50 protein-coding genes (1 of these 50 running past the window's edge) are annotated in these 57,671 nt (G+C 65.5%); 9 read left to right on the top strand and 41 right to left on the bottom strand.

Features of this window, described 5'->3' with window-relative positions; all coding sequences use genetic code 11:
- Positions 1-858, top strand: partial view of a histidine ammonia-lyase gene (gene hutH / locus PMI42_RS35430; RefSeq protein ID WP_008144323.1) — the 3' portion only. 702 nt of this gene lie to the left of the window's left edge; only the last 858 of its 1,560 coding nucleotides appear in the window; its start codon lies beyond the left edge, outside the window; the stop codon is at positions 856-858.
- Between the two features lie 11 nt (positions 859-869).
- Positions 870-2,537, top strand: a complete 1,668-nt coding sequence (gene hutU / locus PMI42_RS35425; protein WP_008144321.1) for a urocanate hydratase — start codon at positions 870-872, stop codon at positions 2,535-2,537.
- Positions 2,538-2,547: 10 nt separating this feature from the next.
- Here the strand turns inward: hutU and PMI42_RS37645 are convergent, their stop codons facing one another.
- The 23 genes from PMI42_RS37645 to blaBJP form a co-directional block, all read right to left on the bottom strand.
- A complete protein-coding gene (locus tag PMI42_RS37645) occupies positions 2,548-3,069 on the bottom strand; it encodes a hypothetical protein (protein ID WP_008144319.1) in 522 nt (173 codons plus the stop codon).
- A gap of 17 nt (positions 3,070-3,086) precedes the next feature.
- Positions 3,087-6,269: a DUF6519 domain-containing protein gene (locus PMI42_RS35415; RefSeq protein WP_008144316.1), complete on the bottom strand. Its 3,183-nt coding sequence runs from the start codon at positions 6,267-6,269 to the stop codon at positions 3,087-3,089.
- A gap of 21 nt (positions 6,270-6,290) precedes the next feature.
- The gene (locus tag PMI42_RS35410) at positions 6,291-8,420 is read right to left on the bottom strand and encodes a hypothetical protein (protein ID WP_008144314.1); all 2,130 of its coding nucleotides are present in this window, start codon (positions 8,418-8,420) and stop codon (positions 6,291-6,293) included.
- Entirely contained in the window at positions 8,417-11,065 is a 2,649-nt protein-coding gene (locus PMI42_RS35405; RefSeq protein ID WP_008144312.1) for a putative baseplate assembly protein, read from the bottom strand. Before PMI42_RS35405 ends, PMI42_RS35410 begins: the two co-directional genes overlap by 4 nt.
- Positions 11,062-13,608 (bottom strand): putative baseplate assembly protein, encoded by a 2,547-nt coding sequence (locus PMI42_RS35400; RefSeq protein ID WP_008144309.1) that lies wholly within the window; start codon positions 13,606-13,608, stop codon positions 11,062-11,064. The genes PMI42_RS35405 and PMI42_RS35400 overlap by 4 nt, the downstream gene beginning before the upstream one ends.
- Entirely contained in the window at positions 13,605-13,976 is a 372-nt protein-coding gene (locus PMI42_RS35395; protein ID WP_008144307.1) for a GPW/gp25 family protein, read from the bottom strand. Before PMI42_RS35395 ends, PMI42_RS35400 begins: the two co-directional genes overlap by 4 nt.
- A gap of 13 nt (positions 13,977-13,989) precedes the next feature.
- Positions 13,990-14,304 (bottom strand): hypothetical protein, encoded by a 315-nt coding sequence (locus PMI42_RS35390; RefSeq protein ID WP_008144306.1) that lies wholly within the window; start codon positions 14,302-14,304, stop codon positions 13,990-13,992.
- A 9-nt stretch (positions 14,305-14,313) separates the two neighbouring features.
- Positions 14,314-14,826 (bottom strand): phage baseplate assembly protein V, encoded by a 513-nt coding sequence (locus PMI42_RS35385; RefSeq protein ID WP_008144304.1) that lies wholly within the window; start codon positions 14,824-14,826, stop codon positions 14,314-14,316.
- Positions 14,823-15,953, bottom strand: a complete 1,131-nt coding sequence (locus PMI42_RS35380; RefSeq protein WP_008144302.1) for a hypothetical protein — start codon at positions 15,951-15,953, stop codon at positions 14,823-14,825. Before PMI42_RS35380 ends, PMI42_RS35385 begins: the two co-directional genes overlap by 4 nt.
- A 14-nt stretch (positions 15,954-15,967) precedes the next feature.
- On the bottom strand, positions 15,968-16,318 hold the full coding sequence (locus tag PMI42_RS35375) for a hypothetical protein (protein ID WP_008144300.1): 351 nt from the start codon (positions 16,316-16,318) through the stop codon (positions 15,968-15,970).
- A gap of 11 nt (positions 16,319-16,329) precedes the next feature.
- Complete coding sequence (locus tag PMI42_RS35370; RefSeq protein ID WP_008144297.1) at positions 16,330-16,995, bottom strand: hypothetical protein; 666 nt, start codon at positions 16,993-16,995, stop codon at positions 16,330-16,332.
- A gap of 1 nt (position 16,996) precedes the next feature.
- Positions 16,997-19,348, bottom strand: coding sequence for an eCIS core domain-containing protein (locus PMI42_RS37640; RefSeq protein WP_008144295.1), 2,352 nt, complete (start codon positions 19,346-19,348; stop codon positions 16,997-16,999).
- Positions 19,345-19,578 (bottom strand): hypothetical protein, encoded by a 234-nt coding sequence (locus PMI42_RS35360; RefSeq protein WP_008144293.1) that lies wholly within the window; start codon positions 19,576-19,578, stop codon positions 19,345-19,347. The genes PMI42_RS37640 and PMI42_RS35360 overlap by 4 nt, the downstream gene beginning before the upstream one ends.
- Complete coding sequence (locus tag PMI42_RS35355; protein ID WP_008144291.1) at positions 19,575-21,548, bottom strand: ATP-binding protein; 1,974 nt, start codon at positions 21,546-21,548, stop codon at positions 19,575-19,577. The genes PMI42_RS35360 and PMI42_RS35355 overlap by 4 nt, the downstream gene beginning before the upstream one ends.
- On the bottom strand, positions 21,545-22,894 hold the full coding sequence (locus tag PMI42_RS35350; protein ID WP_008144289.1) for a Pvc16 family protein: 1,350 nt from the start codon (positions 22,892-22,894) through the stop codon (positions 21,545-21,547). The genes PMI42_RS35355 and PMI42_RS35350 overlap by 4 nt, the downstream gene beginning before the upstream one ends.
- On the bottom strand, positions 22,891-23,535 hold the full coding sequence (locus PMI42_RS35345; protein WP_008144287.1) for a hypothetical protein: 645 nt from the start codon (positions 23,533-23,535) through the stop codon (positions 22,891-22,893). The genes PMI42_RS35350 and PMI42_RS35345 overlap by 4 nt, the downstream gene beginning before the upstream one ends.
- On the bottom strand, positions 23,532-24,242 hold the full coding sequence (locus PMI42_RS35340) for a hypothetical protein (protein ID WP_008144284.1): 711 nt from the start codon (positions 24,240-24,242) through the stop codon (positions 23,532-23,534). The genes PMI42_RS35345 and PMI42_RS35340 overlap by 4 nt, the downstream gene beginning before the upstream one ends.
- Before the next feature lie 8 nt (positions 24,243-24,250).
- On the bottom strand, positions 24,251-24,775 hold the full coding sequence (locus tag PMI42_RS35335) for a phage tail protein (RefSeq protein WP_008144283.1): 525 nt from the start codon (positions 24,773-24,775) through the stop codon (positions 24,251-24,253).
- 25 nt (positions 24,776-24,800) lie between these two features.
- Positions 24,801-26,318, bottom strand: a complete 1,518-nt coding sequence (locus PMI42_RS35330; protein ID WP_008144280.1) for a phage tail sheath family protein — start codon at positions 26,316-26,318, stop codon at positions 24,801-24,803.
- Between the two features lie 60 nt (positions 26,319-26,378).
- A complete protein-coding gene (locus tag PMI42_RS35325; RefSeq protein WP_008144279.1) occupies positions 26,379-26,723 on the bottom strand; it encodes a hypothetical protein in 345 nt (114 codons plus the stop codon).
- A 246-nt stretch (positions 26,724-26,969) separates the two neighbouring features.
- Positions 26,970-27,749: a LuxR C-terminal-related transcriptional regulator gene (locus PMI42_RS35320; RefSeq protein ID WP_008144278.1), complete on the bottom strand. Its 780-nt coding sequence runs from the start codon at positions 27,747-27,749 to the stop codon at positions 26,970-26,972.
- 247 nt (positions 27,750-27,996) lie between these two features.
- On the bottom strand, positions 27,997-30,012 hold the full coding sequence (locus PMI42_RS35315; protein WP_035967573.1) for a putative bifunctional diguanylate cyclase/phosphodiesterase: 2,016 nt from the start codon (positions 30,010-30,012) through the stop codon (positions 27,997-27,999).
- 322 nt (positions 30,013-30,334) lie between these two features.
- Positions 30,335-31,222, bottom strand: a complete 888-nt coding sequence (gene blaBJP / locus PMI42_RS35310) for a BJP family subclass B3 metallo-beta-lactamase (RefSeq protein ID WP_008144274.1) — start codon at positions 31,220-31,222, stop codon at positions 30,335-30,337.
- A 283-nt stretch (positions 31,223-31,505) separates the two neighbouring features.
- On the opposite strand from blaBJP, the gene PMI42_RS35305 reads away from it, so the two are divergent.
- The gene (locus PMI42_RS35305; RefSeq protein ID WP_008144271.1) at positions 31,506-32,822 is read left to right on the top strand and encodes an alpha/beta hydrolase; all 1,317 of its coding nucleotides are present in this window, start codon (positions 31,506-31,508) and stop codon (positions 32,820-32,822) included.
- Positions 32,823-32,832: 10 nt separating this feature from the next.
- On the opposite strand, the gene PMI42_RS35300 is transcribed toward PMI42_RS35305, so the two are convergent.
- The gene (locus PMI42_RS35300) at positions 32,833-33,117 is read right to left on the bottom strand and encodes a TonB-dependent receptor plug domain-containing protein (protein ID WP_008144268.1); all 285 of its coding nucleotides are present in this window, start codon (positions 33,115-33,117) and stop codon (positions 32,833-32,835) included.
- Between the two features lie 76 nt (positions 33,118-33,193).
- A complete protein-coding gene (locus PMI42_RS35295; RefSeq protein ID WP_008144266.1) occupies positions 33,194-34,408 on the bottom strand; it encodes a hypothetical protein in 1,215 nt (404 codons plus the stop codon).
- Between the two features lie 284 nt (positions 34,409-34,692).
- Between PMI42_RS35295 and PMI42_RS35290 the strand changes: the two genes are divergently transcribed.
- Positions 34,693-35,502: an ABC transporter substrate-binding protein gene (locus tag PMI42_RS35290; protein ID WP_008144264.1), complete on the top strand. Its 810-nt coding sequence runs from the start codon at positions 34,693-34,695 to the stop codon at positions 35,500-35,502.
- Here PMI42_RS35290 and PMI42_RS35285 read toward each other — a convergent pair.
- The 6 genes from PMI42_RS35285 to PMI42_RS35260 form a co-directional block, all read right to left on the bottom strand.
- Positions 35,476-36,174 (bottom strand): ABC transporter permease, encoded by a 699-nt coding sequence (locus PMI42_RS35285; RefSeq protein WP_008144262.1) that lies wholly within the window; start codon positions 36,172-36,174, stop codon positions 35,476-35,478. The two genes, PMI42_RS35290 and PMI42_RS35285, sit on opposite strands and share 27 nt — an antisense overlap.
- A 166-nt stretch (positions 36,175-36,340) precedes the next feature.
- Positions 36,341-37,045: an aquaporin gene (locus PMI42_RS35280; RefSeq protein ID WP_008144259.1), complete on the bottom strand. Its 705-nt coding sequence runs from the start codon at positions 37,043-37,045 to the stop codon at positions 36,341-36,343.
- Entirely contained in the window at positions 37,045-37,455 is a 411-nt protein-coding gene (arsC, locus tag PMI42_RS35275) for an arsenate reductase (glutaredoxin) (RefSeq protein ID WP_008144257.1), read from the bottom strand. The genes PMI42_RS35280 and arsC overlap by 1 nt, the downstream gene beginning before the upstream one ends.
- Positions 37,456-37,465: 10 nt before the next feature.
- Positions 37,466-37,948, bottom strand: coding sequence for an ArsI/CadI family heavy metal resistance metalloenzyme (locus PMI42_RS35270; RefSeq protein WP_008144255.1), 483 nt, complete (start codon positions 37,946-37,948; stop codon positions 37,466-37,468).
- 27 nt (positions 37,949-37,975) lie between these two features.
- Positions 37,976-38,320 (bottom strand): ArsR/SmtB family transcription factor, encoded by a 345-nt coding sequence (locus PMI42_RS35265; RefSeq protein ID WP_008144252.1) that lies wholly within the window; start codon positions 38,318-38,320, stop codon positions 37,976-37,978.
- Positions 38,321-38,426: 106 nt separating this feature from the next.
- Positions 38,427-39,506 carry an NAD(P)/FAD-dependent oxidoreductase gene (locus tag PMI42_RS35260; protein ID WP_008144250.1) on the bottom strand — a complete coding sequence of 360 codons (1,080 nt, stop codon included), beginning with the start codon at positions 39,504-39,506 and terminating at the stop codon, positions 38,427-38,429.
- A gap of 961 nt (positions 39,507-40,467) precedes the next feature.
- Here PMI42_RS35260 and PMI42_RS35255 point away from each other — a divergent pair.
- The 4 genes from PMI42_RS35255 (at position 40,468) to PMI42_RS35240 (ending at position 44,855) form a co-directional block, all read left to right on the top strand.
- Positions 40,468-41,370, top strand: coding sequence for a 3-hydroxybutyryl-CoA dehydrogenase (locus tag PMI42_RS35255; protein ID WP_157195877.1), 903 nt, complete (start codon positions 40,468-40,470; stop codon positions 41,368-41,370).
- A 250-nt stretch (positions 41,371-41,620) separates the two neighbouring features.
- Positions 41,621-42,085 (top strand): group III truncated hemoglobin, encoded by a 465-nt coding sequence (locus PMI42_RS35250; protein WP_008144247.1) that lies wholly within the window; start codon positions 41,621-41,623, stop codon positions 42,083-42,085.
- A gap of 246 nt (positions 42,086-42,331) precedes the next feature.
- Positions 42,332-42,985, top strand: a complete 654-nt coding sequence (locus tag PMI42_RS35245; protein ID WP_035967619.1) for a QcrA and Rieske domain-containing protein — start codon at positions 42,332-42,334, stop codon at positions 42,983-42,985.
- A gap of 130 nt (positions 42,986-43,115) precedes the next feature.
- Positions 43,116-44,855: a methanol/ethanol family PQQ-dependent dehydrogenase gene (locus tag PMI42_RS35240; protein ID WP_008144242.1), complete on the top strand. Its 1,740-nt coding sequence runs from the start codon at positions 43,116-43,118 to the stop codon at positions 44,853-44,855.
- 263 nt (positions 44,856-45,118) lie between these two features.
- Here the strand turns inward: PMI42_RS35240 and PMI42_RS35235 are convergent, their stop codons facing one another.
- From PMI42_RS35235 to xoxF5, 7 genes are all read right to left on the bottom strand, one after another.
- Complete coding sequence (locus PMI42_RS35235; RefSeq protein ID WP_008144239.1) at positions 45,119-45,379, bottom strand: hypothetical protein; 261 nt, start codon at positions 45,377-45,379, stop codon at positions 45,119-45,121.
- Between the two features lie 54 nt (positions 45,380-45,433).
- Positions 45,434-47,746: a xanthine dehydrogenase family protein molybdopterin-binding subunit gene (locus PMI42_RS35230; RefSeq protein ID WP_008144237.1), complete on the bottom strand. Its 2,313-nt coding sequence runs from the start codon at positions 47,744-47,746 to the stop codon at positions 45,434-45,436.
- 1 nt (position 47,747) lies between these two features.
- Positions 47,748-48,200 carry a (2Fe-2S)-binding protein gene (locus PMI42_RS35225; RefSeq protein WP_008144235.1) on the bottom strand — a complete coding sequence of 151 codons (453 nt, stop codon included), beginning with the start codon at positions 48,198-48,200 and terminating at the stop codon, positions 47,748-47,750.
- A 602-nt stretch (positions 48,201-48,802) separates the two neighbouring features.
- A complete protein-coding gene (gfa, locus tag PMI42_RS35220; RefSeq protein WP_008144233.1) occupies positions 48,803-49,366 on the bottom strand; it encodes an S-(hydroxymethyl)glutathione synthase in 564 nt (187 codons plus the stop codon).
- A 33-nt stretch (positions 49,367-49,399) separates the two neighbouring features.
- A complete protein-coding gene (locus PMI42_RS35215; protein WP_008144231.1) occupies positions 49,400-50,509 on the bottom strand; it encodes an S-(hydroxymethyl)glutathione dehydrogenase/class III alcohol dehydrogenase in 1,110 nt (369 codons plus the stop codon).
- Positions 50,510-50,570: 61 nt separating this feature from the next.
- Entirely contained in the window at positions 50,571-51,062 is a 492-nt protein-coding gene (locus PMI42_RS35210; protein ID WP_008144229.1) for a c-type cytochrome, methanol metabolism-related, read from the bottom strand.
- 112 nt (positions 51,063-51,174) lie between these two features.
- Positions 51,175-52,983 (bottom strand): lanthanide-dependent methanol dehydrogenase XoxF5, encoded by a 1,809-nt coding sequence (gene xoxF5 / locus PMI42_RS35205; RefSeq protein WP_008144226.1) that lies wholly within the window; start codon positions 52,981-52,983, stop codon positions 51,175-51,177.
- A 514-nt stretch (positions 52,984-53,497) separates the two neighbouring features.
- On the opposite strand from xoxF5, the gene PMI42_RS35200 reads away from it, so the two are divergent.
- A complete protein-coding gene (locus PMI42_RS35200) occupies positions 53,498-54,466 on the top strand; it encodes a helix-turn-helix domain-containing protein (protein WP_008144224.1) in 969 nt (322 codons plus the stop codon).
- Positions 54,467-54,486: 20 nt separating this feature from the next.
- Here the strand turns inward: PMI42_RS35200 and PMI42_RS35195 are convergent, their stop codons facing one another.
- From PMI42_RS35195 to PMI42_RS35185, 3 genes are all read right to left on the bottom strand, one after another.
- Entirely contained in the window at positions 54,487-55,476 is a 990-nt protein-coding gene (locus PMI42_RS35195) for a Bug family tripartite tricarboxylate transporter substrate binding protein (protein WP_008144222.1), read from the bottom strand.
- A 110-nt stretch (positions 55,477-55,586) separates the two neighbouring features.
- A complete protein-coding gene (locus PMI42_RS35190) occupies positions 55,587-56,609 on the bottom strand; it encodes an FUSC family protein (protein WP_008144220.1) in 1,023 nt (340 codons plus the stop codon).
- A gap of 236 nt (positions 56,610-56,845) precedes the next feature.
- Positions 56,846-57,671 (bottom strand): substrate-binding periplasmic protein (locus tag PMI42_RS35185; RefSeq protein WP_008144218.1); only part of this gene is annotated, 826 nt, incomplete at its 5' end.

Raw genomic sequence — 57,671 nt, 5'->3', positions numbered from 1 at the left:
GCGTCGACGGCACCATTCCGCCCCGAAATCCAGGCGCTGCGCGGCCATGCCGGGCAGATCGCCGCGGCCGCGACGTTGACCGCGCTGCTCGACGGCAGCGACATCCGCCTGTCGCATCTCGAAGGTGACGAACGCGTGCAGGATCCCTATTGCCTGCGTTGCCAGCCGCAGGTCGCGGGCGCCGCCCTCGACCTGATCACGCAGGCCGCGCGCACGCTGATCGTCGAGGCCAATGCGGTCACCGACAATCCGCTTGTCCTGGTCGAGACCGGCGAGATCGTCTCCGGCGGAAATTTCCACGCCGAGCCGGTGGCCTTTGCGGCCGACGCCATCGCGCTCGCGCTGTCGGAGATCGGCGCGATCAGCGAACGTCGCATCGCGACGCTTGTCGATCCCGCGCTGAACTTTGGCCTGCCGCCGTTCCTGACGCCCGATCCCGGCGTCAATTCCGGCTTCATGATCGCCGAGGTGACGGCGGCTGCCCTCTATGCGGAGAACAAGCAGCGCGCGGCGGCTTGCTCGATCGACTCGACGCCGACCAGCGCCAACCAGGAGGATCATGTCTCGATGGCGGCGCACGCCGCGCGGCGCTTGTCTGACATGGCCGACAATCTCGCCGCCATTCTCGGCATCGAGCTGCTGGTTGCCGCGCAGGGCATCACGCTGCGCGCGCCGCATGCGACGAGTGCACCGCTCGTTGCCGTCGTCGCGGCGCTTCGCGAACAGGTGCCCGCACTCGGCGCCGACCGCTACATGGCTGGTGATCTCGCCAGGGCCGCCGCGCTGATCGAAACCGGCGCGCTGCCGGCTGCGACGATCTCCGTGCTTCCATCCGATCCGTTTCCGAGACTCGACTAAGGGTGTTCCGCATGAACCGCCGACTGGACAACGACCGCACCATCCGCGCCCCCCGCGGCAGCGAAATCAGCGCCAAGAGCTGGCTGACGGAAGCCCCCTTGCGCATGCTGATGAACAACCTCGATCCCGATGTTGCCGAGCGCCCGAGCGAGCTCGTGGTCTATGGCGGCATCGGCCGTGCCGCGCGCGACTGGGAGAGTTTTGACCGGATCACGGCCGCGTTGCGCAAGCTCGAAGGCGATGAGACGCTGCTGATCCAGTCCGGCAAGCCGGTCGGCGTCTTCCGGACCCATGCGGAGGCTCCGCGCGTCTTGATCGCGAACTCCAACATCGTGCCGCACTGGGCGACGCTCGACCATTTCAACGAGCTCGATCGGAAGGGCCTGATGATGTACGGCCAGATGACGGCCGGCTCCTGGATCTATATCGGCAGCCAGGGCATCGTGCAGGGCACGTACGAAACTTTCGTCGAGGTCGGCCGTCGCCATTATGGCGGTAGCCTCGCGAGCAAATGGATCCTCACCGCCGGTCTCGGCGGCATGGGCGGCGCGCAGCCGCTGGCCGCGACCATGGCAGGGGCCTCGATGCTCGCAGTCGAATGCCAGCCGAGCCGCATCGAGATGCGGTTGCGCACCGGCTATCTCGATCGCCAGGCCGCGACGCTCGACGAAGCGCTGGCGATCATGGCGGAGGCGGCCAAGACCAGGAAGGCGGTCTCGGTCGGCCTGCTCGGGAATGCCGCCGAGATTTTCCCGGAACTGGTACGCCGCGGGGTCAAGCCCGACATCGTCACCGACCAGACCAGCGCGCATGATCCGATCAACGGCTATTTGCCGAAGGGCTGGACGCTCGCCGATTGGGAAGCCAAGCGCACATCCGATCCGAAGGCGGTCGAGCGTGCTTCAAAAACCTCGATGGTCGAGCACGTCCAGGCCATGCTGGATTTCCACGCGCAGGGCATCCCGACCCTCGACTACGGCAACAACATCCGCCAGATGGCGCAGGACATGGGCCTGAAGAACGCCTTCGATTTCCCGGGCTTCGTGCCAGCCTATATCCGCCCCCTGTTCTGCCGCGGCGTCGGACCGTTCCGCTGGGCCGCTCTCTCGGGCGATCCCGACGACATCTTCAAGACCGACGCCAAGGTCAAGGAACTGATGCCCGACGACAAGCATCTGCACAACTGGCTCGACATGGCCAGGGAGCGTATCAAGTTCCAAGGCCTGCCGGCGCGAATTTGCTGGGTCGGCCTCGGCGATCGCCATCGCCTCGGCCTAGCCTTCAACGAGATGGTGGCGAGCGGCGAGTTGAAGGCGCCGATCGTGATCGGGCGCGATCATCTCGACAGCGGCTCGGTGGCAAGCCCCAACCGCGAGACCGAGGCGATGAAGGACGGATCGGATGCGGTGTCCGACTGGCCCCTGCTCAACGCGCTGCTCAATTGCGCCAGCGGCGCGACCTGGGTCTCGCTGCACCATGGCGGCGGTGTCGGCATCGGCTATTCCCAGCACGCCGGCATGGTGATCGTCGCCGACGGTACGCCCGAGGCCGCAAAGCGGATCGAGCGTGTCCTGTGGAATGATCCCGCCAGCGGTGTCATGCGCCACGCGGACGCGGGCTACGAGACCGCAATCGACTGCGCCCGCGACAAGGGGCTCGATCTACCCAGCCTCGCCTAGTCGCGGTGCGTCATCCAAGGCTCTTGCCGAGCTCGTTGAGTTTTGCGATCGCGGCCTTGCCGACATCGGTGATATTCTTCTCCGCGCGTGCGGCAAGCTCGCGATCGGCCTCAAACCCCTTCCTGACGGCGTTGACGCTCTCGCGGATCTGGCCGCCGATCGTGGGATCGCTGATCGCCTTCTTCACAGCGCCGTCGTCGAAGGCCTTCACCGTCTGGTCCTGATCGGCAAGGCGCGCGCTGTTGCCGGCCGAGGTCTCCTTGAGCGCGGCGTTCAGCGCCTCGTCGAGGAGGTCGTGCAGCGCTGCGAGCGGGCCTTCGGTGGCGGAACTCGTCGTGCTGACCTTGAAGCCCGGCGTGTCCGGTACGAACAGAACGGTGCCGCGCGTGAGCTTGTTGAGGTCGGCATGCGGATTGGCCTCCTGCAACGCCTTCAGCGCGGCTTCGCTGCGAACCTGACTGAGATTGGCGTGCAGCAGCTTCTCGCTGACGGCCTTGAATTTGGTCTCGTCCCCGACAATGAACGTGCGCATCAAGATATCTCCCGAAATTAGCCGATCACGTTGAGCGGCGCCCACGGCGTGTTGGCGATGCCGCCGGGGATGAGGATGTTGCCGGTGGTGATGTTGCCGAGCACGGTCATCGCCCGCGCATTGGTGAGGCGGATCGAGCTTTCGCCGCCGCGCACGCGGTTGGTGCTGATGATGGCGATCGCGCTTTCCAGCGACACCGCGATGCTCTTGGTGCTGGCCTCGACCCGGTTGTCGTTGAACAGGCATTCCTGGCCGGCGGTCACCAGCACGGCGGGGGCGGGGCCGCGTGCGGAGAGCATGTTGCCGATAATGCCGGCGCGCGCGCCCTCGGTGTCGTTGGCGGCGAGACTGGCCCTGACGAAGGCATAGTCGGTGCCGAGTGCGAGGATGCGCCCGTCGCCGAGCCGGATTGCGACCTTTTCGCCGGCCTGCGCGAACGGCACCCTTGGATTGACCTCGGCCGTCGTCAACGCGAACCAGTTGCCGGTCGAATCGTCCGGGACTGGCGTGAGGTCGCGCAGGACGCTGTTGTGGTTCACCTCGATCTGGGTTTGCGGCGCGCGCAGCATGATGCCGGCACTGGTGCCGACAAAGCCCTTGGGCGGCGCGACCTCGACGATCTCGTTGCCGCTCACGCGCGGGCGGCTGACACCGAAGGTGAGGATTCCGGCGCGCAGCGCCGACTTGACCGCCGTAAGGCCGATGGCCCGTACCAGATTGCCGGCGATCGTGGCGCTGTCGGCGCGAATGACCTCGATGCCGACCACGGTGCCGCTGTCGCTTTCGGTGGCAGGCCCGATATCGCGGATATGGTTGTTCTCGATCGAGACGGCGGCCGCGTCCGTGGCGCCGCCGAGCATGATGCCTGCGCCGCATGTGTCGATTGCGTTGAGCTTGATGATCAGGTCCAGCGCCCCGGCAATCACCTTGATTCCGGCGATGCCGAAGCCGTGGATCTGGTTGGCGAGGATCTGCGCGGTGGCGGTGCTGCGACGGTCGAGCCCGGGGATCAGCCTGATCCCGACGTGATCGCCGGGCGACCAGTTGCGCAACTGATTGCGCTCGATCCACAATCCGGCAGCGGCACAGGCGATGCCGTTGGCGGTGATGTTGCAACTGTTGCCGTCGATTGCCACCGAGGCACCGGGGAGGGCAAGGCCTTGCGCGGCGATGGCGGTGTCGCTGCAGCCGATGATCTCGTTGTGCGCGATCCGTGTCGCGAGCAGATGCAGCACCTCGTCGGCGAAGGTGATCGCACCGCGCTGGCACAGCAGGACATTGTCCTCGATCGTCACTGCTGCCGTGAGCAGGAAGCCGGCGCCGGTCTCCACGCCCTTGAGCGCGCCGCCGGCAATCGCAACCGGCGCGAAGATCGCATTCTCGGCCAGCTTGGCTCCGCCAACAACACCACGCAGCGTCACCGCCGGGAGCTGCGCATTTGCGGTGCCGAGTGCCGCGATGGCGAGCCGGGTCAGGCCGAGGCCGATGCAGGTCGAGACGTCGATGGTGGGATCGCGCGCCAGCGAGATGATCGCGAGGTCCTCGATCGCGATCGCAAAGCTATCCTGGATCGCGAAGGCGCCGGTCGGCGCCACCAGCAGCGTTGTCGGACCCTTGCCGACGATGCGGACCGATTTCGCCTGGTTGATCGTCACGGCGGCCTTCAGCACGTAGTGGCCGGGGCCGAGGCAGATGGTGCCGCCGGTCTCGCGTACCTTGTTGACGGCGTCCTGGATGGTGAAGCTGCCGCTTTCGTGCTGCTCGACCGTGACGCAGGCCGTGCAGGCGCAATCATGGCCTTCGCCTTCCGGCGGCCATGGATGGCGGCAGTCGCTGACGCTCTTGGCATCGACATCCCAGATGCCGAGCCGCGCGTAATGGTGGTGGATGCCGCGCGGCGGAGCGCGGTCGAGTAACTCGACGCTGGCATCCGCGGTGCGCGCGGCAAAGGTCCACCAGTCGCCGGCGCGAAGACCCTCAGCCCCGGTCGAATCGAAGCTGACGGTGACGCCGTCCTCGAGCAGGATGGTGGTGGTTGCGGCCGGCACCTTGATCACGCCGGTCGACCCGGCAGCGTCGAGATCGCCGATCTGTACCGGCGTGCCGGAGGAATCGGTCCGGAATACCTTTCCTTTTTGATCCCAGCGGCGCACCCGCAGATTGGTCTGCTTCGGCCAGTCAATGTTGGGGAAGCCCGGCGGCAGCATCAAGGCCGGCAGTGCAGGCGTGAAGCTGATGCGGCGGGTCGCTTCGGTGACGGTGATCCGGCGCATCTCGCCGGCTTTCTGGGAAAACTCCCTGGCGTCGTCGATGATTTCGACCCAGTCGCCGGTGTTGAAGCGGAGCACGTCGTCGCGTCCGAGGCTGTCGAGCTCGAGCTCGGTCGCCGAGATCATGCTGGCGACGCGCGAGCCGATGCTGGCATTCTCGCGTGACCATTTGAAGGTTGCGGTGCCGCCGGGTTGGCCGGGGTCGTGGATTTCGACCCGGTAGAGCTGGTTCTCCAGGCCGCGGAAGCCGCCGGTTGGCGGTAGCTCGCAAGGATCGTCCGTCGGCGTCGCGTCGAACGTGCCCGTCGTGAGCACGCCGGTCGACGCCGCGATCACCGCCTCCCAGCCGGGCATGTCCTCGTCGGGCGTCGCGCAGTCGGTGTTGTCGCCGGCATCGGTGTCGAGCACGCGAACCTGCCACACCGTCTGGAGCCGCGAGCTGGTCTCGACGCCGACGGCGATCTCGACCAGCTCCGGGCGTTCCAAATAGGTCAGCTCGCGATTCCAGACGTCGAGATAGACGAGATGACGGCCGGCGGTCGGCAGCGGCGGCCGCACCGCGGCCGGATGATAGGGCTGCGTCTCATAGGTGAGCTTGTCGGTGAAAACGGTCTCGGCCATGAGATCGTCGAACAGGCGCTTGTCGGGATCGGGGAAGCCGTGGTTCTCCGCGAGAAGGCCATCGACATAGAGGCGCCCCTTGCCGATCTCGAGCGAGTTGCCGGCAACGCCGAGCTTGAACGCATCGGGCGTGGTCGAGGAAACCGTGGCGCGGCCGAGAATGTCGCTGGCAAGTGCCCGCAAGCGGCGATCGAGGATCGCCATCAGCTCGTTGGCGTCGCCATCCAGCAGCACCGCACCCTGTTTCAGCTCCAGGCCGGCGAAGTCGAGCAGCGGGTCGAGACGAACGCGTGAGAAGTCGGCACCCATGATAGCCTCCGATGCGTCAGGTCAACTCGCGAAGAACAGGCCCGCGTGCAGTCCGAAACGTAGATATTCGTCGAGCCGCAGCCTGAGATTGGCCTCGCGCTGCGGCTGGAATAATGCGTTGAGAACACCGATCTCGCTGTCGTTGTCTCCGCCAGTGCGGATCGCGGGACTTGTGGTGCGGCGCAGCTGCGCATAGCCGGGATCGCCGTAGCGGAGCGAGGTGAACAGCGGCAGCGCCGTCGGCGCAGCGTCATTCGGCACGCAGTGGAAGCGGCGCGGCGTGATGGAGCCCGGCGGCACATAGCAGAAGCGGACGCAGCCTTCCTGGCGGCGCTGGGCCAGTAGCGGCGCGATCCACTTTTCCGCGGGCTTTGCACCGAGCTTTGCGAAGAAGATGGTGTTGGAGGCGAGCTTCAGCAGCTTGGTGTGAACCTTGCCGACCATTGTGCATTGGGCGACGGTCAATTCCGCGCCGGTGCCGCCTGTGTCGTCGGCGGCAAAGGCGACGTTCTCCGGCGCGCCGGCATCGATGATGCAGTCGGTCAGCGTCACCTCGGCATCGGTTGCGGCATGGATCGGGCCGAGGATGCAGCGCTCCAGCGTCACCCTGGCGAAGGGATGCTCGATGATCAGGCTCGGCTTGCCGGGCGAGACCGGACTTCCGTCGCCGTTGAGCGTCAGGCCGGGCACCAGCGTGCAGTCGCGCAGCACCAGCTCCCGCGGTTCGACATCGGCAAAAGCCGCCAGCCGAAGCGCGCCGCCCGATATCACGAGGCCGTCAAGCGTGAGCCTGCCGCGCGCCCCGATATCGAGCGTGATCTCGCCGCTGGTCGCCAGCAGCGGACGGGTCTGGTCGTGCGCGGCGACCACGACATGGTGGGGCGTTGCATTGCCGAGGACGTCGTCGACCTTGAAGGTCGGCGTCTCCGTATAGGTCAGGCTGTCGCCGACGGTGAGACGGCCACCGGTCCTGATAAGGTCGAGCTTCGGCTGCCAGGCGCCGCTGGCGTCGACAGTCTGCTCATTGCCGATATCGCCTTCGGCCGGAACGCGCGGATATTCGCCGCCGCCGATCTGGCGCGCGGTGCCGTAGTGGAAGGTCGCCAGCAGCGGGCCGTCGGCGGCGGCGCCGAGCAGCACGCGGCCGCGTTGGGGATCGAATCCGATCGTGCCCGCCGTCACCTGCGCCTCATGCGCCCAGCCGATCACATTGCCGCCGCTGTCGAGGATGTCACGGAGGTCGCAGACGCGCACCTTCGCCGTAGGCACCGGCACGGGCGGGGTGCCCGGCGTGAAGAACACCAGGCTTTCGCCGTCGCCGTAATCGTCCTCGCGCTGCGTGTCCGGCTGTGCGGTGGCCTGCGCCGCGCGCACGGCCATGGCCATCAACCGCACCGACAGCGGCTCTGGCACGTTGATGGGCTCGGCGAGATGGGAGATGTCGGTTTCTGCCTGTGCGAAGCGGAACAGCTGCAGGTCCGCGCCGAGCGGATTGAGCCGGAATTTCCGGCCGCTTGCGTCACCGGCAACCGGCGTCAGCGGCAGCGCCGTGAGCGACAGCGACAGCAGCCGCCACAGGAAGATGCCGACATTGGGGATGTTGTAGCGTCCGGCACCCGTCTCCGGCCGCCGCATTTCGGCGGTATGCGCGATGCTGTTGAAGGCGCCGTCACGCCGGAACCGCGCGGCCGTGTTGCGCAGATTGCAGGTCGCGGGCGCATGCAGCCGGATATGCTTCATGTATTGTGTGGTGGCGAGCTGCTCGAAATATTCGACCGCATGGGCCGGCCAGCCGGTGACGTCCTGCGCGAGCTCCTCAAGCATCAGCGCGGTGCCTTTGCGGCGGCGGAAGGCGATGGTGTCGGCGACTTCCGCGCGCGGCGAGGTCAGCTCGCTGCCGAGCCCGCGCAGCGGCCGGTAGCCGATGAGATCGCCGATGTAAGGCGTGACCCATTCGGCGCAGGTCTCGATGAACTGGTCGTCATAGAGTTGGTCGACGGATTCTTCCAGCGTCGCGAATTCGCGGGCAAAGGCCGCCAGCAGGGCCTGGAGCGGACCGGCCTTGGTTGGATCGTCCGCCAGCGCGGCATCGCGCAGGCGGTGGAGCGCCGGCATCAGGCCATAGAGCCGTTCGGGGGTGAGGCTGGTCATGCCATCTCCTCCAGCAAGGCAAACGGTGCCGGGTTCAAGGTCAGAAGCTCGCTCGGCCTGGCGATGCCTTGCTCGACATGCATTCGCGACGCCAGCAGCCGCACCTGTCGCGAGGGAATGGTCTGCGCATAGGGCGTGATGCCGCCATAGAGCTTGACGAGGTCGATGGCGACGACGCCGGGCACGGATTGCGCCGCCGCGATGACGTCGGACTGCTGCACCGGCTGGCCGAGCTCGCGCGCGTCGAAGGCGAAGTGTGCGCGCAACGCTGCCTCGACCGCGGCCAGCACGGCCTTGGCGTCGAAGTCCGGGTCGCGCTTGACCCTCAATCCGATCCGGAAGGTGCCCGGCTGATAGGGGAGCAGCGTCACCGCGACATGCGGATCGCCGCTGGCCTTGAGTGCAGCAAGCAAATTGGTCCAGACCGGGCTTGCGGAGTTGACGGGGGAACCGGGCGGCCCTGCGATCGTGATGGCGACCGTCTTTCCTCGCGGCAGTTGCAGCACCTGCGCCTGTGCCTTGGCGATACCGGTGAAGGCACGGGCAAAATCCTCGTAGTCGAGAACGGACACCACGCGGCCGAGCGTGCGCGCGCCGAGCGGAATGCTGCGCCGTGCGGCGTCGGCCGGCTCCGGGTCGTTGCCGCCCTCGGCGGCAAGCGGGTTGCTCACGCCCTTGAGGCCGAGCGGACGCGACAGCAGCTGGCTCAGCGTCTCGGCACGGACATTGCCGGCGAGCCCGATGCCCTTGCGATAGGTGGCGCGGACATTGTTGAGCCCGCTCGGCAGGCGGGCGCCGCTGGCGCCGTCGCCGAATTTCACGAGATTGCGGCCCTGCTCGTCGACATCGAGTACAAAGGCGTGATCCGTCGCGGCCGCGCCATACATCATCGCCCGCTCGTGCCACGCGATCTCGCCGATCCGCAGCGTCAACTCGCTCGCGGCGCCGCTCTCATTGGCGGCGGCGCGATAGGTCAGCGGCACCTGCTTCAGCTCGAATTGCTGGAACGGCTGGGCTGCATCGCCCGAGCCGAGGATCTGCGTCACGGTCTCGCCATGCGAGGCCGGCACTACGTTGGCGTGAACGACCACGCTGCCGCGGCCGAGATTGCCGGCGAGCGGCGGGTCGATCTGAAGTGTGCAGCGATTGGCATCGACGGCCTGCGCGGATACCAGAGCTGCCTGTACGACTACGGCCTGGCCGTCGGAGGTGCGATTGCCGCGCACGATCAGCCGTCGCCCGGCGATGAGGCCGTCGGCGCTGACGGCGGCTGGAATGCCGTTGCCGGAGACGGCGTCGTCGACGGCGTAGGGCGCGAGCGTGAGCTGCTCGGACTGCACAAAGGCGGTGACGCGGCGGACGGAATCGATTGCCGTCAGGTAAGTGTTGTAGTTGGAGCCGCGCAATTGCAGTCGGGAGACCTTGCCGGCCAGCGCAAACTGCGCGCGCGATGTGTCGGAGGCATCGGCGACCCGGTAGACGTCCTGTTTGGCGCTGAGATCGACAGCCTTGTCAGAGAAACCGGGCGGTTCTGGCTCTTGCTCGCCCGGGAAGTCCGCAGCCAGCGTGAGCACGGCATAGTCGCCGGCGCGGATTTCGGAATAGACCGTATCGAGATCGATGAAGCCGCCGTCCTGCGTCGCGCCTCCCGGCGATATCGTGTAGCCGGGCCAATCCGTCGCGCCGGAACTTCCGGGATAGTTGCTCCTGAAATCGCTCGACATCGAAGCCCACATCGGCGCGTTGTGACCGAAGGGCGCGGCCCGCTTGCGCAGTACATAGACCTTAGAGCTCTGAGCGGATGAAACTCCGGAAAGACCGAGCTGCCAGGTGATCCTGGTGCGATCGAAATCCGATTGCAGCTCGACGCTGTCGATAAAGCGGAAATCGCAGTTGCCGTCGTTTGAGCCGGGATTGAAGGCGTCGCCGACGATCAGCAGCGCGTCGCCCGGCTTCAGATTGTTGCGTTGGCCGGCGAGGTACATCACTGTGTCGCCCTTGCCCGGCCGCCGGGTTTCCGCCATCCACGGCCGGATCGCATTCCAGGCCGGCCGTGCGACGTCCAGCCGCTCGACCGTTTCGAAGGTCTGAGGCTTCTCGTCCGGCCCCGGCACGCTCTGCACCTTGGTGCCGATCTCGATCGACACTTGCGCGGGCACTCCGGTGACGAAGCTGCCGGGCTCGGGCGATAGTTTTGGCGGCGGGACAGGCGGCGTTTCCAGCGTGAAGGCGAGCCAGGTCTCGGCGGCAACGCCGGGCCGCAGGCGGTAGCCGATCAGCCGGCCCATCTCCTGGAGTGAGACGCGCTCCAGCGCGGTGCGAAGATAGGATTCGTTGGCGATGCGCTCCTGGTAGAAGGTGAGCACGTCGGCGGCGCAGGCAAAGGCATCGATCATGCCGATGGTGAAATCATCGTCGTTACGGTTTTGCAGCTTGCCGAGCGGGGCGAATGCGGCGGAGGAAAGAGCGGCATGCAGGCTGTCGCGAAATTGGGCGTAGTCGCCGATCTGGTAAGCGATGGCGGAGAGGCCGTAGCGGTTCGAGATTCCTTGCGGCGTCTCGGACTCTACGCCGGTGCAGCAGCCGCAGCTTTCGCTGCCGGCGGGCAAAGCGGGCGGCCTGATGACCGGGACCGGTAGCGTCATTTACCCCCTCCCGCTTCGATGATGAGCCGGCCGCGCTCGCGGAAACTCGGATTGTTGGCGAGCTGCGCGATCTCGAGGCTGCCGATCGGGATCACCTCGCCGTCCAGCGAGGTCGCGATCGGCGAAATGAACCGCTGGAATTTCTCCGCCTGGACCGCTTCGACGCCCTCGACCGCTTGGGCGGCTGCGATGATGCGGCTGAGATAGACGGGATCGCCGAAAGAGAAATTGTCGGGATGGAACAGGCCGAGCGTCCCGTCGGGCAGCATTGTGCTCGACAGGACCCCGCGCACCGCCTGCGCGACCTCGGCACGGAAATAGTCCGGCTTGACACAGACGTGCAGCGTGACGTCGAGCGGCACGTAGCGCGGCGGTCGCACGTCGAGATCGTAGCCGGCCATCCTGAAGCGCTCGAGATGGTTGCGCAGCTGGGTGGCGAAGGGGGCGTCCACCGCGCCGCCGCCGAAGCGGTCGGGCGTGACGAACACGGTGTACCAGCTTCCGGTCCAGCGGAACGTCGCGGCCGCGCGCTGCACGTCGGCGCGTCGCTCAGTGGCTGCGGCGTAATCGGCCGCCGTCACCGCGCGCTCCTGGGTGCGGAATGCCTGCGGCGCATCGCGGCGCGCCGCCTCGGTGTCCTCGGGCTCGACGCCACCGAATGCCGGGAGCGGATTGCGGACGGCGGTGAACACGCCATTCGCCGTGCTGACGATGTGCGCGATGGCGTCGGCGCCGACATTGCCTGCCGTGCCGTTGCCGATCCGGTAAGTCGCCGTGAACGCGGTATCCTCCGCAGGCCGCTTGCCGAGCCGGCCGTCGCCGAACCGCAGCAAAGCGCGGCGGTGATTGTCGATCTCGACGACGACGTGGGGCGCATTGCCGGCGCTGCCGATCAGGTCGCGCTGCGGCAGCCAGTGCTCGGTGGTGCCGGCGACCTGCCCGGTGAGATCGGCGATCGCAGGCGTGGCGTCACGCGGCGACAAAAGACGGAATGCGCTCGCCGCCCACCACGGCTTGTCCTTGTCGACGGCCACGGCAAGCAGGGCGCCGAGATCGAAGGCCTGCGTCAATGGACTGTTCGCCAGCACCGGGCGGAAGCGGGCGGGCAGCATCACGTCCGGCACGGAGGTGCAGCAATTCCCAGGCGCAAACGATGCCTGCTTCAATGTCGCGCGTGGCATCGTGCCGACCTGCTCGGGTGCCAGGGTGCGGCCGTGATCCACGAGCACGATGTTCCCGCGGGCGACGCTGATCGCGAGCTCGGGGCGACCTTCCACTGTCAGGCAGAGGGGGAAGGGCAGCGCGTCGGCCTCGCTCCAGGCGATCTCGGTGACGTCGACGGGCCCGTCGACCGGCGGTTCGTCGAACAATCCGCCGGACGGATCGTTCGTCAGCGCAACCTCGGTCAACCGCACCGCCCAGCGATGACCGGGATCGGCATCATCGGGGGACAATGTCGTCGGGCTGATGACTTCCTCGAAGATCAGGATGTCGCCGACAGCGAGCGTGTCGATGTGACCGCGCAGAGTCGCTCGCGTGGTGCCGCGCGGCAGGCAGCAGCCATTGTTGCCCCAGGCATAGAAGGTGAGGATGTTCTGCTGCTGGTCCAGCTTGGCGGGCGCGACCGCTTCGAAAATCTCGGCGCCGCCGTCGATCGCGTCATTCAATTCATGCGAGCCCGGCGTCAGCACGACGTCGAGCCCCGGCACGCGGGTCAGCAGCTGCGCGCCCTTGTCCAGCGTAATGTTCTGCCCGTCCACGTCGAAATGCACGAAGGCGCGCGCGTTGCAGCCTTCGTGCAGGTGGTAGTCGACCAGCCGGGCATGACGCCGCACCGAGATGCGCTGCCGTGCCGTGGCAAGATAGGCTTCGTTGGCGATAGCATCCTGGCGGTAGGCGAGATTGTCGGCAGCATAGGCAAGCAGCTCGACCAGGGTCACGCCGAGATCGGCCGCCGAGCGCTCCTGCCAGCCGGGGACGAGCAGGCTCAGCCGGTCCAGCATCAGCCTGCGAAAACCTTGATAGTCGCGCGCGAGATAGTCGATCTCAGGCGTCGGGCGCGGGACGGGCGGGCACGGCGGAGTTGCGCCGCAATCATAGTCCGAAGGGCATTCGATCTTGAAGGTGAAGCCGATCGCCGACAGTTTTGGATCGAAGCCGGCCGGGGGCTGCGCCGAGCCGGAATTGGCAAAGATGCCAAAGCTGTAGATTGAATAGTCGCCGCTGCTGTCGGTGCGGACCACCAGCGTGCGGGGGAGATCGTCGACCGTATCGATAAGGCCAGGTTCGGCCTCGGCCGGCAGTGCATCGGCCGCCGCGCACCAGACCACGCCGACGGTGGCGATCCGTTCGCCGCCGGTGATGCGCAGATTGTCCGGCGACAGCGCAAAGCCGGAATGCAGCAGCCGAACCAGCAGGGTCTGTTGCCGCGGTGCGCCGGGCGGAGAGGCGAGGTCGAGCACCTCGATGAATTCGATGGCGTTGGCGCTGCCCTTGGCCTTGAGCACCTCGAGCCGGCGTGGATCGCAGCAATGTTGTTTCATGCCGCACCTCCCGGAATGGGGATGCTGGCAACGTGGCTGGTGCGGTCGGCCAGCACCACGTAACGAATCTCGGCCCGCAACACCGCGTCGTCATTGATCACCTCGACCGAGGTGACGGCGATCAGATGCGACAGATGCTGATGCAGCGCGGCCTGCGCCAGCATCTGGGTGGTCGCGGCAAGCGTTACCGAATTGGGCTCGAACACCAGCGCGAGCAGCCCCGCGCCGAAATCCGGCCGCATCACCCGCTCGCCCTGCGCCGTGAACAGCACCTGCTCGATCAGGTCGCGGATATGGTTGGGGCGATCGGTCGTGGCCGTGCGGCCGCGGTCGTCGAAATGATAGGGGAAATCGAGCTCGTTGCTCACTTCGTCCTCCCCGTCAGGTTGCCAGCACGCGCATTTGCGCGACCACAGGCAGCATCGGCGCCCCCGTCGGCGTGCAGACCGATTGCCCCATCATGGTTGCGGCCGGCGCGCCGCCGATCATCACCCGTGCCGCACCCGCCACCATCTGCGCGGTGACGCAGGGTGGCGCCGAGCCGGTCAGCGAGCAGCCTGCAATCGCATAGGGGCTGGTGAGATTGACCGCGGGCTGGCCCGACAGCATCACGCGCGGGAATGGCGACATCGGCATGGCCTGTCCGGCGTGGCTGCACAGGACGGTGGCGCCGAGATGCAGGATGGGGGCGGGCATATGTATCTCCTAGATCACGGTGAGCGCGCCGAGATTTACGTCGACGCTCGGCCCGGTCATCGTGATGACCGCGCCCTTGCCATTGGAAATGGTGATGCCGACGTCGCTGACCGAGATCATCGCGCCGGTGGTTGTCTGCATCAGGATGCCACCGGTTGGGCCCGGCACGTCGCTGATGGTGAGGCCGTTCTTCAAAGGGGTTTGCAGCGTGATGCCGGCTACGCCGGGCGGCACGGCATGCGCCAGCACCGGCACTTCGGCCGCGCTGCCCCAGTAGCACCCCACCCAGACCGGATAATCGGGATCACCGCGCTCGAACTCGATCCAGACGCCGGCGCCGATGATCGGCACCGCGAAGAATCCGGCATTGATGCCCGCGGTCGGCACGCACGGCATCGCCCAGCTTGTCGGGATGACGGCGCCGACGTCGGGCACCATCACCTGGATCCGGCCGATCTGCAGCGGATCGATGTTGTTGATCACCACTGCGCGATATTTTCCGAAAAGGGGGGCATCGCTCATGTCGGCACCCGCGGGACGGTCGAGATCAGCGCATTGCGCGCGAGCGAGAACGACTGCTTGTAGGAGCCGCGCTCGATCTCGTGAGTGACGTTCTTGACGTAATAGAGCCCGTCATAGGGCAGGCCGGCACCGCGTACCCCGACCAGCTGCCGTGATTTCAGCAAGCGGCCATATCTGGCAACGTCGAGCTTGCCGCTGCCGAACACACTGTCGCTGTGCTGGCTGGCATAGGCAAGCCCCGCCATCAGCGCCTGCGGCGCGGACAGATGCGCCGTGTTGGCGAGCTTCTCGATCTTCGGCGGCAGCGGCGGCACCGCGCCGAGCGGCGGGCTCATCGGCGTGATGTCAGGGATCGGCACCGGGATCGGTGCCTTGCTGTTGGCCTCCTGGAAGAACACGATCGGCATGATCTTGCGTTCCTTGTCGAAGTTGAACGACATCTCCTCGACATTGGTGAGCGCATCCATGTTGGTGGTGAGCGCCGGCTGCGGCGCGCCGAAGCGGATCTCAGGCCCCCAATAGGCTTTCGAGGCGCCGGGGGCGGGGCCGGCCTCGAGATAGAAGACGTAGCCGGCTTCGCCCGCGAGCTTCTTGACGTAGGCGTAGTCGCTGCCCTTCTGCTGCGGAATCTGCTGCACCGGGATCGGCGGGATGTCGAGCACGCTCGGGATCACCATCGGGATCACGCCGAGGGCGGCGTATTTGGCGAGGATCGCGAGCACCCGCACTGAGGGCGGCATCGCCGGAAAGGGCAGGCCGGGAATCTCGATGATGTCCATCAGGGCCGACAGGTCCTTGCCCTTGATCACGAGCTTGCCGACCCCGCCGCTGCCGGGCTGAGTCTCGACATTGGTGACCATGCCGTCGATGATGGATTCGGCCGTGCCGTTGATCGTGACGACCAGCACCACGCGGAGCAGCGGCGGCAGCGCACCGCCGCCGGCGAGCAGGAAGATGGTGCGCAGGGGCGAGCGCGCCGGCAGGTCGAAGGTCAGCTCGAAGCCGCTCTGCGCATCGCCCGATCCGATCTCGATCTTGGCGTGGGTCAGCGTTTCCAGCACCTCGCGCGGCGCCGGCACAGGTGCCGGGCCGATCTGAAGCGAGAGCTGGACGCCGCCTTGCATCATTGGGGATCGTCTCCTTACAGTCCGTTCGGTCGCGGGATCTGGACCCGCCCGCCGGGCGTGTCGGTGAGCTCGAACGGATCGGTCACGACATTGGCGTCGGCGAGCCGCCAATACAGTTCGGGATCGCCGAGAGTGGCGGACGCGAGCGTGTCGGGCCGCTCGCCGGCATTGACGATGTGCTCGCCGGCGATGCCGACGTCGCGCGCTTGCGGAATGAAGCGGCGGAGCACATAGGCAACACCGGGATCGTCCGCACTGCGCTTCAGTCGTCCGATCGCCGTGCCGTGGTAGCGGCTGTTCGGCGCGAAAGTGTTGTCCGGAAACGCGCCGGCATCGATCAGCATCTGGACGGGATCCGAGGACATCTTGAGCTCCGTCAGGGCAGGCTGGTAAGGCCGAGTGAGGCGAGCGAAGCGCCGCCGGTCAGGCCGGCAAGCGTTTCGCGGTTGCGCAGATAATTGAGGAAGATGGTGCCGCCGCGATGGGAGAAGCCGAGATCGTCGGTGCTCATCACGTGCAGGCCGAGCGAGACTTTTGCGCGGATCGGGTTGAGCGATGGATCGAAGGCTTCCTCGACGATGGAGAATTCGGCGACGCGCACCGGTGCCACGCGGTTCTTGCTCCAGACGAACAAAGTGAGCGGCGCCTCCGGCGGCAGAATCTCCAGCGTGCCGCCATCGGCCTGGCTTGCGACGCCGAGCAGATCGTCGACGCTCGGGTTGACGAGAGCCTCGAGCACGGCGAGCTGCGGCGCGATCCCGAAGGCCATCGCATTGGCATGCGCGTCGGGATCGGCGAGCTGGTCGGTCGCATCGATTTCGGCGTCGAGCTTGATGGTCTCGATCGCGGGTCCCTTCAGTCGGAACGGCTGTGCCCGTCCGCCGGCCGCGCCGTCGCCGCCGGTACCCTGTACCTGGTAGCTGCGGGTGAGAGTGTCCGGATTGTACTGGAGCGCGATCTGCCTGCGCACCGTGCCGCCGCCCGGCGCCAGCACCACGAGGCCGCCCTTGATCAGCTTGGGAGAGGAGGTGAGGCCGGTCATCTCAACCTCCGATCTTCGCGACGTCGCCCTTGAAGTAGGCGGCGTAGAGATTGCGGATGCCGACGACGTTGACGAATTTCATCGCCTCGGTATAGGAGGCGTAGCGTCGTTGCGAAGCCGGCTGCACCACGATGGGTTCGAGCTTGGCGATCTCCGGCCCCTCGACGGCCTCGCGCAATTCGCGCTCCTTGACCCGTGGCGCGACATGTTCCCACACGATCTCGTCGAGCATCGAATCGACACCCTCGATCAACGTATTGTACTCATTGGACTGGCGGCCGAAATCCCTGGCGAACTTGCTGTATTTTTCGGCGCGCAGCGTGTGAATGTATTCGTGGATCAGCGTCTGGAACATGTCCCAGAGGAACTCGCGATCCTCCTTCGGTGTGTCCTTCTTGAAGAGCTGGAGTTTGACCTCGCCGTCGTTGGCCGATGCGACCCAACCGCGCTGGATATGGTTCAGCGTTTCGACATTGTTTCCGGCGAATTCGTCGGCGAGCTTGTTGGTGATCTTGGCTTCGTCGTTGAGAGGCTTGTCGTCCTTGTCGAACTCCGGCGAGGCATTGAGATCGCGGTTGATGCCGCGGATCTGGCGGTTGGCCTGGAAGAAGTAGCGCATCATGCCTCGCGCCATGTTGAGCCTGTTTTCTTTCTTCTCCTTTTCATCCTTTCCCTGGGCGAGCTCGGCCTCGGTATCTGCGAATTGGTCGTGGATCTGGCCGCGCGCCTTGGCGGTGTCGGGCGTCAGCTCCGGATGCGCCTTGTCGTAATAGTTCTCGAAAACCTTGTCGGTTTCCTTCTTGCTCGCCTTGCCGATCCGCCCGAATTCGCTAAGCTTGTGCGTCTTGTTCGGGTCATCGTGCACGGCAGGGCCGTGGTCCTTGACCGTGAGGTCCCAATAGCGCTGGATCATCGTCGGGAGCCAGCTGCGCAGCGCATCCTCGTACTTCTTCTTGCCGGCCTCGGACTTGTCGAACGGCACCGCGACACCACCGGCATCGAGTTTGACGTCGGGCTTCAGTGCCTTCTTGATCTCGGCTTTCTGCGCGGCGTCCGGCGCCACCGTCTTGGAGAGGTCCTTGCTGCTGGTCGTGAGCGCCAGATCGCGGGAAACCAGATGGAGCACGCGGTCATAGTTTTCCAGCGTCTTCGTGGCGCCATCGACCTGAAGCGTCAGATCGATCTTGGTGTCCTGGTCGGTCGCAGCGCCAAGCTGCTCCTTCAGTTCGACGAGCTTGCGTCCGAGCTCGGTGCGATGCTGGCCGAACTCCTGCATCGCCTTGTCCCGCAGCGTCGGCTCGAGCGCGAATATCTCGGCGCCAATGCTGTCGACCTGGTCGGCTTCCGATGCCGTATCGAGCCGCAATTTGAGGTCGGCTGCGTCGTAGGCGAAGAGCGGCGCGGCCCTGCCGGGCTCTCCCTGCGGCTCGACGTCGCCTCTGGCGACGGCGTCGCGGCCGCCACGGAAGCGGGCGGCGAAAAAGCGCTTCAATCTCTTGTACTCGGCACCGTCGAGATCGGACTCGAGGTCGGTGACGCTGAGCTTGCCCGAGCCGAACATGATCTGGAGCGCGGCGATGTCGCTCAGCTCGAGCAGATCGAGGATGGCTTCCTCGTCGTCGTCGAGCGTCGCACCGTCCTGCATGTCCTGGATCAGCAACGCCTTCTGAATTGGATCGAGCTTGAATTCGGCCTGGCCGGCTTTCCAACGGCGCACGACGGCACGCGCCTTGTTGTCGCTGTCGAAGCTGCCCTCGTGTTCCTTGGCCGTGGTGATCTTTTCGAGATAGGCAAGCAGCTCCTTATCGCCGAAATTGCCTTCTGCGCCGAAGAACACGGCGATCGACTCGTACCAGGCTAGCCGTTGTACTGCCGCCGGCGGCGTGGTCGCACCGCGCTGTTGCACGACATGGGCGAGCTCGTGTGCGAGAATGTGCCGGCCGCGCGGGGTTTCCGGAGTGTGAGCGCCGTGGCCGAACACGATATGGGAGCCGGTCGTGTAGGCGGTCGCCTGGATCGCCCGGGCCGAGGCCGCCGCCTGCGCATCGGCATGGATTCGGACATGGCTGAAGTCGGAGCGAAACTGCCGCTCCATCGCCCGCCGGGTCGCGCCGCCAAGCGGCAGGCCGGGCGACCCGACGACCTCCGAGACCTCGGCCGGCGCAGCCCGGCCCTCCGGGTGGGAGGTGCGTGACAATGGCGATAGCGTAGGGGCCCGATCGCCGGATCGCAACACCGCCGCGTGCTCGGCCTCGGTCTCGAAGCGGTCGTGGCTCGGACGAAGCTCGAGTGAAGGTGCACGCTGGGGCGCGAACTGTTTCGGAAGCGCCTTTGGTGCGGCATGAACGCTCATGACCGACCTCGCGAATGACCTGCGCGAGGCGTTGCGGACAGCTCCGTCGCGATCCGGTCGGCGACCATGCGCGGCGCAGCGGCGCGTGCGGGCGACGCCGCGTTGGCAGACCCGGAGAGCCGGTGTTGCAGGGCCTCGCCGATTGCGTCGGCGAGCCCCGCAGCTTCAGTGCGTTGCGACGCATCCACGACGAGCCGCTCGATCCGAACCTCGATGCCGGCATGTCTCATGGCGCGGCTCCGGGTAATGGCCGTTCGAGTTTGGAGAACTCGGCGCGCACCGCGGCGTTGATCGCGTCCTGCTCGATCCGCTCGCCATCGGCGGCAGCCAGGAATGCAGCGTTGAGCGCGATGGCGCGAATGTTGCCGCCGGTCAGCTGCAGCCGCGCGAGGCTCGCGAAATCGATCGCGCCAAGCGGCGCATCGGCCGGGAACTGCATCCGCCACAGTTGTTCGCGTGCTGCGACGTCCGGATAGGGGAACTGGACCACATGGCGGATACGGCGCAGGAAGGCGCGGTCGAGCGCGCTCCTCATGTTGGTAGTGAGAATGACGAGCCCGCGATAGGTCTCGATCCGCTGCAACAGATAGGCGATCTCGATATTGGCAAAGCGGTCGTGGCTGTCGCGCACCTCGCTACGCTTGCCGAACAGGGCGTCGGCCTCGTCGAACAACAGGATGGCGCCGCTGGTCTCGGCGGCCTCGAATAGCCGGCTCAGATTCTTCTCGGTCTCGCCGATATATTTGCTGACGACGCTGGCGAGATCGACGCGATAGAGATCGAGCCCCGCGGCGTTCGCGATCGCCTCGGCGGCGTAGGTCTTGCCGGTGCCGGATTCGCCGGCGAACAGCGCGGCGGCGCCCAGCCCGCGGCAATTATGCGCGGCAAAGCCCCAGTCGCCATGGACGCGCGGCCGGTGCTGCAATTCGCTGGCGATGGCGCGCAGCTGCGCAATCACGACCGGCGGCGCGACCAGATCGTCGAAGGCGACGCGACTGTCGATCCGCTGCGCCAGCGCGTCGAGCCCGCCGCGCGCGGCGGTGCGGCAGAGCCGCCACATCGCGGTGCCGAGCAGGGCCGGCTCACCGCGCGTCTCTGCCAGTGCTTCGGTGGCCACGCGGCGCAGTTCGGTGGTCGAGACGTCGAACTGTTGCAGCGCCGGACGCAGTGCCGTCGTGAGCGCCGCGGTCTGCTCATGCGGGAGTCCACGCAGGGCCGCGGCCTGTCGCGCCGCCATGGACGGATCCGGCGCCATGATCCGCAGCATGCGCCGCTGCCGCAGCCGCGACAGACGCGCCGGATCCGGCGCGTTGAGAATGATCGCAGGTCCCATCAGATGGGCGAGCACGGTCACCGCGCGCGCCTCGGCGTCGGCGGTGTCACCCGTGCAGTCGAGCTCGATCACGATGATGGCGTCCGAGAGTGCGCCCTCGCGGTCGAGCAGGCAGGCGATCTCGGCGAGCTCGCGCGGATCGTGCGGCAGGTCGCGGGCATGCAGCCACAGGCCGATCGCGCCGAGCCCGGCGAGCGCCCCACGTGCGAGATCGCGCTGCGGTTCGATCTCGCCGCGGGCGTGACCGAGGGCGACCAGCGCCGCCGTGGCTGAGCCGATTGCGTGTGCGATGCTGCCGGCGAGCGGCGTGTCGGGCTCGGTCGGCCCGGCCGGTTCGCAGCGGGCGATCCCGATCAGCCGGACATCCATCGCGGCGACGCCGGTCAGATAATGCAGCACGCGCTCGTCGATCTGGACCGTCCGGCGCGGCGGCCCCTCGCGGCCTTCGCAGACGATCAGGCGCCAGCGCCGCAGCGGCCGTAGCGGCGACAGCGCATCCCAATGCGGTTCAGTCAGCATCTGCAGCGCGAAATTGAATGTCGGCTGCGCGCTTGCGCCAGATTCGGGTGCCTGCATCAACGCCTCGCTGACGAGGCGACGCAGGGCACTGTCGAGCTCGATTCCGGCGGCGAGCAGCACGATGTCGCGCTCGAATGGCGACAGGTCGAACAGTTTTGTCAGCGCATCGAGCGCGGGTTCAAAGTCGTCGTCGTAGTCCGCCGGATCCGGTTCGGCACCCGGCGATGCATCGTCCAATTGCCGCGCGAGGCGCTGCCGCAGCGCCGCGACCTGCGTCGTCAGCCATTGCTGGTTGCGGACGGCCCAATCGAACGCGGGCTGAGCTTGCGGTCTGTCGTGAATGTTCATGTCGGCACGCTCAGGCTTTGCGAGGCGTCGAAAGCGGGCGCGTCACCACTGAGATCGAGCAGCAGGCTGTCGACGCCATCGACCCGCAGCCGCACCGGATAGGCCCCCGCGGGCAATGTCGAGGGGAGGTCGAACACCAGCGGATCGGTGGCCGCTGCGCGCGGATTGGCGGCGGCCTCGGTCGTGCCGAGGACGAGGCTCGCGCGCTGGCGCGGCTGCACCTGCGGGCGCGAGAACAGCGTTGCGGTGACACGCAGCGGCGCGGTCTTGCGGAGCACGGTCGCGGCCGGCAGCGAAAGCGAGGCATCGGCCGTGATCACCGGGGCCGGGGCGATGATCAATGCGATCGCGTTGGTCTCGCGTTCGTTGACTTCGCCGGCCGGCAGGAAGCGCAGCGTCAGGCTCCACTGCCCCGGCGCCAGTGAGGCCTGGGCGGCGGCGTCGTTCGGCAGCGTCAATGTGAGCTCGGTGCCGTCGGTATTAGGTGCGTCCGGCACCAGCTCGAGCGCGACCGGAAACAGCGGATGCGCCAGGCGGACGCGGTGGTTGCTGCCGCTCAGGCGGATGCCGGTGAGAACCACGGGCTCGCCCAGCCGCACACCGGCCTGCTTCAACTGCGGTGTCGCGGCGAACAGCGTCGGCAACGGCGGCAGCATGTCCGGATTGACGACGACGCCGCGGTCGCGCTTGGTCACGGGATCGACGATCCCGCGCGACAGCACCGGCAGCGGCGAAACGGCTGGCTTGATGGCTTCGATCAGCACCACCGACACGACATAGGCGGCCGAGGGACGGTAATGCGACTGGATCGCCGCCCACAATCGCGACATCTCTTCCGGCCCCATCACCGATGGTGTGATCTTGATCAGCTCGGCCTGGTCGGCGAGGTCGGCGGCGGCGAGCGCCTGGAACGCCGGTGGCAGCATCGCGATATCGAGCGGATTGGGATTGAGCGCGCGCTGCACGGCGGCGCGGTCGAGCACCGGGCGTTCGTGCAACAGATGCATGCCATAGCCAAGCAGGATCTCGGCCTGGCAATCGACCCGCGCGTAGGCCGTGAGCAGATAATGCAGGTCGAGCGCGAGCGGCGCATTGGTCAGGCGCTCGCCGCTGCTTGCCGAACGTGACGGCAGGGCCCGGTTGCGCCAGACCGGATTCGGTGTCACCTGGTACAGGAACAGGTTGAGCCGGGGCAGCTCCTCGGCACCCGTGAGGTCGATCGTATCAGGGGCGACCGCACTGACATTGACGGTGCCGCCCACTGCGGGCCCGGCTTCGATCATCCCGTTGTCGAGCAGGTTGCGCAGCACCGCGCTGACCGCGCCGATGGCGAGTGGAGAGCTCATGCGCGGCCTCCGGGTCCCGGGCGGCGCAGATAGTCGGTCAGCGAGACCGATGGCTGCGGCGCAGGCCTGACGGAACGCGTGGGCCGCGGCGGCTCCGGCGAGCGGATGTCGATGCGGTCGATCGTCACCTTGATGACCGGCGGCGTCTCGCGCCGGCGCTGCGCCTGGCCGGCGAGCACGGCCTGGCCGAGCGGCGGCGCCGGCGGTGTCGTGGCCTCGTGCGGGGGCCGAAGCGTATCGGGCACGGCCACCTCGCGCGGCTGCGCGACGCGCGGCGGATGGTGTGGAGCGACGGGCAGGGCGGTATCCGCAGGCGGCCCTGACGGTGCCTCGTTCGAATGAACGGGCCGGACCGCCGCTTCGGTCTTGGTCGTCGGGCGCAGCAGTGATTCCGTGCTGTCGGACTCCACCTTGATGTGCTGCGGCGGGTGCGCCTCCGTGCGAGGACCATCTGCGGCGACGTCGTGCATCGCGGTTTGCGGCGGCACTGGCCGCTGCCCTTCGCCCGACCATGTTTCGAGCTGCGGACGATCGTCGTTCCGGACCGGAGCGGCAAAGCGTGGCGGCAGCGCGACGCGTGCCGCGCCCGGGATCGGCTCGCCGCGTCCGAGGTGCGCAAGGTTTTGCAAAAGGCCCCTCATGACGCGCCCACCAGTTGCAGATAGGCTGCGCGGCGGGCGCGTGGCAGTGCCAGTACTTCAGCTTCGCTCCAGCCATATTCGCGGGCGAGGGCGTCGACTTCGAGCAGGCTGCGCTCGGCGGCTGCCTGTACTTCGACCCAGAGCGCCGGAGCGATGTCGATCACGGCCTGCCAAGTGTGGTTGCAATCCGGGCAGTCGAGCGCAAAGGCGACGATGGCGCCGGGATCGCAACGTTCGAGCTCTGCCTCGATCCTGTCCAGCGCGTCCTGATCGAGCGCAGCCGGCGTCGCATCGCCGAGGCAGCGCGTCAGCAATGACTGGGCCGCAGCTACGCGGTCGGGGGCCGCTGCAAGACCGGCGAGATCGGAAAGCGCGGGCACACGCAACGTCAGTTCATTGTCGCCGAGCGCGATACGTGGCGGTGCGGCATCGGCCGGTGGTGCAAGTCCGTCCGCGAGCACAGCGCTGTCGGCCACGAATTCACAGTCGGTGTGGCAGGCGGGGCAGGCGGCGCGCAGCTGCCAGGGTGCGCCGAACAGTTTCGTCCGCAGTATCAGGAGCGCCGCGTTGCCGGCACCGATCGAGTCCGTCGGCGCCGCGCCGGCCGCAGTGAACAGGGCATCGTCGCGCTGGCGCCGGGCGCGACCGGCGGCCCGGTCCCACAGCGCCAGAATGTCCTGTTCGCGTCGCGCGGCGGCGGAGTGCATGCGCTGCCTCAGGCCGGATCAGAGAAAGTCGGCTCCGACGGCTCGGCGACCGCCTGATCGCGCTCCCAGCCCTCGTTCTCCAGCTTGATGTGCTGGATCGCCACCGCATTGGCGTTGGCATCGAGATCCGGAAGCGACTGGTATTCCGAGACCCAGCAGCGGAAGATCTTGTAGGCGAGCGCCAGCTGCCCGGCCTCGTTGTAGACTTCCAGGATGATGTCCTTGCGGAAATCCTTCAGCGAGACTTCGGCGCCGAGGCCTGCGCCGAAATGCCAGACCTTGTTGGCCCATTTCTCGAACTCGGTGTCGTGGGTGACGCCGCGATCGAGTGTGATCGCCTCGAACTTGCTGCGGCCGGGTGACTTGCGCCCCGTCGAGGGATCGCCGCCCTCGCGGTGCTCGACCACTTCGGTTGTGCGCTTCAGCGCCGAGACCTTGCTGACGCCGGCGACGTAGCGGCCGTCCCATTTCACCCGGAACTTGAAGTTCTTGTAGGGATCGAAGCGCTGCGGATTGACCGAGAACTGTGCCATATCTGTGCCTCAGCTTGTCATTGCCTCAGGTTGGGATGTCGCCGGCGATCTGCTGGATCTTGATGATGACGAACTCGGCGGGTTTCAGCGGCGCGAAGCCGACGATGATGTTGACGATGCCGAGATTGATGTCGGCCTGCGTCGTGCTCTCGCGGTCGCATTTGACGAAATAGGCTTCGCGCGGCGTACGGCCCTGGAACGCGCCCTGCCGGAACAGCCCTTGCAGGAAGGCGCCGATGTTGAGCCTGATCTGCGCCCAGAGCGGTTCGTCATTGGGCTCGAACACGACCCATTGCGTGCCGCGGTAGAGGCTCTCTTCGAGGAACAGCGCCATGCGCCTGACCGGCACGTATTTCCATTCCGAGCCGCGGTCGTTCTGGCCGTGCAGCGTGCGGGCGCCCCAGACCACGTTGCCGTAGACCGGCAGCGTGCGCAGGCAATTGACGCCGATCGGATTGAGCTGGCCGTTCTCGGCATCGCTCAAGCTCAGCGCGAAGCCGACGCCGCCATTGACGCTGGCGTCGGTGCCGGCTGGCGCCTTCCAGACCCCGCGCGTCGCGTCGGTCCGGGCGTAGACGCCGGCGACGAAGCCGCAGGGCGGAAAGTCGCGCACGACACCGGATTGCAGCGGATCGGCCTGCATCACCCAGGGGTAGTACAGCGCGGAGAAATTGCCGTCGACGCCGGTCAGGCCCGCCTCGCCCGTGCTGCCGCCCATGTTGGCGACCGTCTCACCCTGCAGACTGTCGACGATCAGGAAGGCGCGCCGGGCGTGGCAACGCTTTTGCAGATTGGCCAACGCGGCTTGGTTTGCGGCGATATTGGTGAGACCGGGGACGCAGACCAGATTGAACAGATCGATGCGATCGACGATCCCTCCGGTCGCGAACAACGGATCGATCGCATTCACGAACGAGGCGTCGTTGGTGAGGAGGACCGTGCCGTCGAGGCCGCCCGTAAATGGCTTCGTGGCCGGGGTCGGCACGGTTGCCGATGCCGTGGTCAGCTTGTCCATGAAGGCGGAGCGGCCGTTGACGACGCTCGGCGCATAACGTGGATCGGCCTTGTTCATCGACAGATCCTGGAACGTCTCCACGATGTTGGTGCTGGGCGACGGGCCGATCACATCGAGCCGGAAGCGCGTGTTGTCGTCGCCACGCAGCGTCAGCTTGACGCTGTAGGAATTGGCCCACAGGCCCGGCGAGCTCGCCTGGATACCGAGATCGTTGATCGCGCAGGCCGCGGTCTTCGCGTCATTGGCGGGCGTTCCCGAATTGAACAGCGCGATCCGCACGATATAGGCGTCGCTGCCGCCATTGTCGAAAAACTGGCGCACGGCGTAGCCGAGATAGGCGCGGCGATCGAGCCCGCCAAAGGTCCGCTCGTAATCGGCGAAGCTCGAGATGCGCACGGCACGGTCGACGGGCCCGCGCGGAGCCCAGCCGATGAACAGGGCGATCGACGTCGCCACGCCCGAGATCGAGCGCACGCCGCTGGGAATTTCCTCGATATAGACGCCGGGTTGCAGAAGTGCTGAAGGCATGTCGGCTCCTTTGATTTGTCGGCCTGGCTCGCTCTGCCAGACCGGAACGATGGCATTGCCTCACCTGCGTGCGCGCCCGTGGCGCGGCTTGCGCCTGGCTCCGGGCGGACCGCGGATCGCCTCCGACAGCGTTTCCGCCGTGATCTCGGTGATGACGGTGCGGTGCGGGCGTAGTTCGTAGAGCGCGCCGCTCTCGCCGCTTGCGACGATGGTCACGACCCTCATGCGCGGCCGGCTGCGCAAGAGGCTCGCCAGGCTGTCGCGCTCGTCCGGGGCCTTCTGCACCAGTACGACGACGTCGGCGCGGGTGCGGCGGGCTTCCGTCGCGAGGTTGGCGTCGTCGCTGATGTCGATCACGGACAATGCCGGATCCCTTGCGACAACATGCTCCAGAATATCGGTCATCAGCCTCGGAAATCCTGCAATAAGGATGCGTCTCTGTCGCAATGGCCACCTTTGTGGCGAGCCTTGCACGAGGCGCAGCGGCGCGATTGAGCCAAAGGGTTCAGAGAAGGATGCAGGCGGCGATCCGGACCATGCTGGCGGCGAGACCATGAGAATGCCGCGAACGGACGCTGCGCGTCGCCACGACGTGCCCGTTTCTTGCTGGATACCGGCCCATGCCGGATCGGAGGATCTAGGCCGAAAGGTCTAGCGGGACTGGACCCGTGACGGTGCGGACGAGGCCGGACCAGCCGGATGCAGGTGCTTGCTGATCTCGCCGCGCCGGCGGATCTGCAGCTTGCTGAGCACGTTGTGCATGTGGTTCTTTACGGTCGAATTGCGGATCCGCAAGACGCGTGCGATCTCCTTGTTCGACAGGCCCTCGCCGACGAAGCGGATGATCTCGTGCTCGCGCGGTGTCAGCGTGTCGACGCCGGCGGCAGGTTCGCGCGCGACGGTTCGGGCGGAGAGCGTCGCGAGCCGGCCGAACAGGGCGGCGGCAACCCTGGGCGAGCACACGAGCTCGTCGCGCATCGCATTGTGGATGGCGGCAATCACGTCGCTGATCGAGCCGTCGCGCAGCACGAAGCCGGATACGCCGGCCTCCGCGCAGGCCAGGATGTCCTGCTCGACCTCGGCGACCGCGATAGCGACGATCTTCAGCGCCGGCGACAGGGCGCGGCAGGTCGCCGATTGCTGCAAGCCTCGCGACGTCGCGATGTCGACCAGCAGAACCTCGGGGCCGCTATCGACGATCTGCTCCGGCAAGGTCGCGAGATCGCCGTGCCCGGCGATGTGTAAGCATTCCTGCCGTGCTAGGCACGAGACGAGGCCTTCGCGGAGCAGATGCACGTCGCTGAGGATGAAAAGGCGGATCGGCGCACCGCTACGATCCGGCTCCGCGGGCGATCGTGTCGCGTGCGAAATGACGCGGTGGGGATACGGCGGGGCGAGGTGCCCTGCCGGGTCAGACGCATTGGACGACATGCCTGCCTCCCGATTGCCAACTCACAACCGTGTTTGCCGCCGCGCCCAGTTGAAAGTCACCAAGAACAATAAGTTGTATCTTTAGTATCTTTCCCCTTGAAATTGAGTATCGCGCTTTTTGACGGCCATGACAAGCATCCACATCACAGGCGGTGATGTCGGGGCATTTCGACGCATGTGAAGCGGTCGAGTTGACAGGCGTGGAGGCAACCTGTCGCCAATGCAACCGAGGGCGCTCGAAGGCGCCTCAGGCGACGATCTTGGCGGCAGGCGTCGCGGCGCAGTCGAGGCGCTGCCGTTCCTTGGCGAGATAATCGCCGATCGCCCCGCCCGGCATCGGCTTTGCGAAATAATAGCCCTGGATGTAATCGCAGCCGAGGCGGCGCAGGGTGTCGAGCTGGGCGCGGGTCTCGACGCCCTCGGCGACGCAGGCGATCTCCATGTCGTCGCACAGGCCCGTGAGCGACTTGATGATCTTGTGGCTCACCGGATTGTCGTTGATGTCGGCGACGAAGCTGCGGTCAACCTTGATCTTGTTGAGCGGCAGCCGGTGCACGTGGCTCAGCGACGAATAGCCGGTGCCGAAATCGTCGAGCGAAATGCCGCAGCCCATCGCCTTCAACGCCGCGATCGATTGCTGCGCGCGCACGAAGTCGAAGGTAACGGCGGTCTCGGTGATCTCGAAATCGATCCGGTGCGGGGGCAGCCCGCTCTTCTCGACGATGGTGATCAGCGGCAGGATGCCCTCGGGCGAGCAGACGTCGTGGGCGGAGAGGTTGAACGACAGGCGGATGTGGTCCGGCCAGGTTCTCGCCGTCGCGAGCGCGCGCGCCAGCAGCGCCTGGGTCAGCGGCCGGATCAGGCCGATGCGCTCGGCGGCCGGGATGAAGTCGGCCGGCGATACCATGCCGAGGCGGGAATTGTGCCAGCGCGCCAGGACCTCGAAGCCGGCAGTGTGCTCGCTCATCGCGTCCACGATCGGCTGGAACACCAGGTCCATCTCGGTGCTGAAATCGGCGGTGCGCAGCAGATTCTCGATAACGCCGCGGCTGCGAATCTCGGCCTCGAGCTCGCTCGAGAAGATCACGGTGCGGCCGCGCAAATGGCGCTTGGCGTGGTAGAGCGAATAGTCGGCGCATTCATAGAGCGCTTCCGCCGTCGTTGCCGATTGCGGGAATAACGCGAAGCCGATCGAGCAGGATAGCCCGGTGTGAGCCGTGTCGAGCTGGTAGGGGAGCTTGACCTGGTCGCCGATCCGCTCGCCGAGCCGGGTCAGATCCGCATCATCGGGGTCGCCACACACGACCAGGCCGAACTCGTCGCCACCGAGCCGGGCGAATTCCACCCGCTGCGGACCAAAGCCCTCGCAGACCTCGCGGATGCGGCGGCCCGCCTCGATCAGGACCCGGTCGCCGACCGAGTGGCCGTAATTGTCGTTGATCGGCTTGAATCCGTCGAGGTCGATGATCCCGACCGCGACGCGAACGCTCCTGCGCTCGGCGTCAGTGAAGGCGCTGGACAGTTCGGCGAAGAAGCGGCGGCGGTTCGGCAGCTCGGTGAGGGAATCCAGGTTGGCGAGACGGAAGTTCTCGTCCGAAAGCGCCTGCGTCGCCGCCTGCTGCGCCAGCAGCGATTTGCGGCTGGCGACGAGATCGGCGAAGTCGCGATAGTAGATGAACAGCACCGTCACCATCGCGCCGGAGACCAGCAGATTGTTGACCGCGATCGCCTTCAGCGTCGGCTCGCCGGTCGCCCAGAAGAACAGCACGTAGGGCACATCGACGACCAGTGTCACGATCAGCGCCGCCGAACGCAGATGCATCAGCGAGAAGATGCAGCCGATCACGGTGACGGCCATGTAGAAGGCGACCTGGCTCTTGGCGAAGGCATCGCCGTAAGGGTAGAGCGCAAAGGACCAGGCGGTGAAGCCGGCGCCGATCGGCAGTGTCATCCAGTTGGTGGCGCGCAGGTTGCGCAGGATGTCGGCATCGCTGCGCACGAGATGACGCTGGCGCAGCCACCAGAAGGTGCGCAGGGCCGCGAGCACGGTGAGCACGCTCGGCACGATCATCGTCAGCCAGTCCGGGGCCACGTTCACATAGGTGTAGGCGACGGCGATCGTGTTGCTCATCAGGATGAAGTAGAGCAGCGGGATCTGCTTGGAGAAAGCGTCGAACTGCGCGCGCGTCAGGTCCGGGTCGTCGGGGACACGAAACAGCTGCATCGCGGCGGCGAAGTGAGACTTCAAATTGATGACAGGCATTGCAATACGCGCCCCGGATCCCTTCAAAACGAAGGTGATCTTGCACAGCGGGGGTAAAGGGCGCGTTAGATGCGTTCCGTACGGAAAGGCCAGTGCAGGTTGCACGCTACCGCGGAATTTTCCGGTCGCGTGCATTGGTGAGGTCCCGTTAAGGATACGGACCGCCGGAGGCGGGCGCTTGGGCCCCTGTCAGCGGTTCGCAGTCACGCCCCGCTAACCATGTGCATCGACGCGTCGTCGCCCGCCGGCAGCGAGCGCGAGACGGCGTGCGGGCTTCACCTCTCCCCGCCGGGAAGAGGTGAAGGGCAGGGCCTGATCGCCGCTATTTCTTCTCCAGCGCCGCGGTCTGCTTGGCGAGCTGCTTGTCGAAATCGTCCGACAGGGTCGTGATGTAGGTTGCGAGCTCGTCCGGCTTGACGAACGGGTTCGGTGCGCCGTCCTTCATCTGCGCGCGCTTGGCCTGCATGCCATAGACCTCCGGGTGCGGCCCGAGCAGCACGTCGATCTTCATCGGCTTCACCTTGGCGTAGGTCGCGCGATAGTCGTCGACGATGCCGGGATGGGTCGGCTGGCCGACCAGACGGTTCAACGCCACCGTGCCGCTACAGAAGAACAACACCTGCCGGTCCTGGCTGCCGTCTTTGGCGGTCATCTCCCAGCTGGTGCAGCCAGGCGAATGACCGGGCGTCGCATGCGCGGTCAGGGTGGTGTCGCCAAGCGTGACCTTGTCGCCTTCCTTGACGGTGCGGTCGACCTTGACCGCGGGGAAGGTGAGGTCCTCGTTCTTCTCGTCGCCCGGATAGTAGCCGCCTTCGAGCAGCGGCTTGTCGCGCTCGCCGGCGACCAGCTGCGCGCCGGTCTCCTTCTTGATCTCGGCAAAGCCGCCGGTGTGGTCGAGATGCGCGTGGCTGTTGAGGATGATCTTGATGTCGGCGACCTTGAGGCCGAGTTTTGCGATGTTGTCCTTGATCATGCCGGTCGACTGGGGCATCGCCGTGTCCATCAGGATCAGGCCCTGCGATGTCTTGATGACGTAGACGGCGATACCGTCGGTCCCGACATAATAGATGTTGCCGATGAGGTGGAACGGCTCGAACGGCGCGGTCCATTTCTGCATGACCGCAGCCAGGAAATCCTTGATCGTCTGCGCCTGCGCGGCTGTCGTGGTGAACAGCGCCAGCGCACACAGCGCGGTGGTGAGTTTTCTCATGAGCTTCCTCCCGAAGTGTTCTTGTCGTTGTGATCGCACGTGACGCTTGCGCGCGTCGACCGGCCGCAAACTACGTCTTGTGCTGGAAGTCAGCAACGGCTTCATGTCCGGAAAAATTGACTGACATGCACGGAATAAAGGTGGCCTGTCCGGTTTGAGCATGGCGACCATTACTGCAACGCGGCCGCGGGCTGTTTGACCGCGCGCCGGCCGGCCGGCATACTTGGTTGCAAGACGAGCCAGCAAGACGAGCCAGCAAGACTCGTCGGCACCGGGAGCTGAAATGACCAATTCATTGTCCGTCCTTGGGGGGACGCTGATTTCCGTCGTCTCCTTTGCTTCGATTGCGCTGTCGCAGCCGGCCTGCGTGACCCAGAACATGGCCGTGCCGCCCGGCGCCAATACCACCGACAAGGCCGCGCCGTTCTTCATCGACACGACTGGCCTCGACTTCAAGACGGCGCCGCCGACGCGCGATCCTTCGAGCGCCAATTATCCGCGTGCGACCGAGTTACCCGACGGAACGCTGCCGCCGCCCGGCGCCGAGGGCAATTTCATCATCGGGCCCACCCATAATCCCGCGCCGGAGACCGTCGCAAAGGACGGCGTGCCGCGCGGCGCGACGAAATCCTTCACGCTGTCGTCGAAGGAGAGCGCGATCTACAATCCCGGCCTGATCCGCGACGACGTTCCCGGCTGCAACAACTCCTCGATCATGACGACTGTGACGGCGCCGGACGACAAGTCGCACATGATCGTCACGACCAGCCATCCCGGCATCTGGTCACGCACGATCGACGTCTACGTTCCCGCGCAATATGTCCCCGGCACCGAGGCGCCGTTCATCGTGGTCGGCGACGGCGGCTCCAATGCCTACAAGGACCTTGCCACCACGCTCGACAATCTGATCGCGCAACGCCGCGTGCCGCCGATGATCGCGATCCAGATCGGCAATGGCGGGCAGGACGCGCAGGGCAGCCAGCGCGGCCGCGAATATGACGCGGTGTCGGGTGCGTACGCGCAGTTTGTCGAGCGCGAGGTGCTGCCGCTGGTGGAAAAGAACGCCGACGTCAGGCTCACCAGAAATCCCGACGGGCGCGCAACCATGGGGCTGAGCTCGAGCGGGGCTGCGGCCTTCACCATGGCCTGGTTCTATCCCGATCTCTATCATCGTGTGCTCGCGTTCTCGCCGACCATGGTCAACCAGCAATGGCCGCACGATCCGTCGTTGCGCGGTGGCGCGTGGGAGTATCACAGCGCATGGGCGGGGCCGGCCGGGCCCAACCTCATCTCCAAGGCCGGCGTGCTGACGCCGGCGGAGCCGCCCGGCGTGCCGCTGATCGTTGCCGCGCCGACGAAGCCGATCCGTTTCTGGTTCTTTGGCGGCGACCAGGACCTGTTCTATCCGAACCCCACCATTCCCGACGGCATGCACGACTGGACCCTGTCCAACGCACTGATGGCCAAGGTGCTGGCCGAGAAGGGCTATCACTACCAGTTCCTGTTCGTGCGCAATGCCAAACACGTCGACCGGCCGACGATCGCGCAAACGCTGCCATCGGCACTGGAGTGGGTCTGGCAGGGCTATCCGATACAATGAGCGCGAAGGTCTAGCGCCCGATCGTCACGCCGGCTGTCGAACGCATGGCGTCCCGCAGGCTGGTTGCGTTCTTGTCGTCGAGGACCTGCCGCGTCAGCACGGTGGTCTGGCCGGGCGTGTCGAGGATGGTCTCGCCGCGCGAGGACGAGAGCCGGTCGGCCTTGTAGGGGGCGGCAGCATCGGTGGCGGACGCCGTTGCCGGCACATGGCGCGACCGCTTGCGGGATGCCGCAAAGGCACCTTGCGAGACGCAGAGGGCTGCGATCACGATCCATGACAATGATTTCGCGGGCATGCGAGCTCCCACATCCAAGACATCAGCTCGAAGGCGTCAGCCTGGAATATAGGAAGCAACGCCGCTGAAGGAAAGGTCAAGCGAGCGCGGCCTGGCGTTCCCGCATCGGCTCGCGGGCCCGCTCCGGCTTCCCGGGCTCGGCAAGCCGCGTGAAGCTGCGCTGGTTCGCTTGCGCGGGCGCCTCGACGATGACGCCCTCGCAGACGATCTGTCCGCCGAGCATCTTGAATTCAAGCTTGTCGTAGCGCGGCATCGTCTCGCCGGGCGCGGGCGGCAGCAGTCCGATGCTGCCCTGGATGTTCAGCGTCGCCTCGCCGGCGCCGTGAAGCCGCGGGTTCCACATCCTGATCCCGGTCTCGGCCCAGCGCTGCCGGATCAGCGCGGCGCGATCGGCAGGTTCCGCGGCTTTGGCACGAGCCTTCGGTGCCGTAGGGATCTTCGGAGCGGGAGAGTCAAGAACCGGCTCCGGTGCGATAGTTGTAATGACGCGCGATGTGAGCTCAGCGGCAGCGATTGTAACGGGTGCAAGATCGTTTGCAGAGATCGGCTTGATCTCTGCTGCGACGCTTGGGGATGGATCGCTTTCAATGCTGCTTTCGGAGACATTCGCCGCCGGGACTTCGTTCCCGGCGAGCGCGACGCCGGCGTCATCGACGATCGCCGGCTCGACATCCACGACAACGCCAGAGCAGGGATCGTCGTTGACGACGAGAACGGGAGCGTCAACCGCCGTATTCGCGACGTCGACAGACGAGACCGGTGCTGCGGCTGCGACGTCGGCCTCAACTTCGGCCGGGACTTCGACTGATGGATAATTGTCGGCGACAGGCTCGGGAGCATCGACCGGCTTGCTCTCGGCCTCGACGGACAGGGCCGGCGACTCTTCAACGATCGGCGAAAGTTCCGCAGGCGGATCGTCGTCGATGAGTTCGAGAGCATCAATCGCGCTGGCCTCGACCGCAGAAACCGGCGCCTCTTCGACCATGGCGGGCTCGCCATCTGCCGGCGCATTCCGGGATGAATCGTCGATGACGCCGGTATCGCCCGGCACTGCCGACAGGCTCTCCGCGAAGGCGGAGATCGCGGCCTCTTCTTGGGCAGGCGGAGCCGTGACCACGGCGTCGGCGTGCAACAGCTCGGTGCTGATGCTGCTGTCGAAAGCCGGAGCGGCTTCTGCGATGTCGGAGAGCGAGTCGCTTGCGGCGATCGGCGCGACGTCGATGCTGCCGCCATGCGGCGAGGGCCGGAGCCGGGTGAACGCCCATTTCACCGCAGGAATGCGGCGCAGCAACGATATCAGTCTCGAAAGCACTGGGAGTTGTCCAAGAGGTACTCGGCGTGAGGCAATCGCTGATTCGCCAGCAATGTGAAAAACTGCCCCGGCCGTCACACTGATGTCAATGTAGATGGGACCAATTGCAGAACATCCGCGCACCATCGCGCGAGGCAAGCTGTGATCGTGAAATCACGCCGTTGCCGCCGCTCGCCACTGCGTTGCGCCGAACGTCGGGGTTCCCGGCGCTGCTCCGCCGAAGGTAATTTGGAACACCTGGCATCTGGTGTGAGGACGACGCAATGAAAAGGCTTGCCGCCATCGCAGCGGTTCTGTTCTGGTCGACAGGCGCATACGCGCAGGATCGCACCATCACCGTGGCCTCGACGACATCGACGGAGCAGTCGGGGCTGTTCGGCCATCTGCTGCCGCTGTTCTCGAAGGCCACCGGCATCGGCGTGAAAGTCGTTGCCGTCGGCACCGGCCAGGCGCTCGACATCGGGCGGCGAGGCGATGCCGACGTCGTGTTCGTCCATGACAGGCCCGCCGAAGACAAGTTCATGGCCGAGGCGCAGGGCGTGAAGCGCTTCGACGTCATGTACAACGATTTCATCATCGTTGGCCCGAAGAGCGACCCCGCGAAGATCGCCGGCAGCAAGGACGTCATCGATGCGCTTCGCAAGATCGCGGATGCGAAGGCGCCGTTCGTCTCGCGTGGCGACAAGTCCGGCACCCATGCGGCCGAGCTGAGATTGTGGAAAGAGGCGGGCGTCGATCTCGGTGCCGGCAAGGACGGCTGGTATCGCGAGATCGGCCAGGGCATGGGACCGGCCCTGAACATGGCCTCGTCGTCGAATGCCTATGTTCTGTCGGATCGCGGCACCTGGCTGTCGTTCAAGAACCGCGGCGAGCTCGCCATCCTGACCGAGGGCGACAAGCGGCTGTTCAATCAGTACGGCGTCATGCTGGTGAATCCGGCCAAGCATGCCAACGTGAAGGCGCAGGACGGGCAGGCCTTCATCGACTGGCTGGTCTCCTCGAAGGGGCAGGAGGCGATCGCCGGCTACAAGATCGGCGGCGAGCAGTTATTTTTCCCGAACGCGTCCCACTAGCAAAAAGGCGACCGTCGACACCGCCACGCTGAGTGCGAGCAGGATCAGCCCGAGCCCCAGTGCCAGTGGCAGGTCGCCCTTGCTGGTCTCGAGCGCGATGGCCGTGGTCATCGTGCGGGTGAAGCCGCGGATATTGCCGCCGACGATGATGATGGCGCCGACTTCGGCAATGGCGCGCCCGAAGGCTGCGAGAAAGGCCGTCAGCAGCGAGGTCCGTCCGAGCGCGAACAGGAGCGCGATGCTGCGCAACGCCGACAATCCGTCGATCCGCGCCAGATCGCCATACTCGGCCCAGAGCAGGCTCGCCGGCCGGTGCACCAGTGCCACCACGATCGGTGTGGCGAGCAGTGTCTGTGCGATCACCATGGCCGTCGGCGTGAACAGCAGGCCGGCCGCCCCGAGCGGGCCGGACCGCGACAGCAGAAGATAGAGCGCGAGCCCGACCACGACCGGGGGCAGGCCGAGCAGCGCATTGGTCAGCACGATGATGACCTGGCGTCCCCGGAAACGGGAGATTGCGAGCAAGGCCCCGAACGGCGCGCCGATCAGCAGCGCGACGATGCCGGCCGTCAGGCTGACACGCACCGACAAGGCGACGATGCCGAGCAGTTCGGCATCGGCCTCGCCGATCAGCGCGAAGGCGGCAGCGATGGCGTGAGCGAAATCGTTCATCCGGCCTGACGCTTCGGCGCCGGGCAGATTGCCTCCGGATCGTCGATATCGATGCTGCGCAATCGCTTCACGGATCGTTCCTGCGAGTGTCCTTGACCTCTACAGAATACCCGGCAGAAACGATTTGAACACGCGATTCATTCGGAAAACGGATGTCGGCGGTGCGTCATGCCGGCTCACGGGACGCGGCCTGGGGAACGGCTCGCATTTCTGGGGCGCTACCCCAAAGCCAGCGCGCGAGCAGGATGGCAAGAACAGCCCCGATGGATTGAGCGATGATGAAAGACGGCATGCTCCGCGGAGCGATCCCCGCGAATGTATCGGACAGGGAGCGGGCGATGGTGACCGCGGGATTTGCGAACGAGGTGGACGACGTGAACCAGTATGCTGACGTGACATAGAGGCCGACGGCGTAGGGAACGGCGGTGGGCGTCCGATATCGAACGCCAAGGATCGTCGTCAGCAGGCCGAAGGTGGCCACGGCCTCGGCGAGCCATTGTCCGGTCCCCGTGCGTTCGGTGAGCGAAACCTGGAGGGCCGGAAGCTCGAACATCATGTGCGCGATCCACGCGCCGGCGATTGCGCCTGCGATCTGGGCGAGGACGTAGATCGCCGCATCGGCCCATCGCGCCTCGCCGCGGAGGGTGAATGCCAGCGTCACGACCGGATTGAAATGGGCCCCCGATATCGGCGCGAAAGCCAGAATCAGCACCACGAGGATGGCGCCTGTGGCGATGGTGTTGCACAGGAGCGCCAGCGCGACGTTCCCGCCGGCGAGCTTCTGCGCCATGATCCCCGAGCCGACGACAGCGGCGAGTAGAAATGCCGTCCCGAGCCATTCGGCGAAGGCGCGCTGCGCAAGGCCCGGCATCAGGCGCCGCGATCCAGCCGGACGCCCTCGCCGTCTTCCTTGACGAATTCGCCGTGCTGCGCCGGCAGCAGATCGAGCACCAGCTCGGAGGGGCGGCAGAGCTTCACGCCGTTCGGCGTCACCACGATCGGCCTGTTGATCAGGATCGGATGCGCCATCATCGCGTCGAGAAGCTGGTCGTCGGTCAGGGCGGCGTTGCCGAGCTCGAGCTCGGCATAGGGCGTGCCCTTTTCGCGAAGCAGCTCGCGCACGGACAGCCCCATGCGGACGATGAGCTGCTGTAACAGCGCCCGCGATGGCGGCGTCTTCAGATACTCGATCACGTGCGGCTCGATGCCGGCGTTGCGGATCGTCGCGAGCGTGTTGCGCGAGGTGCCGCAAGCGGGATTGTGGTAGATGACCGCATCCATGGCCGGACCTTCAGCAGCAGGCGGACGACTGCTTCGGCGCCGCCTGCGGCGCGCAGCAGGCCGATGGCTTTTCTGCGGGCTTCTCATGGGCAACCCGCGCGCCGTTCTCGCCGCTGCCGTCGCCGTAATCGGTGCTCTCGCCCGTGGTGCGGAAGGTCTCCCAGGCGATGCCGGCGGGATCGTCGATCCAGGATTTCTCGGATCTCGCATAGCAGCAGGTCGTCTGGCCCTGCTCAATGATGTCGCCGCCGGCCTGCCGCAATCGCGCATAGACCTCCTGGAGCTCATCCCCGGTCTCGACCTGGATGCCGAGATGATCGAGGCCCGGCTCGCGTCCGCGCGTCGAGATCGCAAAGTTCACGCGCGGGTCTTCGAGCATCCACTTGGCGTAGTCGGATTTCACCATCGTAGGCTGGGAAGCGAACAGGGCCGAGTAGAAGCCGATGGAGCGGCTGAGATCCTCGACGGACATGTGAATGTGCAGGCGCTTCATGCTCTGTCCTTTCAGGGGGGGATTCTGTCAGGCCGGGATTTTGCTGCGCTTTCGCGCGGGTTTGCAGGCCGCCGCCGGAGCGCATGACGTTCCGCCGCAGCAGTTTTCGGTCAGAAATCCGAGCAGCGTGTTCATGGTTTCGAACCGCGCCGCATAGATCATCGAGCGCCCTTCGCGCCGGACCGTGGCGAGGCCCGCCATCCGCAGCCGGTCGAAGTGGAACGTCAGCGTATTGGGCGCAAGATCCAGCGCTTCGGCAATCGCACCGGCGGCCATGCCATCGGGGCCCGCCTGCACCAGCAGGCGGAAGACGTCGAGGCGATTGTCCTGCGCAAGCGCGGCGAGCGCGGTCACGGCGTCTGTCTTTTCCATATTTCAACGAATATGGAAATAATGGCCGGCTGTCAATCGGCTTTCCCGAGCCGGCCGGTCGCTACGCCGTGCGGTCCGCTGTCTGACGTTCCGATGATTGGTCAGCTTACGCGGTGCGGTCGATCGCGAAATCATCGAACAGGGGAGAATTGCCTCCGGAGCAAAGCGTCGCCAGCAGTTCGGCGGCAAGGTAACTGAACGTGATGCCGTTGCCGCCGTAGCCGTAGGCCGCGAAAATGTTCTTCTGGCCTGGTACGGCGCCGATGAGCGGCAATCCGTCCTTCGTTGTGTCGAACGCCCCCGACCAGCAATAGTCGACCTTGTCTAGGGATCGCGGCCAAAGCGCCCGGAGCGCTTGTCTCAGGCGCTCCTGCTTGGCCGGGTTCAGCGCGTCGCGAGCCTGTGGCTCGATCGCGGAATCATCATCCTCGCCGCCGAAAATGATGCGGCCGTCGGATGTGCTGCGGCCATAATGGTAGTCGTGGCTCGCCTCCCAGATCAGCGCATCTTCCGGCCACAGGTTCTGGGGCTGAGGCTCCGTGGCAATGGCCCAGCTGGACGTCGGACGCTGGATGGTTGGACGCACGATGCCGGGCATGACGTAACCCGTGCACAGCACCACGCGGTTCGCCTCGATCTCGTGGCCGCCATCGAGCCCCACGATGACCTTGGCGCCGGCGCTCTCGAACGCCGTCGCGTTGGCTTGCCGGATCGAGGCGCCGCGGCCGACGGAAATCTTCAGGAGCTCGTGAGTAAGCTCGACTGGATCGGCATCGGCGGCAAGCGGGGAGAGAATCGCACCGGCGCGCGCAATCTCGAACCGGCTGAGCAGGGAAACATGATCGAGAAACACGCCCGGCAGGCCGGCGCGCGTTCTCAGTTCGGATTCCTCTCTCAGGGATTTTCCGCTGTCGGCGACCGCGAGATAGAGCGAATGCCGATCTCTAATATGGCAGGGGATGCGATATCTGCGCGTCAAGGATATCAGTCCCTGAACAGCCCGGAGGCTCGCCGTGTAGCAGCGCGCCGCCCGCTCAAATCCGTAGGCTTGCGTGAGCTCGGACAACGGGCGATCGATTTCCCAGAGCAGCATCGCGGTGCTCGCGCCTGTGCTGCCGTGACCCGGCGTTTCCCGGTCGATGATGACGACCTCGTGCCCGCGACGGGTGAAGCTTTCGGCGACCATGGCGGCGGTGATGCCCGCGCCGATGACCAGGACGTCGCATGCAAGGCTTCCGGTGACAGGGCGAATGTCGGGGCCACCGCCGGTGACCCAAGGGGTCGCCGCGCTCCTGAGGTCGCCGTGATCGATGCCTTCGTCATCGGAAAAAATCGCAATTCCTCCAGCCGGCTCGATCGCGGCCTGTCGGCCAGCTAACGTCCTCCAAGCAGGCTAGGTTCCCGGCCGCCAGGCCGGCGGAGATTTGCCCGACGGGCAAAACACCTGCGCCAAAGCGGCTGCCCGATTGTCAATCCGCTCGCACGAAAATATTCCACTTTACCGAAATTCGGATTTGTCGTATGTATTTGCCATCTCACCCGGTCCGAGGGGCGGATCGCGAGTCGTCCGATACGTGGGTGAGGTGCGGTGGACGCGAGCTGCGTGGGCACGCAAGGTCGAGGGCGGGGCGGGCAGAGGATTGAGCCGAACCCCGTGAGCCCTGGACGGCGTGTGACGGACGGCGCAGATCGCGTACGGCAAAACCGTGTGGTCCTGACCGTCGTTGCTACGGTCAAGCCTCGCGAATGCGGTGTTCGTCCAACCGGGCGGCACCGGTGGATTTCGCGCGGTGACGGAGGCCAGAGAGAACTCGGCTCCGGGGAGAGCACGGCATAAGCCGTCGACCATTCGCGCAGGGAAGGCCGGGATGTCCAGGCTGCCCTGTATGCCGCTGTGCAATTTCTATGCGCTACCCAGCGCACAGCGGACCGCGGGTGCCAGCCGGCGCCCGGCCTTCCCTGCGCCCTCGGCACTTCTCGAGGGCGGGACGAGATGCAAAACTCGGGCGAAACAGGCCGCGAGGTCGTCAAATCATGTCGTTTCGCGACCGAATGGCGGCTTTATTCCCGCTTCGGATGCTTTAAGGAAGGAGGAGGATCAGGTCGCACCTGCCGGTTGGCAGTGCTAGACCCTGATGCAGAAACAAATGGGGCGGGCCGCGATCGGCACACCCCGCAAGGATGAAGGATATGAGGCAATGATCCAGACGGTTGGCATCATCGGGGCGGGGACCATGGGGAACGGCATCGCGCAGATCTGCGCGGCGGCCGGGCTGTCGGTCGTGATGGTCGACATTTCCGATGCGGCGGTGAACCGCGGGATCTCGACCGTCGGCGGCAGCCTCGAGCGCCTGGTCAAGAAGGAGAAGATGTCGGCGGCGGACCGCGAGGCCACGCTCAAGCGCATCACCGGCACGACCGATCGTGCCAAGCTCGCCGATTGCGATCTCGTCATCGAGGCCGCGACCGAGAACGAGGAGCTCAAGGTCAAGATCCTGAAGGACCTCTGCGCGACGCTGTCACCGCGCACGCTGCTTGCGACCAATACCTCGTCGATCTCGATCACCAAGCTTGCCGCTGCAACCGATCGCCCCGATCGTTTCATCGGCATGCACTTCTTCAACCCGGTGCCTGTCATGGCGCTGCTCGAGCTGATCCGCGGCTTGCAGACCTCCGACGACACCCACGCCAAGGCGCTCGATTTCGCCCAGCGCGTCGGCAAGGTGGCGATCACCGCCAAGAACAGCCCGGGCTTCGCCGTCAACCGCATCCTCTGCCCGATGATCAACGAGGCGATCTTCGCGCTCCAGGAGGGGATCGCGACGGCGGAGGAGATCGACGCCGGCATGAAGCTCGGCTGCAACCATCCGATCGGGCCGCTGGCGCTGGCCGATCTCGTCGGGCTCGACACCATGCTGTCGGTGATGGAGGTCTTCTACAAGGGCTTCAACGATCCCAAATACCGTCCGGCCCCCTTGCTCAAGGAAATGGTCGACGCCGGCCATCTCGGCCGCAAGACCGGGCAGGGTTTCTATAGCTACGGCGCATGATCGAGGCGCCAGTGCCGTAGGGTGGGCAAAGCGGAGCGTGCCCACGCATTTGTCGTGATCGAGAGAGATGGTGGGCACGGCGCAAGTGCGCCTTTGCCCACCCTACGATTCTTATCGAGGTGCAGGCGCCGGGCTCGAAACGCCCGCCGCCGATCCCGCAATTTGCGCTGCGACAAAGACGCCGCGCGCAATTGGCCCGACAATGTCGAACGGGCGGCCCGCGGGAACAATGGAACGGAAACATAAGGACATGTCGGATCGACTGAAGGCCGAGCGGGAAGCTGCGGCCGCGCGGCGGAACCTGCTGACCCAGGATGCGATCGAGCGCACCGGGATCACCGAGGAGATGATCGGGGAACTCGTCACCCGCTTCTACGGCCGCGTGCGCGAGGACGCGTTGCTGGGGCCCGTGTTCGCGGTCGTGCAGAATTGGGACGAGCATCTTACGAAGCTCAAGGGGTTCTGGTCATCGGTCGTGCTGATGAGCGGCCGCTATCATGGTTCGCCAATGCGGGCGCATATGCCGCTGAGCCTCGTCGGCAATCATTTCGATCGCTGGCTCGACCTGTTCGAGCAAACCGCACGCGAAGTCTGTCCGCCACCGGCAGCCAGCCTCTTCATCGACAAGGCGCGTCGCATCGCCGACAGTTTCGAGATGGCGTCCGCAACGATCGCCGGCCGCATCGCTTCGCCGCGTCACGTGCTCCGGTCGTGACATACTGAATGCCTGCCTGAGAAATGCGCAAACTTGATCGTGCGATGGCGCGTTGCACCAATTCCAACATCATCGGTCTGGTCTGCAAAATCATCATGCCGTTCGCGCGGCATGACGTAGAACTCGTGAAAATGCGTTTGAATGGGTTCAGTCACGTTCAATCAAAGCGAGCAAAGCCATATTGATGCACTGCGGCGCCAATTCTCCGCCTTGTTTTCGGCAGAGTTCCAGCGCCTGCTGACGGGCATGTCGCGCGCATCCTTCAACGCCAATTCCGCATCCTCCGAGAGCGCTACGGAACCTGAAGTTGACGCGCGCACGGAGCAGACGCGGCGAACGCTGCTGCTCGGTGCGCTCGCCACCACCGCCTGTCTCGGCTGTTCCGCGCGAGCGCATGCAGGCGAAGATCCGCCGGGTTCCGACGAGCGGCCGCAGAAGGGCGATCTGCTCGTCTTCTCTGAAGGCGACCAGGAAGGAAAGCCGGTCACCCTGGCCGATCTTCCCGCAGGCGGGCCACCGGTGCATGCCTGGCCGAAGGATCCCAAGACATCGGTGGTGCGCAGTGCCTCCCGGCTCAACGAGATCCTGATCATCCGGCTCGATCCCTCCGAGCTCGACGAGCAGACGCGCGCGCGTTCCGTCGACGGCATCATCGCCTATTCGGCGATCTGCTCGCATGCCGGCTGTCCCGTCACCGCCTGGGTCAAGAGCGATGTCGGCGACAAGGAGGTCTTCAAGTGCATGTGCCACAACTCCGAATACGATCCCCGCGCGGGCGCGCAGGTCGTGTTCGGGCCGGCGCCGCGGCGGCTCGCGGCGCTACCGATTGCGCTCGCTGACGGCTCGCTCAGCGTCGCCGGTAATTTCATCGGAAAGGTAGGTGGCGTGCAGCCGGGATGATGGACAATGCGGGGTATGCCCGCGTCACGAGTGGCCGCATCCGCCGACGGGCGGACGACGGGACGTACGACAAGAATCCAAGACAAGAATTCACAACAAGAATTCAAACGGATGAAAAAGGGGAACGTCCATGAAAACGTCGATCACCAGGAAGCAATGGTACCTGTCCGGCTTCGTCGCCTTCACCTGCCTCGTCTCGACCGCCGCCGTCGCCGGCCCGATCGAGAACTACGCGCCGGTCACCCAGCAGCGTCTGGAGAATCCGGAGCCCGGCAATTGGATGCTCTATCGGCGCACCTATGACGGGCAGGGCTACAGCCCGCTCGACCAGATCAACGCCTCGAACGTGAAGGGTCTCACACCGGTCTGGACCTTCGCCACCGGCGTCGTCGAGGGCCACGAGGCGCCGCCGATCGTCAACAACGGCGTGATGTTCGTGGCAACGCCGATGGGGCAGGTGATCGCGATCAACGCGAAAACCGGCGACGAATACTGGCGCTACAAGCGGCAGCTCCCCGACGATCTGTTCCAGTTGCATCCGACCAGCCGCGGCGTCGGCCTCTGGGAGGACAAGCTCTATCTCGCCACCACTGACGACCATGTCGTCGCGCTCGATGCCAAGACCGGCAAGGTGGTGTGGGACACCAAGGTGCAGGATTACAAGAAGGGTCAGTACATGACCCTGATGCCGCTGATCGTCGACGGCAAGGTCATCGTCGGCGGCTCCGGCGGCGAGTTCGGCGTGCGCGGCTATGTCGCCGCCTACGATGCCAAGGACGGCAAGGAACTGTGGCGGACCTACACCATTCCCGGTGAAGGCGAGCCCGGTCATGACACCTGGCAAGGCGAGGACTGGAAGAACGGTGGCGGCTCGGCCTGGATGACCGGCAATTACGACAAGGACACCAAGACGATCTATTGGGGTGTCGGCAACGCCGCGCCATGGCCCGGCGAGATGCATCCCGGCGACAATCTCTACACCTCGTCGGTGCTCGCGCTCGATCCGAACAACGGCAAGATCAAGACCTATCACCAATATCACCAGAACGATTCCTGGGACTGGGACGAGGTCGAGGCGCCGATGCTGATCGATCTGCAACGCGACGGCCGCAGCATCAAGAGCCTGGTCCATCCCGGGCGCGACGCGATCTTCTGGGTGCTCGAGCGCACCCCGACCAAGATCAACTACGTCGCCGGCTGGCCGTTCGTCTCCACCGACGTCTGGAAGGGCATCGATGCCGAGAGCGGCAAGCCGATCGTCGATCCCGCCCACAAGCCGATGGTCGGCAAGCGGGTGGAGTTCTGCCCGTCACTGTGGGGCGGCAAGGACTGGCCGTCGGCGGCCTACAGCGAAAGGACCAAGCTCGTCTATGTGCCGGCCAACGAGAATTTCTGCGGCGGCTTCACCGGCGAGAAGGTACCGCTCAAGCCCGGCGAGCTCTGGCTCGGTACCAAGCCGGAAGACATCGGCCTGAAGACCAAGCCCGGCGCGGATCATTTCGGCGAGCTCCAGGCCTGGGATCCCGCCACCGGCAAGAAGGTGTGGCAACACAACTTCCCGAAATCGCAGCTGTTCGGTTCGGTGACGGCGACCGCGGGCGATCTCGTCTTCGTCGGCGGCACCAACGACCGCAACTTCCGCGCCTTCAACGCCAAGACCGGCGAGCTGTTGTGGGAGCAGAAGACCAACTCCGGCATCATGGGCATGCCGGTGTCCTATGAGATCGACGGCACCCAGTACATCGCGATCCAGTCGGGATGGGGCGTCGATGCGCAGCGCATCCAGGATGCGCTCGTCACCAACAATATCGGTATCGAGGCCAACGTGCCGCAAGGCGGCGTGATCTGGGTGTTCGCGCTGAAGAAATAGCTCCGCGGGCGGATCGAAAGAAGCGGAGCGTCAGGGGGGGGGTGGCGAATGCGGCGGACGGCAACGTCTGCCGCATTTGCGTCATCCGTCTCCCCTTGCGGGAGAAGGTGGCGCGAAGCGCCGGATGAGGGGTTTTGTCGGCGCACACGTGAGCAAGTGAGCATGCGCAGAGATACCCCTCACCCAAGTGAGTTCGCGTCTACCAGCATCGCTGTCCTCTCCCGCAAGGGGCGAGGGCACATCGATGCACAGACGCGCGCCGACTACTTCCCCTGCCGGTCCACCTTGTCCTTCTCCTTCTGGTTCATCTCCTGAACCTTCGGATCGGTGCTGCTCTGCCCGGTGGTCTGGGTGGTCGAAGCGGGCGGGGCGGTGGCGTTGGGAAGGGAGTTCTGGTCCGGCGCGGTGGGGCGCGTCGCCGTGGTCGGCGGCGTCGTGTTGCTCTGCGCGAACGCGCCTGTCGTCGTCATGAAAAAGGCGCTCGACAGCAACGAGACTGCGAGCGCCCTTGAGATGTTGGTCATCGATCTGCTCCTGTCAGATCGATGGAAACGGCGCGAGGCCGTTCAATGTTCCGCTCAAGCCTCCAATTGCTTGCCGAGCGGCAGGCTGCGGATGCGCTTGCCGGTCGCCGCGAAGATCGCATTCATCAGCGCGGGCGCAAACGGCGGCACGCCGGGCTCGCCGACGCCGCTCGGCGGCGTGTCGGGTCCGGGCGGCACGATGTAGACATTGGTCACCGCGGGGGACTCGTCGATCCTGATGACCTGGAAGTCGTCAAAGTTCTTCTGCTCCACCTTGCCGTCCTTGAAGCTGATCTCGCCATATTTGGCGAGGCTCAGGCCCATGATCGCGGCGCCCTCGATCTGCGAGGCGATGCGCTCCGGGTTGACATAGGTGCCGCAGTCGATGGCGGTATCGACCCGTGGCACCGTCAGCTTGCCCTTGTCGTCGACGGCGACCTCGACGATGGTCGCGATGTAGCTGACGAAGCTGCGGTGCACGGCAATGCCGAGGCCGTGGCCCTTGGCGACCGGCCGCCCCCATTCGCCCTTCTCGGCCACCAGCTCGACCACCTTGCGCAGGCGCGCGGTGTCGATCGGGTAGCTGTCTTGCGGTTCGCCATAGTTCCACATGTCCTTCACCGCCGGCTTGACGATGCGAGGTGTGCCGATCAAGGCAAGGAGCGTCTCCTTCTGGTCGCGGCCGGTCGCAGCCGCGATCTCGCCGACCATGGATTGCACAGCGAAGGCGCGCGGGATGTTGGAGACCGAGCGGAACCAGCCGATGCGGGTGAACGCCGCAGCCTCCGGGTTCTCGCAGGAGATGTTGGCGATCTCGAACGGCATGTCGACGAGGCCCATGCCGAGCTCGAACGCCGCTTCGTGCTTGGCGCCGGCGGCGAAGGTCGATGCGATGGTCGGTGCCACGCTGCGATGGCGCCAGGCGATCACCTTGCCGCTCTTGTCGAGTCCCGCCTCGATCCGTTCCACGGAGACCGTGTGCAGGAAGTCGTGGCGGACGTCGTCCTCCCGCGTCCATTGCACCTTCACCGGCGCGCCGAGTTCCTTCGAGAGGAGGGCGGCCTCGAGCGCAAAATCGCATTTCGACTTGCGGCCGAAGCCTCCGCCGAGCAGCGTCACGTTGACGGTGACGTTGCCTTCGGGAATGCCGAGCGTCTTGGCGACGTCCTCGCGGGTGCCGCCGGGGCTCTGCACCGGCGCCCAGATCTCCGCCTTGTCGCCCTTGACGTCGGCAACCGCGACAGGGGGCTCCATGCTGACATGGGCGAGGTGCGGCAGATAATATTCGCCGACGATGACCTTGTCGGCGCCCTTCAGCGCGGCATCGGCGTCGCCCTCCTGGCGCACCACGAGACCCGGCTTGCGCGAGGCCTCCTCGAGCTCCTTGCGATAGGCGACCGAGTCGTATTTGCCGTTGGCGCCGTCGTCCCATGTGAGCTTCAGCGCGTCGCGGCCCTTGATCGCCGCGCCGGTGTTGCGGGCGATCACCGCGACGCCGCCGAGCGGCTGGAATTTCGACGGCCACGGCCAGCCGCGCACCTGCATCACCTTCTCGACGCCGGGCACCTTCAGCGCCGCGTCCGGATCGAACTTGACCAGCTTGCCGCCGGTCACCGGCGGCCGCGCGATCACGGCATATTTCATGCCGGGCAAGCGCACATCGGCGCCGTAGCGCGCCTTGCCGGTGGTGATGTCATGGAGATCGACGATGCCGACCTGGCCCTTGCCGAGATAGCGGAAGTCCTTCGGGTCCTTCAGCTTGAGGCCTTCGACCGCAGGCACCGATTCCTTGGCGGCGTCGGCCGCGAGCTCGCCGAAGCCGAGCTTGCGCCCGCTGGCGCTGTGGACGACCTCGTGATTGACGGCTTTGACCTCCGTCGCCGGCACGCCCCAGCGCTTGGCCGCGGCCTGCTCCAGCATGATGCGGGCGGAGGCGCCGATCTGGCGCATCGGGATCAGATAGTGCCGCGTGCTGCGCGAGCCGTCGGTGTCCTGGTTGCCGAACTTGACCTCGTCGCCGTGGGCCTGCTGCACCTTGACTCGGGACCAGTCGGCCTCCATCTCCTCGGCCACGATCAGCGGCAGGCTGGTGCGCACGCCGGTGCCCATCTCGGAACGGTGGGCGAGGATGGTGACGGTGCCGTCGGGCGCGACCGCGACGAACACGCGCGGATCGACCACGACGCCATGCGGCATCTTGCCGGCGCCGGTCTCATAGGCCAATGCCTGGCGCGACATCACGGGCGCGGCGAGCACGAAACCGCCGGTGATGCCGAGACCCTTCAGGATGCTGCGGCGCGAGACCTTCTCGACACGGATGTTTTTTTCAAAGCTGTGAAGCTTCCGGGGATTGTCGATGAAATTCATGTCACACTCCCGTCGATGCGAGGTGGACCGCGTTCTCGATGCGCTGGTAGCAGCCGCAACGGCAGATGTTGCCGGACATCGCTTCGCGGATCTGGTCATGCGACGGCTTTGGATTGTCCATCAGCAGAGCTGCAGCCTGCATGATCTGGCCGGCCTGACAGAAACCGCATTGGGGAACGTTGACCTGGCGCCAGGCCTTCTGGACCGGATGATCGCCGTTCGGATGCAGCCCCTCGATCGTGGTCACCTCGCGTCCGGCCACATCGTTGATCGACGTGATGCAGGCGCGCACCGCCTCCTTGTCGACGATGACGGTGCAGGCGCCGCACAGGGCCTGGCCGCAGCCATATTTGGTGCCGGTCAACCCGGCCTCGTCGCGCAGGAACCAGAGTAGCGGGAGATCCGGGTCGCCGTCCCAGCTCTGTTCCTGGCCGTTGATCTTCACCTTGATCATGATCGTCCCTCGCTCTTCATAAGCATGAATTCAAATTCGCCGATTCCGGCCGGCGATGGTTGGTTGTTTCGCCGCATCACTGCCGTCATCCCGCGCGGGCAGATCCCGGAGGGAGGCAGGAACGCCAATGGCGATGTCTGGATGTGCTCGATACCTCCCCGTGTTGTTCTTGCTTGATTGAACTTCGCGCGGCATCGTGACGGCGCGAACATAGCAGAGATGGCGCCGGCCCGGCGTTCACAGCCGAGTGTTCTTGACGGGAAAAGACTGCAACGCAGGTTTGTCAAAAGCAGGGCGCGGCATCACGCCGCGCTTGCGAGACAGGCACGACAAAAAAAGCTTCGTCCGGCAGAAGGACTGCACGGACGAAGCAGGATGCCTCAGTCGAGGGAGGGAGAAACGCAGAGTCGCGGACTTCGAGCGGGAAGCGGGCGGCACTGCGCAGTCATTCAGAGACCAGGACTGAGGAGCTCACGGCCCTCATACGCAGAGGGCGGGGCAGCGGCCTCGCCGCGATCGTTCCGGGGCCGGACCCATCCGGCTCGCTGGTGGTGGTTCAGACCGGCGAGCGGATGGGGCAGGACGAAGGTCTGGCTGCCTCGTTAGGCCGCTTTGGCTTTCGCGACGTGGGTCGCGATTGCGTCCATCAGTGCCGGGGACAGGCAGTCATAGGGCTCGAGCCCGATTTCCTTCAGCCGCGACCGGATACCGGCCATCTGCTCCGGCTTGACGCCGGATTCGATCACCGAGGAAACGAAGGCGGCGAATTGCGGCGCCTGCGAACCCTGCTCCTGGAACAGCTCGGGATGGATGAAGTCGAGGCCGTAGAACGGATGGTTCTTGTTCTCGATGCGGCCGTACATGTGGGTGCCGCAGGCCTTGCAGGCGTGGCGCTGGATCACCGCGGACGCGTCGACGATCTCGAGCTTGTCGCCATTCTCGAGCACGCTGACGTTCTGGCGCGGTACCACGGCGACGACGGAGAATGTCGCGCCCTGCGGCTTCCAGCACTTGGTGCAGCCGCAGGCGTGATTGTGGGCGACGTCGCCCTTGATGCCGACCTTGACCTGGTGGTCCTTGCATTTGCAGGCGAGCGTGCCGCCGGCAAATTGGCCGGTGCCTTGTTTGAGACCGCTATCGATCGAGGGATGGAGTGCAACAGTCATGGGTCGATCCTCCTTGGGGGTGACGCTTTCGAGCTAGTACACGACGACGGAACGGATGGATTTGCCCTCGTGCATGAGGTCAAATCCCTTGTTGATCTCTTCGAGCTTGAGCACGTGGGTGATCATCGGATCGATCTGGATCTTTCCGTTCATGTACCAGTCGACGATCTTGGGCACGTCGGTGCGGCCGCGGGCGCCCCCGAAGGCGGTGCCGCGCCAGTTGCGCCCGGTGACGAGCTGGAACGGGCGGGTGGCGATCTCCTTGCCGGATTCGGCGACACCGATGATGATCGAGGTGCCCCAGCCGCGATGGCAGGCTTCGAGCGCCTGGCGCATCACCGTGGTGTTGCCGGTGCAGTCGAAGGTGTAGTCGGCGCCGCCGTCGGTGAGGCCGACGAGGTGCTGGACGATGTCGCCGGTGATCTTCTTCGGGTTGACGAACTCGGTCATGCCGAACCTGCGGCCCCAATCTTCCTTGGAGTCGTTGATGTCGACGCCGATGATCTTGTCGGCGCCGGCCATCTTGGCGCCCTGGATCACGTTGAGACCGATGCCGCCGAGGCCGAACACGACCACATTGGAGCCCGGGGTGACCTTGGCGGTGTTGACCACGGCGCCGACACCGGTGGTGACGCCGCAGCCGATGTAGCAGCTCTTGTCGAACGGCGCGTCCTCACGGATCTTGGCGACCGCGATCTCCGGCAGCACGGTGAAGTTCGAGAAGGTCGAGCAGCCCATATAGTGATATACCGGCTTGCCCTTGTAGGAGAAGCGGCTGGTGCCGTCGGGCATCACGCCCTTGCCCTGCGTCGCGCGGATCGCGGTGCAGAGATTGGTCTTCTGGCTCAGGCAGCTTTTGCACTGACGGCATTCCGGCGTGTAGAGCGGAATGACGTGGTCGCCCGGCTTCACCGAGCTCACGCCGGGGCCGATCTCGCGGATGATGCCGGCGCCCTCATGCCCCAGGATCGACGGGAAGATGCCCTCGCTGTCGAAGCCGTCGAGCGTGTAGGCGTCGGTATGGCAGATACCCGTCGCCTTGATCTCGACCAGGACTTCGCCGGCTTTCGGTCCTTCCAGATCGAGTTCGACGATCTCGAGTGGTTTCTTGGCTTCGAAAGCGACGGCGGCACGTGTCTTCATCGGTAACTCCTCAAATTCTCGAAAGGACGCCAAGAAGTAGTCTTGGCAGCCCTCGTAACGTTCACTTGTGGCCCATGCAGGCGTCTTCCGCCTTGGTGTAGACCTCGTTCTTCTCTTCCTTCTTGGCCGGACGCTGCCGGCCCCACGCCTCGTCGGAGCGGGCGCGGAGATAGACGTAGAGGTCGTCCATGTAGCAGGCGACGTTCGGATTGTCGCCGAAGGCCGGCATCACGTTCTCCTGCGCGGTCGAGATGTTCTTGCGGCCGGAGGCGACGACGCCGAGGAAGTCGCCATAGCTCATCGTCTTGACCGAATCCTTCAGCGCCGGTGCGTAGGTGGAGCCCATGCCGTCGGGCCCGTGGCAGACGTGACAGTCGGAGTGATAGCGGCGGTATCCGGAATAGGTGAACCAGTCCACGGTGCCATCAGCTGAAATCTTGTAGGTCGGGTTTCCTTCCTTATCGAGCCATTTGCCGTCGTCTTCCTTCTTCACGGCGGTCGGGTCGCCCGGACCGTCCGCTTGTGCGAGTCCTGCAGACCCAACGAAGATCATCGCAGCAATGACTGAGCAGATTATACGCAAGAGATTGTCCTCGAAGGCATCAGGAGGAGACGAGCCGGCGCGTGGAGTTGATCCACGCGCCGGAGCGACACGAAGGTTAGGGCTAGTTCGCCGGCAGCGAGAACACGGTCAGCGTACCGCCGAGCGCCGTGTAGTTGCTGAGGGCTGCATAGCCGCCGACTGCGCCGAGACCGGCGGTCGGATCGGTCAGACCTGCGGCCAGACCGATACCGGCCCAGCCACCGACGCCCGAGAGCACTGCGACGTACTGCTTGCCGCCGTTCTCATAGGTCGTGACGTTGCCGATGATGCCGGAGGGAGTCTTGAACTTGTAGAGCTCCTTGCCGGTCTTGGCGTCGACCGCCTTCAGGTAGCCTTCGAGCGTGCCGTAGAACACCACGTTGCCGGCGGTGGCGAGCGCACCCGACCAGACCGAGAACTGCTCCTTGTTCGACCAGACGATCTTGCCGGTCTTGCCGTCCCAGGCGATGAAGTTACCCATGTGGGTTTCGCCCGCCGGCGGATACATCGAGAGCGTCGCACCCACATAGGGCTGGCCCGCGGTGTAGCTCACCTTGAACGGCTCGTAGTCCATGCAGACGTGGTTGGTCGGAACGTAGAACAGCTGCGTGTCCGGCGAGTAAGCTGCCGGCTGCTCGTCCTTGGTGCCGAGCGCGGCCGGGCAGATGCCCTTCACGTTGTGGTCTTCACCGGCCTTGTCGGTCGAAGCTGCGTCGAGCACCTTCGGACGGCCATAGGTCGGCGAGTTCTTGTCCATGTCGACGCCGGAGGTCCAGTTCACCTTCGGATCGTACTTTTCGGCGACCAGAAGTTCGCCGGTGCCGCGATCGAGCGTGTAGCCGAGGCCGTTACGATCGAAATGCGTCAGCAGCTTGCGCGGCTGGCCGTTGATCGCCTGGTCCGAGAGGATCATCTCGTTGACGCCGTCATAGTCCCACTCGTCGTGGGGCGTCATCTGATAGACCCACTTGGCCTGGCCGGTATCCGGGTTGCGGGCCCAGATCGTCATCGACCATTTGTTGTCGCCGGGGCGCTGCTTCGGATTCCAGGTCGAGGGATTGCCTGATCCGTAATAGACGAGGTTCAGCTCGGGATCGTAGGAGATCCAGCCCCAGGTGGCGCCGCCGCCGATCTTCCACTGATCACCCTGCCAGGTCTTGAGGCTCGAGTCCTTGCCGACCGGCTTGCCGAGTGCGGTGGTCTTCTCGGCATCGACCAGGATCTGGTCATCCGGCCCTTCCGAATAGCCGCGCCAGGCCAGCTTGCCGGTCTTGATGTCGTAGGCGGACATGTGGGCCTGGACGCCGAACTCGCCGCCGGAGATGCCGATCAGCACCTTGTCCTTGACGACCATCGGTGCCGAGGTGCCGGTCTCGCCCTTGCCGGGATCGCCATTCTTGGCGGTCCAAGCGACCTGGCCGGTCTTGGCGTCGAGCGCGACGAGGGTCGTGTCGGCCTGGTGCAGGAAGATCTTGCCGTCGCCGAAGGCGAGACCGCGATTGACCGTATCGCAGCACATCACCGGGATGACGTTCGGATCCTGCTTCGGCTCGTACTTCCAGACAATCTTGTTCTCGTTCGAAAGGTCAATAGCGTAGACCTTGTTCGGGAATGGCGTGTGGACGTACATCATGTTGCCGATGATCAGCGGGCCGCCTTCGTGGCCGCGCAGCACGCCGGTCGAGAAGGTCCAGGCGACCTGGAGCTTGCCGACGTTCTGTGCGTTGATCTGGTTCAGCTTGGAATAGCGGGTATTGGCGTAGTCACCCGTGGGCATCACCCAGTCTTTCGGGTTCTGCGCCATCTTGTTCAGCTCGTCATTGGCTGAAGCGCCGCCGACGGCGAGTGCCGCCGCGGAGCCAAGAAAGGTCGCCAGTAGTACCTTGCGCATAGTTATTCCTCCGTTGGTCTCGTTTATTGTTTCCGAAGCATTGCTCAATCACCGGGCTTCTCGTCCGGCGTCTGCTCGTGCAGGGCGGTCACGTCTGGGACCAGAAACGATGCTGTGCTGTTTCCTCCTCCGGATGAGAGCTACGGGTCCACGTGCAGGAGCGGCCCGTTCTTGTTGTTCCTGCCGCAATCCCTAACGACTTCGCCATCGGGAAACTTGCCCAAGAGGGAAGCCGCTTTGCTTGATAGCGCACGGACACGAAGATTTTGATTTTGCAGTAGCGAATTCAGCGGCTTCCGCATCGCTTCGGGGGCGAGTTCGCCGCTCAGGTTCCCCTTGACGGCGCTGCAACTAAGGCGGAGGATTAACTTTCAAGGGTGGCAATGGAACGATGGCGCTCGTTGCAAAAGACCGCTCAAATTCGAGGTAAACGTCACGCAATCACGGCAGAGGGCTCCGGCAGCGCTGGTCGCGATTCGCGTCGAATTTCCGGATCAAACCAGTGGCTGGATTAATGTCCGACACAATTCACACGCTCTCGACGACAGGCATGACGCCGAAGCGGCAGATCCAGAGCTGGATCGACGGGCTGACGAGCCTGTGCGGACATTTCGATGTCGATCCGCTGGAGGCGTCCTCGCTCGAAGGCCGCATCGACTACACCAGCGTCTCACGCCTGAAGCTCTGCCAGATCGAGGTCAGCCAGCATCGCATCGCGCACACGCTGGCGCGCGCCAAGGCCAACGAACACCCGTACATCAAGATCCACTTCCAGACCTACGGCGTGTCCTATTTCGAGCAGGAAGGCCGCCATATCGAAATCAACCCGGGCGACATCATCGCCTATGACGTTTCCTGCCCGCATTCGATCATCAGCCCTGCCTTCACCCGTCACGACGTGGTGATCGTGCCGAAGGCGCTGCTGCGCGACCGCGGATTCCCGTCGCAGCGGATGCCGGCGTGCAAGCTCTCGGCGAAGACGGGCACCGGGCGGATCGCCCATGATTTCGTCCATGCCACCTTCGACGAGGCGGCAAAATTGTCGGCGAACAGCGCGGTCGGCGTCGCCGATTCGCTGATCGACCTCTTGCTGCTGCCGCTGCGCGAGGCCGACACGGGGTTCGATCGTGTCGGGCCCGAGGCGATGTATGTGCGCGCCCAATTCTTCATCCGCGAGCACCTGCGCGATCCGGATCTGTGCATCGACCAGATCTCCACCGAGCTCGGCTGCTCCAAGCGCTATCTGCACATGCTGTTCAGCGAGCGCGGCACCACGGTGAGCGATTATATCTGGCAGGCCCGGCTGCAGAATTGCCGCCAGGAGCTTGAGGCGCACGGCGGCAAGACCATCACCGACGTCGCGTTCTCCTGGGGCTTCTCCAGCTCATCGCATTTCAGCCGCGTCTTCCGGAAATATTTCGGCGTGGTGCCGTCCTCGATCCACAAGGCCCAGCAGGGCGCGGTCGTCGCAGACGAGCATTAGGCGGGCAGCTGCCTCGAGGCTCAGGCCGGCTCGAGGCCGAGCGACTGCGCGCTCTCGATCCAGATCGGCAGCTCGCGCTGATACAGCGCGTTGGTTTCCTTGAAACCGATCGCCGGCTCGAGCACGAAGGTTGCGAGAACCTCCTTCACCTTCGGATCGCTGTTGGCGGCCACGCACAGCTCGGCCAGGCGGTCCACGACCGGTTGCGGCGTCGCCTTCGGCACGGCCCAGCCGGTAAAACCGCTCACGGTGAAGAATTTTGACGTCGCCCCCTGTTCGGGGAGAGTCTTGATGGCAGGGATCGCGTCGACCTTCTTCGAATGCACCGCGAACACGGTGCCGCGGTCGCTCTGCAGCACGGACTGCGCCGCCGTGAAGCTGCCCATGGCCGCATCGAGCGTGCCTTCCAGCATCCCGGTCCACATCGGCGCCTCGCCGCGGTAATGGACCGGCTCGATGTTGAGGCCATACTGCTTGTTGAGCTCGTTGATCGTCATGTGCGGGGACGAGCCCGAACTGTAGGTACCGAAATTCACCTTGCCGCTTTTGCGCGCGAAGGCGACGAAATCCTCCAGCGTCTTGACGCCGGTCTTGGGATTGGCGACCAGCAGCAAGCCGGCGCCCGGAATGATGCTGACCAGCGTCAAATCCTTGTCCATGTCGTAGCCGGGATTCTTCATCACCACCCGGTTCATGATGTAGGTGGTCGAGATCGAGCACAGCATGGTGTGGCCGTCGGGCTCGGCGCGGGCGACTTCCGCGGTGCCGATCGCGCCGGAGGCGCCCGGTTTGTTTTCGATGACGACGGTCTTGCCGACCTGCTTGGAGATGAATTCGCCGTAGGCGCGGGCGAGCAGGTCGGTCTGTCCGCCGGCCGGATAACTGCAGATCATGCGGATCTGCCGCGATGGCCACGCGGCTTGCGCCGAGGCGCCGCGCGAAACGAAGGGCATCGCGAGGGCACTGGTGCCGGCGGCGACGAAATGGCGGCGATCGAGTTTGGCGGACATGATTCTCTCCCTGATTTTGGCCGAACCTACTGCATCAGGCTGGCGCCGCCATGGGCGGCAGCCGAGACAGATTGGCGCATTCGGGCGCCCGCGCAGTGCTTAATTGCGCGTCATCCGGGCGATCTGGGTCTCCGCAGGACTCGCAGCCAGACGATCTCGGTCAGGGCCACCGCAATCAGGCCGAAAGTACCGCCGATCAGCACATTGACGATACGCTCCTCCGCGATCCCGCTGGCACCGCCGGCGAAGGAGGCGGCCAGCGCGATGAAGAAGCAGCGCAGGCCGAAGCCGAGGACATAACGGGAGAACGAGATCAGCGTCAGGGTGGCCGCGAGAACCGCGAGCGCATAACCGACCCGGCTCTGCGGCAGCACACTGCCGGCGAGGAACCCCAGCGGCACGCCGACGAGGGCGCCGATCGCACGCTGCTTCAGTTTGTCGGTGGAGGCCGTGAGATCGCCGACCACGACGCTCGCGGCCGACCACATCACCCATTGCCCCTGCGCGAGGTCGAGGATCTCGACCAGCGCAGCCGCCGCGAACACCGCCATGGCGGTCGCCAGCGCGGGCAGAAACCACGTGGCCGCGGGCGGTCCGAACGAACTCGCGGCATCGCCGTCCCGTCGCTGGTCGTAGATCCGGATGGCGCAGACCAGCGCCAGCGCGATCGGCGAGGAGACAATGATCACGCCGGCATGCCGTATCGCTTCCGCGGCGTTCACGCCCTCCCGCACCTCGCAGGCGAGATAGACCGCGGGGATGAACACCCAATTGCCGAGCATGCGGAAATCTTCGCCATAGCGCGTCCCCGCCACGGCGAGGAAGCCGGCAAGCGCCGTCAGCACCACGAACAGGGGCTTGATCGGGGCGGCAAGGAACAGGGCGGCAAAAGTGACGAGGATGGCAAGGTAGTGCCACGCGACGACCTTCGGCGGCAGGTGGAGCCTGAGCGCCGGAATGAGCAGAGAGACGGCGACGAGGCCGAGATTGAGAAGGGCCGTTTCTCGCGCGATGAAATAGGCGGCCACCATCGGGCCGACAACGATCAGCGCGCGCAGCAGTTCGGCGCTCTTGATTTCGCGCGAGAGGAGATCGCGAAGGTTGGCGGCGATGGGCGTCGTGGGGGAGTTCACGGGGCACCAAAGGGGCGGATGAAAGCGCGGGCATCATACGCGCTCATGGTGCGGGTAGGCGAGTCGATGTCGGTGCCCCACGCTCCGTCATTGCGAGCGCAGCGAAGCAATCCAGAGTCTTTCCGTGGGAGCAGTCTGGATTGCTTCGCTGCGCTCGCAATGACGATGTGGAAACGGCCGTACGCAAGACCGCAGGTCTCGTCCCCCGGACGTAGCGCGTCCGGGACACGAGAGCGTCACCGCTGAATGATCTTCATCCAGACATCGCCCAGAATCGCAGGCTCGCGCGGCGGCAAATAGGTGAGGCCGGCCTGGTTGCCGAATTCTGCGATCTTGCCTTCGGCGGCGAGCTCACTCAGCGCCTTGTTGACGACCTCGATCAGCGCGGGATCGCTGGCGAGCCCGGCATAGCCGCGATTGGCGCCGATCGGATAATAGTAGCCAGAGGCAGTGATTGCGCTGTCGGGATGCGCGGCGCGGTGGGCATCGAAGCGGCCGAGGTCGATCAACGTCGCGTCATAATCGCCGCGCTGGAGGGCGCCGAGGAGGTCGTCGCGGCCCGGGACGAGATGGGTGATGCTGTCGATCAGACGCCCTTTGTCGAAGGTCATCAGGATGGCGTCACCCAGCGATCCGCTCTCGATCGCGAGGCGAAGCCCGGCAAGATCGCCGATGCCGGCGATCTTGCGGCCCTGCGCCTTCGGCCCGAGCACGACGGTCATCGGCGAATAGACGTAAGGCTGACTCGGCGCGAGCACGCCGAGCGCGACGCGGCGTCGGCGGTCGTCACGCGTGGCGCCGGCAAAGTCCGGCAGGCGCGCCGTCTTCATGCCGGGCTTGACGAGGGAATCCTGCGTCAGCGCGTAGCCGCCGACCAGCGAGCAGCGCCCATCGGAGAGCAGCGCATTGGCCTCCAGCTGCGGGCTCGAATCCTCATCCAGCTTGCTCTCGAACCACTGGATTTTCAGTGGCCGTCCGATCCGCTCCGCGATCGCCTGCGCCAGCAGCACGTCGAAGCCGGCATCCGGCTTGCCCTTGTGGTGCAGCGAGAGCGGCGGGCGG

The sequence above is a fragment of the Bradyrhizobium sp. YR681 genome, assembly GCF_000282615.1.
Classification (GTDB): Bacteria; Pseudomonadota; Alphaproteobacteria; order Rhizobiales; family Xanthobacteraceae; genus Bradyrhizobium.
The sequence above is the reverse complement of the archived record's forward strand: the minus strand, read 5'-3'. Positions and strand labels throughout refer to the sequence as shown.

Bases quoted from the DNA above. Each gene is read 5' to 3' on its own strand.
- arsC (WP_008144257.1), bottom strand. From the start codon at position 37,455: ATGGATGCGGTCATCTACCACAATCCCGCTTGCGGCACCTCGCGCAAC.
- PMI42_RS35355 (WP_008144291.1), bottom strand. From the start codon at position 21,548: ATGAACATTCACGACAGACCGCAAGCTCAGCCCGCGTTCGATTGGGCC.
- PMI42_RS35370 (WP_008144297.1), bottom strand. From the start codon at position 16,995: ATGACCGGCCTCACCTCCTCTCCCAAGCTGATCAAGGGCGGCCTCGTG.
- PMI42_RS35400 (WP_008144309.1), bottom strand. From the start codon at position 13,608: ATGAAACAACATTGCTGCGATCCACGCCGGCTCGAGGTGCTCAAGGCC.
- PMI42_RS35270 (WP_008144255.1), bottom strand. From the start codon at position 37,948: ATGAAGCGCCTGCACATTCACATGTCCGTCGAGGATCTCAGCCGCTCC.
- PMI42_RS35305 (WP_008144271.1), top strand. From the start codon at position 31,506: ATGACCAATTCATTGTCCGTCCTTGGGGGGACGCTGATTTCCGTCGTC.
- PMI42_RS35385 (WP_008144304.1), bottom strand. From the start codon at position 14,826: ATGAGCGATGCCCCCCTTTTCGGAAAATATCGCGCAGTGGTGATCAAC.
- PMI42_RS35360 (WP_008144293.1), bottom strand. From the start codon at position 19,578: ATGAGACATGCCGGCATCGAGGTTCGGATCGAGCGGCTCGTCGTGGAT.
- hutU (WP_008144321.1), top strand. From the start codon at position 870: ATGAACCGCCGACTGGACAACGACCGCACCATCCGCGCCCCCCGCGGC.
- PMI42_RS35215 (WP_008144231.1), bottom strand. From the start codon at position 50,509: ATGAAGACACGTGCCGCCGTCGCTTTCGAAGCCAAGAAACCACTCGAG.
- PMI42_RS35240 (WP_008144242.1), top strand. From the start codon at position 43,116: ATGAAAACGTCGATCACCAGGAAGCAATGGTACCTGTCCGGCTTCGTC.
- PMI42_RS35415 (WP_008144316.1), bottom strand. From the start codon at position 6,269: ATGGGTGCCGACTTCTCACGCGTTCGTCTCGACCCGCTGCTCGACTTC.
- PMI42_RS35290 (WP_008144264.1), top strand. From the start codon at position 34,693: ATGAAAAGGCTTGCCGCCATCGCAGCGGTTCTGTTCTGGTCGACAGGC.
- PMI42_RS35250 (WP_008144247.1), top strand. From the start codon at position 41,621: ATGTCGGATCGACTGAAGGCCGAGCGGGAAGCTGCGGCCGCGCGGCGG.
- PMI42_RS35320 (WP_008144278.1), bottom strand. From the start codon at position 27,749: ATGTCGTCCAATGCGTCTGACCCGGCAGGGCACCTCGCCCCGCCGTAT.
- PMI42_RS35195 (WP_008144222.1), bottom strand. From the start codon at position 55,476: ATGTCCGCCAAACTCGATCGCCGCCATTTCGTCGCCGCCGGCACCAGT.
- PMI42_RS35260 (WP_008144250.1), bottom strand. From the start codon at position 39,506: ATGGTCGCCGAAAGCTTCACCCGTCGCGGGCACGAGGTCGTCATCATC.
- PMI42_RS35315 (WP_035967573.1), bottom strand. From the start codon at position 30,012: ATGCCTGTCATCAATTTGAAGTCTCACTTCGCCGCCGCGATGCAGCTG.
- PMI42_RS35255 (WP_157195877.1), top strand. From the start codon at position 40,468: ATGGGGCGGGCCGCGATCGGCACACCCCGCAAGGATGAAGGATATGAG.
- PMI42_RS35345 (WP_008144287.1), bottom strand. From the start codon at position 23,535: ATGAGGGGCCTTTTGCAAAACCTTGCGCACCTCGGACGCGGCGAGCCG.
- PMI42_RS35340 (WP_008144284.1), bottom strand. From the start codon at position 24,242: ATGCACTCCGCCGCCGCGCGACGCGAACAGGACATTCTGGCGCTGTGG.
- PMI42_RS35265 (WP_008144252.1), bottom strand. From the start codon at position 38,320: ATGGAAAAGACAGACGCCGTGACCGCGCTCGCCGCGCTTGCGCAGGAC.
- PMI42_RS35245 (WP_035967619.1), top strand. From the start codon at position 42,332: ATGTCGCGCGCATCCTTCAACGCCAATTCCGCATCCTCCGAGAGCGCT.
- blaBJP (WP_008144274.1), bottom strand. From the start codon at position 31,222: ATGAGAAAACTCACCACCGCGCTGTGTGCGCTGGCGCTGTTCACCACG.
- PMI42_RS35285 (WP_008144262.1), bottom strand. From the start codon at position 36,174: ATGAACGATTTCGCTCACGCCATCGCTGCCGCCTTCGCGCTGATCGGC.
- PMI42_RS35350 (WP_008144289.1), bottom strand. From the start codon at position 22,894: ATGAGCTCTCCACTCGCCATCGGCGCGGTCAGCGCGGTGCTGCGCAAC.
- PMI42_RS35230 (WP_008144237.1), bottom strand. From the start codon at position 47,746: ATGAATTTCATCGACAATCCCCGGAAGCTTCACAGCTTTGAAAAAAAC.
- PMI42_RS35225 (WP_008144235.1), bottom strand. From the start codon at position 48,200: ATGATCAAGGTGAAGATCAACGGCCAGGAACAGAGCTGGGACGGCGAC.
- xoxF5 (WP_008144226.1), bottom strand. From the start codon at position 52,983: ATGCGCAAGGTACTACTGGCGACCTTTCTTGGCTCCGCGGCGGCACTC.
- PMI42_RS35280 (WP_008144259.1), bottom strand. From the start codon at position 37,045: ATGCCGGGCCTTGCGCAGCGCGCCTTCGCCGAATGGCTCGGGACGGCA.
- PMI42_RS35235 (WP_008144239.1), bottom strand. From the start codon at position 45,379: ATGACCAACATCTCAAGGGCGCTCGCAGTCTCGTTGCTGTCGAGCGCC.
- PMI42_RS35330 (WP_008144280.1), bottom strand. From the start codon at position 26,318: ATGCCTTCAGCACTTCTGCAACCCGGCGTCTATATCGAGGAAATTCCC.
- PMI42_RS35325 (WP_008144279.1), bottom strand. From the start codon at position 26,723: ATGACCGATATTCTGGAGCATGTTGTCGCAAGGGATCCGGCATTGTCC.
- PMI42_RS35390 (WP_008144306.1), bottom strand. From the start codon at position 14,304: ATGCCCGCCCCCATCCTGCATCTCGGCGCCACCGTCCTGTGCAGCCAC.
- PMI42_RS37640 (WP_008144295.1), bottom strand. From the start codon at position 19,348: ATGAGCGTTCATGCCGCACCAAAGGCGCTTCCGAAACAGTTCGCGCCC.
- PMI42_RS35405 (WP_008144312.1), bottom strand. From the start codon at position 11,065: ATGACGCTACCGGTCCCGGTCATCAGGCCGCCCGCTTTGCCCGCCGGC.
- PMI42_RS35200 (WP_008144224.1), top strand. From the start codon at position 53,498: ATGTCCGACACAATTCACACGCTCTCGACGACAGGCATGACGCCGAAG.
- PMI42_RS35300 (WP_008144268.1), bottom strand. From the start codon at position 33,117: ATGCCCGCGAAATCATTGTCATGGATCGTGATCGCAGCCCTCTGCGTC.
- gfa (WP_008144233.1), bottom strand. From the start codon at position 49,366: ATGACTGTTGCACTCCATCCCTCGATCGATAGCGGTCTCAAACAAGGC.
- PMI42_RS35375 (WP_008144300.1), bottom strand. From the start codon at position 16,318: ATGTCCTCGGATCCCGTCCAGATGCTGATCGATGCCGGCGCGTTTCCG.
- PMI42_RS35210 (WP_008144229.1), bottom strand. From the start codon at position 51,062: ATGATCTTCGTTGGGTCTGCAGGACTCGCACAAGCGGACGGTCCGGGC.
- PMI42_RS35335 (WP_008144283.1), bottom strand. From the start codon at position 24,775: ATGGCACAGTTCTCGGTCAATCCGCAGCGCTTCGATCCCTACAAGAAC.
- PMI42_RS35410 (WP_008144314.1), bottom strand. From the start codon at position 8,420: ATGACCAGCCTCACCCCCGAACGGCTCTATGGCCTGATGCCGGCGCTC.
- PMI42_RS35380 (WP_008144302.1), bottom strand. From the start codon at position 15,953: ATGATGCAAGGCGGCGTCCAGCTCTCGCTTCAGATCGGCCCGGCACCT.
- PMI42_RS37645 (WP_008144319.1), bottom strand. From the start codon at position 3,069: ATGCGCACGTTCATTGTCGGGGACGAGACCAAATTCAAGGCCGTCAGC.